Raw genomic sequence first — 57,671 nt, forward strand, 5'->3', positions numbered from 1 at the left:
AGAGGAAGCGGCGGCTGCCAGAAGGGTCGGAAAGCAGTTCGTGGCTGTTGGACGTAGCGATGAAGGAGGCGATGCGCGGCAGGCGGTCGAAATAATCGCGGAAGGGATGGTGGTCGGGCAGGCGGTCGGAGGCCACGAAGCGCGACACGTCGCGGTCCCAGCACGGGATGCCCGCCTCGTGGGCGGAGAGGCAGAGGGAGTTGAGATCGCGTGCCGTGAGGGGGAGGAAGGAGGCCGCATCCTGTCCCTTGGGACGGAACTCCGCCTGCCCCGTCAGCAGGTTGTGGCGCAGGTCGTAACGCGCCTCCGCGAAAGCGGCCAACCGACGCTCAAGGGTGGCAGACATGCGGTCTTTCGTGCCGTATGCTTCTGCCTTCCTTTTTAATAATTCGCTCCCACTCGGCAAAGCCAAGCGAGCTTGCCTCTGCGCCCGCTTACTCGCGATTTTCTCCACCCACCGGCGTACCGCCCTCTTTACGATCTGTTTCAGTTCCATGTGCTTCGTTTTTACGGCAAAGTTAGGGGGCCGCACGGCGAAGGCTGCACGTTTGTGCACATTTCCGCACGGTTCCGCAGGTTTGTGCACGTTTACGTTCACCTCCATGCCTTCATCCCTCCATGCCTTTTCCCGGAAATGGACTTCATCTTTCAGGATACCACGTAACCCTTTCAAAGCAAGACGGATACATCCTGAACTTCCAATCCTTCATCTTTCAGCCCATGTCAGGCGCAAGACGGGATGAATGCTGCTTTCCGTTTGGCGCACATCCGAAAATCATTCGGCTGAGATTGAAAAATCACTCGCCTGAGATTGATTTTCCGTTTGGCGCACAACGGTAGCAGCCAGTCAACTGAAGGAAGGCTGAAAGATGGGGATTCCATAATTCAGCTCATAAAGCACTATTCATCAAACCGTTATAGAGAATTCTGAAACATGAAACCTTTTTTGAGAAAATATACGGGAGTTTACAGAGGAACCCAAACACGAAAAAGGGAGATTTGCAACAGCAAATCTCCCTCCCCTTTTACCTTAAAATCAACCCTACCTAACTGGTATTACCAGTCGACATCCCTATCAAAATCATTTTGAGGAAAACCATTTAAGTTTCCGGGCGGACGAACTCCACCCCTTCCTATGCCTTACCTACCCCCATTACGAACATTCATTTTTCTCACGGGAACAAAGATTTTCATCAACTGTTTGGCAGACATGGTTTTAGAAAAGACTTCATAGTACTTTTTATCCACTTCAAGCGTGTTGTACGCATTTACGATTTGCTGCGCCTTGCGGTCAAACTCCGTTTTTATGCGCTCTGCCGCTTCCTCCTCCGTCAACTCGGATTCTTTTTTCCCTCCCAAGCCTGCCGGAAATAGGGGTGTCTTGCGATGGGACATCAAATCCTGCTGATAATTTTTATAAGTAACCAGAAACTCCGAACGTGCATCTCCGTTCAAATCCAGTTCATCAGCTAATCTTTCCGCACGTTTTTCCATCATCTGCTCCCATCGCATGTCACCCTTGCGGTCTTTCCCGCCCTGTGCCATTGCCGTCCCCGAACCAACCAGACAGGCCGCACACATTCCCCATAGAACTATCTTTTTCATTGCACCTTATATATAATAGACAAATATTCTTCCTATTTATAAAGACACATCCAAACGAAAAAGGTTTAACGCATTATCTCACCGTAATATGAAAACAGCCCTGTTTTACTTCATATTTTACATAACATAACTCTTGTTCACGCAAATCACGCAACACCTCCGACAAGACCCACTTCAGCGAATCGTTTCTTACCGGACGCCGTTCCGGCCTGTCGGGATGACTCACCGTATTATAGCGATTATAACAAATGTCAAACGTCGTTCCGAAACGATGGCAACTCTCTTCGGAGGCATTGCAATTAAAACGTCGCAACCTCCGCACATCGTTCTCCGTACGCAAGACGGAAGTTACAATTAACGTATGTAGCGGAATGTCTTTGATAGCTAAAGAATCCAGAAAGTTCCGGCTGATTTTTTGCAGAAGGTCACTGGCCCGAGGCACCAGATAAGGGATGGAATAAGACATCTGCTTGTCCATCGTGTAATAAGGATTGCTGCCCACATAGACCAGTTCATCTTTCCTCATCTCCGCTTCTTCCCGATCCTCCACCGGAGAAACGCCCCATTTCCGGGCCGCCACGATATGTACATCCTGCAAGTCGGGAAACGTACGTCCAAACCCTGGTACACTATAGATCTTACTCTTCAATGGCCGACCGTCCGCTTCTTTGAAAACCGGTATGGAATAAGGTGTATGCAACCCCGTTTTCCTGACAACCTCAATAGACTCCTTTTTCGAATCAGGAACGACGGCCTGCACTGAAGAATCAAGCGGAACAGATGAAACACCAACCGTTTCACCCACCACCGCCGGATTGACACAGCGCACCACGCCCAACACACAGACGGTCACCCCCGCCATTCCCCAAAATATTTCTCTCTTGAGTTTTCTCAACGTTTTCTTTATTTTGCAGCACAAAGATACGGAAAACGTGGCGAATTCAAAACTTAATGCTTAAATTTGCGGTAAAATTAAGCGAATGATAGAAAAGCATATCGTATTGGAAGACGTGGATCCCGTTATTTTCTACGGGGTAAACAACACCAACATACAAATGATCAAGGCGCTCTATCCCAAATTGCGCATCGTGGCCCGCGGCAATATCATCAAAGTAATGGGCGACGAAGAGGAAATGTGTGCTTTTGAAGAAAACATCATGGCCATCGAACAGCACTGTGTAAAATACAACAGCCTGAAAGAGGAAGACATATTGGCCATCATCAAAGGCAAAAAGACCCCGAAAGAAAGTGCAGAAGGCGTCATTGTATACAGCGTCAACGGCAAACCTATCACCGCCCGTAGCGAGAACCAGCAAAAATTGGTCAAAGCATACGAAAACAACGATATGATTTTTGCCATCGGACCTGCCGGTTCGGGCAAGACCTACACCAGCATCGCATTAGCGGTAAGGGCTTTAAAGAACAAAGAAATACGCAAAATCATCTTGAGCCGTCCCGCTGTGGAAGCCGGTGAAAAACTGGGTTTCCTGCCGGGTGACATGAAAGACAAGATAGACCCTTACCTGCAACCGCTTTATGATGCCTTGCAGGACATGATTCCTACCATGAAGTTACAGGAAATGATGGAACAAAACGTCATTCAGATCGCTCCCTTGGCTTTCATGCGCGGCCGCACCCTCAATGACGCGGTGGTCATATTGGACGAAGCACAGAACACGACTACGGCACAAATCAAGATGTTCCTGACGCGTATGGGAATGAACACCAAAATGATTGTTACCGGAGACATGACGCAAATAGACCTTCCACCATCCCAACGTTCAGGATTGGCCGAAGCCACATCCATACTGAAAGGCGTGGAGGGTATCGCTTTTATAGAAATGGACAAAAAAGACATCGTGCGCCACAAATTAGTGACCCGCATCGTGGAAGCTTACGAAAAGCATGACAGGAAGGTCTCCGCACATAAGCGCAGTACCGAAAAACCACAATCCGAAGAATCATTCGTCATCACAGATTTGACGGGTTGGGGTGACAACTGAGCACAAACAGAACTTCAACTTCAAAAAGAAAACAGATATGAAAGCTTTAACTCACACTGATTTTAACTTTCCGGGACAGCAAAGCGTATATCACGGAAAAGTACGCGACGTGTACAACATCAACGACGAACTGATGGTCATGGTAGCCACCGACCGTATTTCGGCATTCGACGTGATTCTGCCCAAAGGAATCCCTTTCAAAGGCCAAGTGCTGAACCAGATTGCAGCTACTTTCCTTGATGCCACAAGCGACATCGTACCCAACTGGAAACTGGCCACTCCGGACCCGATGGTGACCGTGGGACTGAAATGCGAAGGCTTCCGCGTGGAAATGATTATCCGCGGGTATTTGACCGGCTCGGCATGGCGCGAATACCAGAATGGTTGCCGCGAACTCTGCGGCGTGAAGTTGCCCGAAGGCATGAAAGAAAACCAGAAGTTCCCCACCCCGATCATCACTCCTACCACGAAAGCCGATGCCGGACACGATGAAAACATATCTAAGGAAGAAATCATCGCCCAAGGGCTCGTGAGCAAGGAAGACTACGAACTGATGGAAAAATATACCTACGCCCTCTTCGCCCGCGGCACGGAAATGGCTGCGGAAAAGGGACTGATATTGGTGGATACCAAGTATGAGTTCGGCAAGAAAGACGGTAAAGTCTATCTCATCGACGAAATCCATACGCCCGACTCCAGCCGTTACTTTTACGCAGACGGATACCAGGAAAAGTTTGAAAAAGGCGAACCCCAGAAGCAACTTTCCAAGGAATTCGTACGCCAATGGCTTATCGACCACAACTTCATGGGCAAGGAAGGCCAGCAAGTGCCGAAAATGACGGACGAATACGTAAACAGCGTGTCAGACCGCTATATAGAGCTGTACGAGCATATCGTAGGCCAAAAGTTCAACAAGGCCGACGACCATGACGATTTGGCCGCACGCATCGAAAAGAACGTCACCGAATATTTGAACCAGAAATAAGGCACGACAGGTGTACGAACAAGAAAAGATAAAGCCCTACAAGGACGAAGGCCATAAGCGTGAACAAGTGGAGCGCATGTTCGACCGCATCGCCCATTCTTACGATCGGTTGAACCATTTCCTTTCATGGGGTATTGACAAGAGTTGGCGGCGCACAGCCGTCGACTCTTTGTCGCCCTTTCACCCCCGCCGAATCTTAGATGTTGCTACGGGGACAGGCGATTTTGCCATTTTGTCTGCCCGGAGGCTTTTTCCGCAATCCATCACGGGAGTAGACATTTCCGAGGGCATGATGCAAATAGGACGGCAAAAAGTGGAAGCGTTGCATTTGGACGGAATCATCCGCTTCCAACATGAGGACTGTGAAGCGTTGTCTTTTGCCGACGACACGTTCGATGCCGTGACCGTGGCCTATGGCGTACGCAACTTCGAACATCTGGACCAGGGACTACGGGAAATGTGCAGGGTATTGAAACCAGGCGGACATCTGTTAATCATTGAACTGAGTTCTCCCCACCGTTTCCCCATGAAACAACTTTTCTCTGTTTACGCCAAAATCGTCATGCCGCTGATTGGCCGGTTGGTTTCCAAGGACCATAGTGCCTACTCTTACCTGCCGGCCACGATGGCCGCTTTCCCTCAAGGAGAGGTCATGCAGGGCATACTCCGGAAAGCCGGTTTCGGCGACGTGCGTTTCAAACGTTTCACTTTCGGCATCAGCACGATGTATCTTGCCACCAAATAAGCATTCACATCATGGATAAATACGGTTTAGTCGGCTATCCTTTAGGACATTCGTTCTCGCGTGACTTTTTCAATGAAAAGTTCAAGAACGAAGGGATTGATGCCGAATATGTCAATTTTGAGATTCCCTCTATCGAACGCTTTCCGGAAATCATCACAGAAAACGCAAATCTGTGCGGACTCAACGTGACCATCCCCTACAAAGAAAAAATCATTCCTTACATGGACGAGTTGAGCGAGGAAGCCCGCCATATCGGGGCTGTCAACGTCGTACGAATCGGGATGCGGAAAGGGAAAACGCATCTGAAAGGTTTCAACTCGGATGTCATCGGATTCACCCGCTCGATAGAACCGTTATTGGAACCGATACACCGGAAAGCCTTGATATTAGGTACAGGAGGGGCTTCTAAAGCTGTACGCTACGGACTTCACCGCTTGGGCATTGAAACCCGCTTTGTCAGCCGTAACCCGAAAGAGGATTCGCTGACATACCCGCAACTCACACCGGAAATCATGGACGAATACAAAGTGATTGTAAACTGTACCCCGGTGGGGATGTATCCTCATACGGAAGAGTGCCCGGCACTCCCTTATGCAGCCATCGGACGCAACCACCTACTGTACGATTTGGTTTACAATCCGGAAGAGACCCTCTTTCTCAGAAAAGGACGGGAACAAGGTGCCATCACCAAAAACGGTTTGGAGATGCTGATTCTCCAAGCATACGCCGGATGGGAATTCTGGCACAGCGAAGACTGACGACATGCACAAGGAAAAGAACAAGTTCAAACGGATTTTCTGGACCGTGCTCACCTTATTAGTACTCACGCTGACGGGGAGCACGCTATACCTGCAATGGTACGCGTTGGAGGCCGGTGGCAACGAACGGGGAAAGAATCTCGAAATGTCATACGCTTTCATGTATGAGCACTACCCTTTCCTTTCGCACTGGGTAGACAGCCTGCAACGGGAAAACGCCTTGCGGGATACGTTTATCCTTGCCGAAGACGGAGTAAGGCTGCACGCCCTTTACCTTTATGCAGACACCCTGACGGCTCATACAGCCGTAGCCGTGCACGGTTATACCGACAATGCCGTGCGTATGCTGCACATCGCTTACTTATACAATCACGACCTGCATTACAACGTATTGCTCCCCGACCTCCGTTTTGCCGGACAGAGCGAAGGCGACCACATCCAAATGGGATGGAAAGACCGCCTTGATGTGTTACGCTGGATGGAAGTGGCCAACGAACTGTTTGCCCCGGAAGGTTCCCAGACCCGCATGGTGGTACACGGCATCTCCATGGGAGCGGCTACGACCATATGCGTGAGCGGCGAACCCCAACCGCCTTTCGTGAACTGCTTTGTGGAAGACTGCGGTTATACCAGCGTGTGGGATGAATACGCAGGAGAACTGAAAAACCAGTTCGGCCTGCCCGCTTTTCCCTTGCTCCATCTGGCCAGTTGGGCTACACGCCTGCGTTACGGATGGGATTTCCGGGAAGCCTCGCCACTGGAACAAGTAAAAAAATGCCAGCTTCCCATGTTGTTCATTCACGGTACGGAAGACACGTTCGTACCGACTTGGATGGGTGACAGCCTGTATGCCGCCAAGAAGGGCATCAAAGAGCTATGGCACGTGGAAGGCGCGACACATGCCGATTCTTATCTAAAATATGCTAAAGAATATACAGAAATCGTCAAAAGTTTCGTCGAACGATATAATATTCCAAAAGATATGAATAACTTGCCAAACCAGTAAACAAAGTGTGTCATGAAGAAAGCTTTTTGCCTGTTCCTCTTATTCCTTGTATGCCGGAGCGCACAACTCCTGTATGCCGGCACGTATACGGTGGACAACCTGCCTATGGTTTATTTGCAGGACAAGACCAAGCACGTGGTCAATCCCGATGGAATCCTTTCCGCACAGGCCGTACAACAAATGGACAGCCTGCTATATCGGTTGGAAACGGAGAAGGGCGTACAGTCCGTGGTAGCCGTAGTGGAGCGTATCGAAGGAGGGGAATGCTATGATTTCGCCATTACACTGGGTAACAAACTCGGGGTGGGCAACCGGCAAAACACGGGTCTCATCATCTTGCTTTCCACGCAAGACCGCTGTTACCAGATATTGACCGGCGAAGGGTTGGAGGGCACGCTGCCTGATGCCATCTGCCGCCGGATAGAAAATCGGCGAATGGTGCCTTACCTGAAAACAGGAGACTGGGATACCGCCATGCTGCAAACAGTGTCTGCCGTCTGCCGTGTAATCCACGGGGATGACAGTATGCTCCACGACGATTCGGGGCAACCGACCGGTACAAAGGGATATGGCTTGATGTGGCTCGCCTTGGCCATTGTCACGGGCGGGTTCCTGATTTCCATTTATTCCAACCGCAAACGGAACACATGTCCCCGCTGCGGACATAGCCCCATGCACCGCACGAATTCCCAAGTCCGGGTTGACCGGTTCCAAGGCATAGAACATCACACGGTCTATTACCGCTGCCCGAAATGCGGGCATACCGTATCCCGTTCCCATGACGAACCGTTCGACAACGGCACCGGCTTTGGAGGTTTCCCTCCCGTGGCAGGACCTTTCCATCGCGGATTCGGAGGCGGAGGTTTCGGAGGTGGTTTCAGCGGCGGAAGCTTCGGGGGAGGCAGTTTCGGAGGCGGAGGAGCCGGTGGAAAGTTCTGACCGACACACAGATTTCGAATCAAACACCTATTTATATATAAGGAAAACAATGAAAACAAAGAAATGGATGACCGCCGCCATAGCCATGGTGTGCATGGTTCTTTTGAACAGCTGTTCATACAACAAGATGGTAGAGAAAGACGAAGCTGTGTCTACGGCATGGAGTAACGTGGAAACGCAATACCAACGCCGGGCTGACCTGATTCCGAACCTGGTGAGTACCGTAAAAGGCTATGCCACGCACGAAAGCAGCACGTTGGAAGCCGTAGTAGCCGCCCGTAGCAAAGCTACGCAAATCACCGTGGACCCGGCGAACCTGACTGCAGAAAAGTTGGCCGAATATCAGAAAGCCCAAGGTGCCGTGAGCTCCGCCCTCGGAAAACTGTTGGCCGTGACGGAAAACTATCCGCAACTCCGTGCCAACGAGAATTTCTCGGAACTGCAAGCCCAATTGGAAGGAACGGAAAACCGCATCACCGAAGCCCGTAAACGTTACAACGAGGCCGTACAAGACTACAACGTCCTGATACGTAAATTCCCCAACAACTTATTTGCCGGAATGTTCGGATTCAGCAAAAAGGAAAAGTTCGAGGCATCCTCCGGTGCATCGGAAGCCCCGAAAGTAGAGTTTTAATGACAGACAATCATTCAAAAACATATAGTGATATGAGTAACCAACGTTACATGATGCGCGGCGTGTCGGCAGCCAAAGAGGACGTACACAACGCCATCAAGAACATCGATAAGGGTATCTTCCCGCAGGCATTCTGCAAGATTATCCCCGACATTCTGGGCGGTGACCCGGAATACTGCAACATCATGCACGCCGACGGAGCCGGCACGAAATCTTCGTTGGCCTACGCGTACTGGAAAGAAACGGGCGACTTGTCCGTATGGAAAGGCATTGCGCAAGACGCGCTCATCATGAACACGGACGATTTGCTTTGTGTGGGTGCCGTAGACAACATCTTGGTGTCGTCCACCATCGGACGTAACAAAATGCTCATCCCGGGCGAAGTCATCAGTGCCATCATCAACGGTACGGACGAACTGCTGTCCGAGATGCGCAAGATGGGTATCGGCATCTATGCCACAGGCGGCGAGACAGCCGACGTGGGCGACTTGGTGCGCACCATCATCGTGGACTCCACCGTGACATGCCGCATGAAACGTAGCGACGTCATCGACAACGCCAATATCCGTCCGGGAGATGTCATCGTGGGACTGAGCAGTTGCGGACAGGCCACCTACGAGAAGGAATACAACGGCGGCATGGGCAGCAACGGGCTGACCAGTGCACGCCACGACGTGTTTGCCAAGTATTTGGCCGAAAAATATCCCGAAACCTACGACAAGTCCGTTCCGGAAGAGTTGGTCTACAGCGGCAGTTACCGGCTGACCGACCCGGTGGAGGGTGCCCCAGTCAATGCCGGCAAGCTCGTCCTGTCCCCCACCCGTACATACGCTCCGGTGGTGAAGAAGATGCTAGACGAGATGCGTGCGGACATCCACGGCATGGTACACTGCACAGGCGGTGCGCAGACCAAGGTGCTCCACTTCGTAGGTGAGAATTGCAGGGTGGTCAAAGACAACATGTTCCCCGTACCTCCCTTGTTCAAGGCGATTGCCAAGGAAAGCGGTACGGACTGGAGTGAAATGTACAAGGTGTTCAACATGGGGCATCGCCTCGAAGTCTACCTAGCTCCCGAACATGCCGGACAAGTCATCACCATAGCCAAGAGTTTCAACATCGACGCACAAATCATCGGACACATCGAAGAAGGACCGCGTTCACTGACCATCAAGAGTGAATTCGGCGAATTCAACTACTAAGGAAAGGGAGCTTCATTTCCTTTTTCCTCCAACCTTATCCGGACAAGCCACCTGCTTGCCCGGATTTTTTTGTTCAATGCGTAAAAAACTGGATTCATTCCGTACAAAATACTGTTTACGTATTGAACTACATGTTTTTATCCCTTAATTTTGAACCACTGCGAAAACAGCAGAAAAACGCACATCTGAAAGGAACAGTTCGATAAAACATAAAAACCAACCATTATGAGAACGACTACTTTATTCACCCTTGCCACATGCCTGGCATTTACAGGCATACGCCCCATCGCGGGACAAGAACTTACGCCTCTGGATAGAACCCCGCCTACCCTGAAGAGCATGTATTATGATGTGAACGGGGACGGAAAGATGGAATATCTCGACACTGAAAACAACAAGGAACGCTTCACTGCATGGTTTGCCTTGGACGGCACGGTGGTAGAGCGCGTGGCAGACGACGTGCTTACCATCGACCATCTCCTCGAACTGAACGGGGACGGCAAACCGGACTTCATCGCTTCCGACGGAAACGACACGAAGATGTACCTGAGCCAACCCGACGGAAGCTACAAAGCCACAAGCTGCCCCTCCTTAGGCAGCCAACTCACCCAAGCAGACCTCAACCGGGACGGACGCATGGACTTGGTATTCTTTAAACGGATACAAAGTTGGCCAACCCTCTACGCCCCGTATATCCTGTTGCAGACAGCGGACGGATTCCAAGAAAAGCCTCTCCCTATCGTCACGGATGCCGACGAGTTGGAAGGCATGGACTACAGTAGCGGAGGAAGCGGCATGTTCCGCGTGGACAACACCATATTCAGTGGCGCGTGGATTCCCGAACGCGGCACGTCATACGCCCAAGAAAGCGACCGCATGCAAGCCTTGGATTTGAACGCCGACGGCTACCCCGACCTCTTCTCACCCAACGGCGCGGGCTTCATCTCACTGCCGGACGGACGTTACTACACAGCTTCCATGGGCACGTCGGTCACTGCCTGCGAGGTGAACGGCGATGGCCTGACGGATTACGTGCTCTTCGATGCAAACACGGGCGACGTGAACCTGATGCGCAGTACACCGTCAGGGTATGAGACGGAACGACTCACCAACAACTCCAACCTCACGGATGTGCAGGTTTGCGACCTGGACGGTGACGGCCATCAAGACCTTCTACTCACCATAGACAAAACCAAACAAACCACCTACGCCTTCATCATCTTCCTGCGCAACCAAGGCGACGGCACGTTCAAGAAGTCGGAGCAGGGCATGGAAGGCGAATACACCTTTCACGAGGTCGCATATCTTGACGGAAAACCGGGGCTGACGGCTGTGAAAGAAGTCACGAACACCCAAGGCTACTTACAATATGACTTCTATTTGTTCCAATGGGACGCGAACTTCAACCTGAACGGGACCATGCTTCTCCCCGAAGGTTACATGTTGTCCAACAAAGAAAATCCTTTCATAACCGACTTGAATGGCGATGGAAAACCCGATTTCCTCATCACCCCCAACAATATGGAACATTATCTCTACACTCCGGAAAACGCTCAACCTGCCACAGTGGCCGCTCCGGAAGCCCCGACTTACGCCGTGGATGCGGCCACGGGCCTGCTTCGCGTGGAATGGAAAGCCCCGTCCGCAGAACCGGGACTCACGTATGAAGTCCGAGTGGGCACAGCACCGGGGCGCGACGACATCGTGCAGGCTCAATCCAATGCCGACGGCAGCCGCCGCACTTTCTCAGACGGCAACGCCAACACTTCTACCTATCTGATGCTTAATGCCGGGACGTGGCCGGAAGGCACTTACCATATCGCCGTGCAGGCCATTGCCCCGAACGGCATCGGCAGCGCGTGGAGCGAAGAGGCTACGTTCGAGAACCATCTGGTCAGCCCGGCTTTCACGGCTTCGGTCAACGAGCTGAGCACGGCAGACACCTTGCATATCGCACCGATTTACGCCCGTGAAGGCGCGAACTACCAATACAACCTGCAACCCGACGGACGCATCGTCGGCCAAAACACAGACGGGTCGGCCGACATCGTGTTCGAGAGCTACGGGCTGAAGACCGTCACCCTCTCGCTCGACGGGCACACGTTCACACAGGGCATACGGGTACTCCCGTTCCGTACAGATGAAAGCGAAGACGGCTACAGTGGCAGCGTGTTCGACCTCAACCAAGACGGATGGGCAGAAGGATTCGCCCAAAGGTTCTACACCAACGCGCAAGGCACATTCAAGGAACTGATGAAATCGTTCAACACCGACTTGAACATCAACGGCGGTTTCGTGGTCGACTTCAACCGGGACGGACAGCCCGACATCTACGGCAACTATCTGAAAGTAAGCGACCAACAGAAAAGGTTCTTGCTGAACGACGGCAACATGGACTTCCACGCATACGAAGGGGAGATTTGCCTCAACACGCCAAGCAACCCGATAGGACAATATGATTACCTTACGCCCATCGGCGACTTGGACAACGACGGACGTGTGGATTTCAAGAAAAACAACATCATATACAAGAATACAGCGAACGGTGTATGGGAACAGAAAAACTTTGCCAAAGAAGAAACATACTACGCCCCCATCGCCGTGGCCGATTTCAACCGCGACGGCTATTTGGACATCGTGAGTGCATACCGTTGGGACCGGGGCACACCCATCTATCGCCAACAGCTCTACCTGAACAAAGGCAACTGGGAGTTCGAGTTACAACCCGACCTGCCTGCACAAAGCAGTTCGTTAAGCCTTGTCGGCATCGCCGACGTGAACGGGGACGGACGGCCCGACCTGATTTATAATGATTTTTATAAAGAAATATATTATGCCTACCTCTGTGATGCGGAACTCCGTTTCACGGAGCGTATCACCCTGCCGGGGTGTCCGACCGTGGACCTGAACCATGACGGCCTGCCCGAATATGTGTCGGCCACCAACCCTGACAGCCTCATTTTCCAAGACAAAGACGGGACACTGACCTACATGGAGAATATCTTATCCGGTTTGTCACTCGAACTCATCCCCGGCAATATCGGCTCGTCAACGCCTTCCGGTTCTTATCTCGACGTGAACGGCGACGGCACGCCCGACTACAATGCCTATACCCGTATCCGTTCCTCGTTCAAGAACACCGCGCCCACCGTGCCGCAAAACGTCTACGCCAGCCAGACGGCAGACGGACTGACCATATACTGGGACGGGGCGACGGACAAGGAAACGCCCTCGCACAGCCTGCGCTACAACCTGAGCGTGAAAAAGAAAGGCGCATCGGGCGAAGGGGCTTACGTCATCTCGCCCCTGAACTTGGCCGACAACAAGGCACAGACGGGCGAACCGGGCTACGTGCATTACCGCAGAGCCACACGCTTCACCATCCCTACCACGGCCTTGGAAGCCGGACAGACGTATGAGATACAGGTGCAGGCGGTAGACCCGTGGAACGCCCATTCTGACTTCTCGCCCGTCTACGAGTACACGGCGCAGGCCGTATCGCTCCTAAGCCTGCCGGGCAAGGGACGTGTGAGCTGGCCTATCCCGTTCGAGACCACCATCTTGGGCAGTCCGCAAATCCACACCGACGGAGGCGTGATAGACGGGAACACCATCGAATGGAGCACATCCGGCCTGAAGACCGTCACCCTGACCGTGGACGACATCGTGAGCCGCGCACAAATCGAAATCCTCGACCTGCCGGGCATGGCCATCGACCTGCCACAGCAAGTCCTGGCCGGCACTCCCGTACAGGCCACCCTGCCGGAACACCTGCTCTCATCCGAGGTCGCCTTTGAAGTCCTGCGCGACGAAGGCGTAGCATTCATCCACGAAGAGGGACAGGCCGAAGCCACGTTCATCTTCCCGGAAAGGGACGGTTCCTACGACCTGAACGTGAAAGCAACGGACGACGTGTTCGGCGAAATATACCAGAACACCCAGGTGGAAGTGACAGGCAGCGGCTTTGTGCCCGTCATCGGACAAATAGGCACCGACGAGGCTACCGGATGCAACCGTATCAGTTGGAGCATCCCCACGGAACTGCCTGCACCCCTGCAACCGGGGACGGTACGCATCTACCGCGAGACGGCCGTGAGCGACCGTTACGAACTGTTGGGCGAAGTCCCGCTGACGGACGGAAGCTATGTGGACGAGACCTCTACTCCGGCCTTGCTCTCGCAGCGTTACTTCATCACGATGGCCACGAACTACGGCGGCGAGAGCCGGAGCAGCGCGGTACATGCCAACGCCCACCTGATGGTGAACCGCGCCATGGGGCACGACATCAACCTGAGCTGGACCCCATACGAAGGACGCGACGTGATGCAATACGTGATATTGAGCGGCCCGTCGCCCGAGCGGCTCACCGAACTGGCCGCCGTGTCCGGCCATACCCTGAGCTACACCCACGCGCGGACTTCGGACGAAGCCACATACTACGCCTTGGCCGTACGCTTCGACGTGCCGCAGAAACGGGCTTCGGCGGATGATGCCCGCAACCGGTCCAACGTGGTTTGCTCTGCCGATGCCTTTGACGTCACCATGGCCCAGAGCGTGGTCATCACTTCGCAAGAAGCAGAATTGAAATTAGACCAAGAACAACCGCAACTGCACCTGCAAGCGGTCGTACTGCCGATGAGCACCACGCTCAAACGCGTACAATGGAGCGTCGTGGAGGGTGAAACGTTGGCCACCGTCGCACAAGACGGCACCGTAAGCCTGAAAGACAATGCCACGGGCGGCCAAGTGACGGTGGAAGCCGCAGCCACAGACGGTTCCGGCATCCGCGAAACCGTAACCTTCACCGCAGCCCCCTACACCGATATCGTCCCGGTGGAGGCCGAAGAGGTACGCATCTACGCGACCGGCGGCATCATCCGCATCGAAGGCATACGCTCCGCCACGACCTTGCGCCTTTACAACCTGCAAGGCACGTTGCTCCACCAGAGCGAAGCCTCAGGAGACACGCAAATTTCGACTTCCGGCCTCCGGGGCGTCTACATCCTGCAAGCCGGACGCAAGACACAAAAACTGATGTTACGATAAACCCATGTTTCGGAAGAGAGGGGGCAGTCCGGTTTACGGGCGTTTGCCCCCTCTCGTTTTTTATCCTCCACCCGCAAGGAGTTGACAAAAAGACCAACATCCCCTTGGTTTTCAATTCTTTTTTGTAACTTTGCCTTGATTACTGTCAAAAGCGAAAAATATGGCAAGATTCATCAATCCCTTTACCGATGTCGGTTTTAAGCGCATCTTCGGGCAAGCCATCCACAAAGAATTGTTGATAGACTTCTTGAACGACTTGTTAGTAGGAGAAAAGCGGATAACGGACATCACATTCTTGGACAAAGAGCTGTTGCCGGACTTTTCCGGCGACCGGGGTGTCATCTATGACATATATTGTACGAATGAGGACGGTGAACAGTTCATCGTGGAAATGCAAAACCGTGAACAGACCTTTTTCCGTGAACGGGCTTTGTACTACCTCTCGCAGGCCATCGCCCGGCAAGGGGAACGGGGTGCCGAATGGAAATTCAACCTGAAAGCCGTGTATGGCATCTTCTTCATGAATTTCCACCTGTCCCACTCACCCGGCAAATTCCGCACGGACATCGTCTTGTCCGACCGGGATACGAACGAAGTGTTCTCCGACAAGCTCCGTTTCATTTTCCTGCAGCTCCCCTGCTTCACCAAGGAAGAAGATGAATGCCAAACTGATTTTGAACGTTGGATTTATGTACTGAAAAATATGGAAACATTTCAAAGACTCCCATTCAAAGCCCGTAAATCGGTGTTTGAAAAACTGGAACAAATCGTAGACATCGCTTCGCTCAGCAAAGAGGACCGCATGAAATATGACGAAAGCATCAAAGTGTACCGCGACCACCTTGCCGTGCTCGACTTCGCCAAGCAAGAAGGATTGGAACTGGGAATGCGGCAAGGAATGGTTAAAGGAATAGAACAAGGAATGGCCAAAGGAATAGCCAAAGGTATCGAACAAGGTAAAAACGAAGGGGAAATGAATGAACGCCTTAAGAATGCACGACGCATGAAAACCAAAGGATACCCCACCGATGATATTGCCGACATCACCGGACTGAGCGCGGAAGAAATCAATTCGTTATAAAATCCTTTTCGGCTTCGTCCTCCCATTATATTGTCGCGGCCTTTTACGTCCTTTCATTTTTTCTCCGTATCTTTGCAGCCGGAAACTTGATATTATGGCAGAAAACAATTCTATATTAGACAAATTGGAGGGGCTGGTAAGCCGCTACGAGGAGGTGGGCACTTTGATTACCGACCCGAATGTGATCAGCGACCAAAAACGCTACGTAAAGCTGACTAAAGAATATAAGGACTTGGGCGATATCATGAAAGCCCGCAAAGAATATATGGACAGCCTGCAAACGTTGCAAGACGCCAAGGAAATGCTAGCCATCGAAGACGACCCGGAAATGAAGGAGATGGCGCGCGAAGAAATGGCGGCCGCTGAAAAACATATCCCCGAAATGGAGGAACGCATCAAGTTGCTCCTCGTCCCGGCCGACCCGGAAGACGACAAAAATGTCATTATGGAGATACGGGGAGGAACGGGAGGAGACGAAGCCGCACTGTTCGCAGGCGACTTGTTCCGCATGTACACCAAATACTGCGAAATGAAAGGTTGGAAGATTGCTATCTCTAGCTTTACGGAAGGAGCTGCGGGCGGCTTTAAAGAAATCATCTTCAGCGTAACGGGAGAAAAGGTGTACGGCACGCTGAAATACGAATCGGGCGTACATCGCGTACAACGCGTACCGGCTACGGAAACACAAGGCCGTGTACATACTTCGGCCGCAACGGTGGCCGTACTGCCCGAAGCCCAAGAATTCGACGTGGAAATCAACGAGGGCGAAATCAAATGGGACACTTTCCGTTCCAGCGGCGCAGGCGGACAGAACGTGAACAAGGTGGAATCCGGCGTACGTGCACGTTATCTGTGGAAAAACCCCAATACGGGAGAGACCGAGGAAATCCTGATAGAATGTACTGAAACGCGTGACCAACCCAAGAACAAGGAAAGAGCTTTGGCACGCCTGCGCACGTTCATCTACGACAAAGAACACCAGAAATATATCGACGACATTGCCAACCGAAGGAAGACAATGGTGTCCACCGGTGACCGTTCGGCCAAAATCCGTACGTACAACTATCCGCAAAGCCGTATCACCGACCACCGCATCGGCTATAACATGCAGAACCTGCCTTCGTTCATGGACGGCAATATCCAAGACTGCATCGACCAACTGACCGTGGCGGAAAATGCCGAACGGATGAAAGAAAGCGAACTCTAAACGGTAAAGGACATGAAAAAGTTTTTCACCCGGCAGATTATCATAAAAAGCGTCGAGCAATGCTTGAAACGTTTTCCGGTCACGGTCGGCTTTACAGTATCGCTCGCTGTTTTCTTATTAGTAGTATGCTGGGGGAAAGACGAGTTGTTCACGGAACGTCAGACTTTCACCATTAATTATTATCTGACTGTAGGAAGTTTGCTCTCTCTCTCCCTTCGCCTATGGGGAGAGGAAGTGAAACGTAAACGTATCGTATACATCGCCAACGCGCTACTCCATTTGCTCCTATTAGCGGACGCCGGATACTTGTACCTATTGCCGGAAGACTTTCCTTTCTTGGAAACAGGACTTGCCCACGGTTCCGCCCTGACGGCTTTGGGATTAAGTATCTTCACACTTCCTTTTTTCCGTGAAAAAGACGATATTCCCTCATGGAATTTCACCCTACAACTGGTATCCCATGCCGTTACTTCATGGATAATCGGCGGTATCATGTGCGGCGGCCTCTGCCTGCTGACAGCATCCTTCTCCGGCTTATTCGGTTGGGAAGTAAATAGTAACTTCTATACCACATGGCTCATTGTGTTTTGCCTGACCTTACCCTCATTGCTGTTTTTAGGGCAAATCCCGGCCGGAGAAGCCAAACACGACCGTACCGGTTATACTTCTGCATACCTCAGCAAAGTGATTCGCTATCTGTTCCTTCCGTTATTGGGATGTTACTTATTGGTACTTTATGTCTACGCATTGAAGATTCTCGTCCAATGGCAATTACCGGACGGATGGGTTTCCTGGTTAGTCATCGCACTGACTGCGGGTTGCATCGGAGTAGAATTCTGCATGTACCCTTCTCTCCGCCAGGGACTTTCACGTTTCGAGCAACGTGTGGCGCGTGGGTTGCCCATCGCCATCCTGCCCCTGTTAGTACTGATGACTATCGGCATCGCCAGACGACTCAACGATTACGGCATCACGCTCAACCGCCTGTATCTTCTGACTCTGAACATCTGGTTTTACATAGTCTGTATCGGCTTATTCATTCTACGGGCACAGCGCATTCAATGGATTGCCGTGTCGTTTGCCGGCATCTTTCTGCTCACATCCGTACTTCCGGTAAATTATGCCCGGCTCACCCACCGTTACATGTTCCAGGCCTTATCAGTCCAAATCCAAACATCATATAAAGGGGAACTCCCCATGGACGAAGAGCAATATCTGGACTGGCTAGCATCGCTTCCGCAGGAAACAGCCCGGCTCACTAACAGCCGTCTCAAAATACTGGATTATACTTTCAAAGACAAAGAAATCCATCGTCTTGTCGCTCCCGACATCAATTATTGGGGAGCGGAGAAATGTATTAAAGAAAACTCCGAAGCGCATTTCAGCCAAAAGAAAAATGGTACGGAAGTCATAGCAAAAGGAACATACCTCCATTTTGAGGCATCATCGCCATCTTCTGTCAAAATGGAATTAAACACCGGATATTCGGAACTGGTCGCATATCATAAGAGCGAAGACTCCATCCCTTGCAAATATTGGAAAGAAGAAGTCATGCCTATAGAACTTACCGACGGGCATCAAGTGATAGACACGATATACGTCCACCCGTCCGACATCCGAAAATGGAGTGCCATGGATACGATTCCTCCACAAAAGTTCACCGGCAGGCAAAAAGACAATCTTTTTATCCTCACCGACTTCTCACTATCCGGATATGCAGGAGACAAGAACCTGAACTTTATTTATTCCGGTTATTATTTTATTCAAAAGAAAACGAACTAAAAAACATATACGACATGAACAAACAAGAGCTTTTTGAGAACATCAAACGGAAAGAATCTTTCCTGTGTGTAGGATTGGACACTGACATTCAAAAAATCCCCTCGCACCTGCTAAAGGAAGAAGACCCCGTTTTCGCCTTCAACAAAGCCATCATCGACGCCACCGCACCTTATTGTATCGCTTACAAGCCTAACCTGGCATTTTATGAAAGCATGGGCGTAAAAGGTTGGCTCGCATTTGAAAAGACGATTCAATACCTGAACAAGAACTACCCCGACCAGTTCATCATCGCGGATGCCAAACGGGGAGATATCGGTAATACCTCGGCAATGTATGCCCGTACTTTCTTTAAGGAAATGCAACTCGATGCCCTGACGGTAGCTCCTTATATGGGCGAAGACAGCGTAACCCCGTTTTTAGGTTATGAAAACAAATGGGTCATTCTTCTGGCTCTGACCAGCAACAAAGGCTCGCATGATTTCCAGTTGACGACTGACGCTGAAGGCGAACGTCTGTTTGAAAAGGTCCTGCGGAAAAGCCAAGAATGGGGCAACGACCAAAACATGATGTACGTAGTGGGTGCCACCCAAGGACGCATGTTTGAAGACATCCGCAAAATCGTCCCCAACCACTTCCTGCTCGTGCCGGGCATCGGTGCACAAGGAGGCTCATTGGAAGAAGTCTGCCAATACGGCTTGAACAGCACTTGCGGCTTGATTGTCAACAGCAGCCGGGCTATCATTTATGCCGATTCCACAGAAAGCTTCGCTGTCGTAGCCGGTGAAAAGGCACGTGAAGTGCAACAAAAAATGTCAGTGCAATTAAAAAAGTTATAAGCACAAAGTCATCATGTTATTATTTGACAGCCGTCTGGGAATCCAAATACCGGACGGCTGACTTTTATAAGCCCCATCCATATTTATATATCCTTTACTATACATCTTGGCTACGGGGAAAGGTGGCTTAAATCGGGCTTGCCGTTTATTTTATTATCTCAAAATATGGTGTAATTCGATTTTTTTTGCGAAATTTGCAAAATTAGTAATGACAATAACTAAAGACCATGGAATTTACCGCTAAGCAGATAGCAGAATTCATACAGGGTTCAGTTGAGGGAAATGAAAACGCATCGGTACATACTTTTGCCAAAATAGAGGAAGGTGTACCGGGAGCCATATCGTTTCTGTCCAATCCTAAATACACTCATTATCTCTATGACACACAGTCTAGTATTGTATTGGTGGACCGGAATCTTGAATTAGAAAAAGAAACCCAAGCCACGCTGATTCGTGTGGACAATGCATACGAGGCCGTAGCCAAATTATTGGCTTTGTATGAGATGAGCAAGCCCAAGAAAAAAGGCATTGATTCATTGGCATATATCGCACCTACGGCTCAAATCGACGGAGACTGTTACATTGCCCCTTTTGCTTATATCGGTGAAAACGTGCATATCGGTAAAGGTACACAAATATATCCCCATACCACCGTGTACGATAATGCTTCGGTGGGCGAAGACTGTGTACTATATTCCAATGTTTCGGTATATCACGATTGTAAAATCGGCAATCGGGTCATTTTGCATGCAGGCTGCGTAATCGGTGCGGACGGCTTCGGTTTTGCACCGACCGAGAACGGCTATGACAAAATTCCGCAAATCGGAATCGTAACCATAGAAGACGACGTGGAAATCGGTGCCAATACTTGTGTGGACCGTTCTACAATGGGATCCACGTTCGTACGCCGAGGAGTCAAGTTGGATAATCTGGTCCAAATTGCCCATAACGTAGAAGTCGGGGAAAATACGGTGATGTCAGCCCAAGTAGGCGTGGCCGGTTCTACTAAAATCGGGAAATGGTGCATGTTCGGCGGCCAAGTGGGTATCGCAGGGCATGCGGTCATCGGTGATGAAGTCAAATCCGGTGCCCAAGCCGGTATTGCCGGGAGCATACGCAAGGGACACGTTACCGTACAAGGTTCTCCTGCCATTGAAGCTAAAAATTTTGCACGTTCAAGTGTTGTGTACAAAAAACTGCCTGAGATGTATGCGGATGTGAACCATTTGAAAAAAGAAATAGAAGAATTAAAAGAAATACTGAATAAGAAGAAATAAAGAGCTATGCTGAAACAGAAAACATTGCAAGGAAGTTTTTCTTTGTGCGGCAAAGGATTGCATACAGGTCTGAATCTGACCGTTACATTCAATCCTGCTCCCGAAAACCACGGATATAAAATACAACGAATCGACCTGGACGGACGTCCCATTATTGACGCCGTAGCCGAAAATGTGGTAGAAACCACACGCGGCACCGTCTTGGGACGAGGAGAAGCCCGTTGCAGTACAGTAGAACATGCCTTAGCTGCTTTATACGCCATGGGAGTGGACAATTGCCTTTTGCAAGTCAACGGCCCTGAAGTTCCCATTCTGGATGGAAGCGCGGAAATTTACGTGGAGAACATCAAACGTGTAGGCATAGCCGAACAGAACGCAGTCAAAGACTACTATATCATCCGTAAAAAGTTAGAAGTCAAAGACGAGGAAACCGGTTCTTGCATTACAATCCTACCGGATGAACAGTTCAGCATCACGGCGATGATTTCATTCAATTCCAAAGTGCTTTCCAGCCAATTTGCCACTTTGGACAACATGGAGAATTTCGAATCTGAAATCGCCCCGAGCCGTACTTTCGTTTTCGTTCGTGAAGTAGAACAACTGATGGCTGCCGGTCTCATCAAAGGCGGAGACTTGGACAACGCGATCGTGATTTATGAGAATGAGATGTCTCAAGAAAAGTTGGACAAATTGGCCGACAGTATCGGAGTTCCCCATCATGATGCCACAGAAAAAGGATATTTGAACCACAAGCCTCTGGTATGGGAAAACGAACCGGCACGCCACAAATTGCTTGACATTATCGGTGACATGGCACTGATTGGCAAGCCCATCAAAGGGCGTATCATCGCTACCCGTCCCGGACATACCATCAATAACAAGTTTGCCCGCTTGATCCGCAAAGAAATTCGGGCGCATGAAATACAGGCTCCGGGGTACGACTGTAACGAACCGCCGGTAATGGATGTCAATCGTATCCGCGAACTTCTCCCCCACCGTTATCCCATGCAACTTGTGGATAAAGTTATAGAACTCGGACCTACGACCATCGTGGCTGTTAAAAACGTAACAAGCAACGAACCGTTCTTTACCGGACATTTTCCACAGGAACCGGTCATGCCCGGTGTGCTGCAAATCGAAGCCATGGCTCAAGCAGGCGGTCTTTTAGTGTTGAATTCGGTAGATGAACCGGAACGTTGGAGCACCTACTTCTTACGCATAGACCAAGTGAAATTCCGCCAAAAAGTGGTTCCGGGGGACACACTCCTTTTTAAAGTAGAACTGTTGGCTCCGGTACGTCATGGCATTTCGTCCATGCGTGGTTATGTGTTTGTGGGAGAAAGCATTGTGACCGAAGCTACGTTTACTGCACAAATCGTAAAAAACAAGTAAGATAGAATTTATGAGCAAAATAAGTCCTTTGGCTTTCATAGATCCGGAAGCTAAAATCGGTGAAAATTGCGAAATCGGCCCGTTTTGTTTCATTGACAAGAACGTGGAAATAGGCGACAATAACGTGTTGATGAACAGTGTAAGCGTACTATACGGAGCACGCATCGGCAACGGCAATGTCATTTTTCCGGGAGCTGTCATCAGTGCCGTGCCTCAAGATTTGAAATTCCGGGGAGAAGAAACCACAGCCGAAGTCGGTGACAATAACAAAATCCGTGAGAACGTAACAATCAACCGTGGTACGGCGGCAAAAGGAAAAACCTGCGTAGGCAGTGGTAATTTGCTGATGGAAAGCGTACATGTAGCCCACGATGCTTTCGTAGGAAACGATTGTATCATCGGCAACGGTACCAAACTGGCCGGTGAAATCATCATCGACGACCACGCCATCATCAGTGCCAACGTACTGATGCACCAATTCTGCCGTGTGGGTGGATATACGATGGTAGGCGGAGGTACACGTTTCAGCCAAGACATTCCACCTTATACTATATGTGCACGCGAGCCGGTTGCCTATTGCGGTCTGAATCTTGTCGGATTACGACGGAGAGGCTTTAGCAACGAACTGATAGAAAACATACATAATGCTTACCGCATTATTTACCAGGGGGGCGTACCTTTGAACGAAGCCTTGCAAAAAGTACGGGAAGAAGTGCCTGCCAGTCCGGAAATAGACTATATCATCGAGTTCATCGAAAACTCCAAAAGAGGATTTGTCCACTAAATATCATAAAAAGCCATGGTATACCGTTTTACCATTATCTCTAATGAAGTAGAAGATTTTATCAGAGAAATCAAAATAGATGCCGAGGCCACTTTTTACGACCTGCATCAGGCCATATTGTCTTCGTGCCACTATGCAGACAATGTGCCTACTTCTTTTTTCATCTGTAACCAAGAGTGGGAACAAGAACAGGAGATTCTGTTGGAAGACATGGGCACAAGCCGCTCGGACGAAGACCTGTATTTGATGAAAAAGACACGGCTCAACGAGCTGTTGGAAGACGAAAAACAACGTATGGTCTATGTTTTCGACCCGTTAGACAACCGTATGTTTTTCATTGAGCTGACTGAAATTAGTTTCAGAAAGACGCAGGAACAGCCGGTATGTAGCCGAAGCCATGGCGAAGCTCCGCAACAATCCATGGGTTTGGAAGAGTTCCTGAATAAGGAGACCACCAAACCCTCGGAAGATTTAAACGAAGATTTCTACGGAAGCGAGAGCTTCGACACAGAAGAATTCGACCCGGAAGGATTCGAGATCAGCGAAGGTAACCCTTATCATTGATTCATGAAGCCCCGACTTGTCGTATTGATAGGACCTACGGGAGTGGGCAAAACAGAACTCAGCCTTTCGTTGGCTGAGTTTCTTCATACTCCTATTATCAACGCGGATTCACGGCAACTATTCCGTGACCTGCCTATCGGAACCGCAGCACCAACTGAAGCGCAACAACAGCGTGTCAGACATTATTTCGTCGGCACACTCGGGCTAACGGACTATTATAGTGCGGCACAATACGAAACAGACGTACTTCGTTTGTTGGACGGCCTCTACTCCCAACATCCATACGCCCTACTGACAGGTGGAAGCATGATGTACATCGACGCGGTTTGCAAGGGTATCGACGACATTCCTACCGTAGACGAAGAAACCCGCCGCCTTATGTTGGAAAGATACGAAGAAGTGGGGTTGGAACAACTTTGCAAAGAGCTGAAACTGCTCGATCCGGAATACTACAACCTCGTAGACCACAAAAATCCCAAACGTGTCATTCACGCATTGGAGATATGCTACATGACGGGGAAACCTTATTCAAGCTTTCGCACCAACCAACCCAAGGCACGTCCGTTCGACATCCTTAAAATCGGATTAAGACGGGAACGGGAAGAACTATACGAACGTATCAACCGGCGCGTGGACCAAATGATAACAGACGGATTAGTGGAAGAGGCACGGAAAGTCATAGCCTATAGGCATACCAACGCCCTCAATACCGTAGGATATAAGGAAATATTCAAATACATAGACGGTTCCTGGACTTTGGAAACATCTGTGGAGAAAATCAAACAAAACACCCGCATTTACTCACGCAAGCAAATGACATGGTTCCGCCGCGACGAAAGCATTCATTGGTTTCATCCGGATGAAACGGAAGCCATAAAAAAACTCATGGAAAAAGAGATTATGCCATAAACTTTTTCTAAATTTGCTCCTATTAAACATCATTCAACCTACATAAGTCAAATCACATGAGTCGCATTCTTCAAAAGACAATCCATTGGTTGAAAAAGGCCGGAAGGGGATTCACCAACCTCTATCGAGGCCCTTGGTACAAGAAAACCGTGGTATGGGCCACCACCTGTGTCCTATCGGTTATTTTACTTCTCATTGCCGTTGACCTCAACTTTCTCTACCTGTTCGGGAAATCTCCCGGATTTAAAGACATTAAAAACCCGGTCACTAATGAAGCGTCCGAGATATACAGTGCCGACAGTGTACTTATCGGCCGTTTTTTCAGCGAGAACCGAACTCCGGTCGAGTACGAAGATATCTCCCCCATTATCATCCAGACCCTCATCGATACTGAAGACGAACGTTTTTACCGTCACCATGGTATAGACTTCCAAGGGCTTTTCGCAGCGGTAAAAGACATCGCAAGCGGACGTGCCCGCGGTGCCAGTACCATCACCCAACAACTGGCCAAAAACCTGTTCCGAGTACGCACACAATACTCAACCGGCCTTTTAGGCAAAATCCCCGGGGTGAAAATCTTAGTCATGAAAGCCAAAGAATGGATTGTAGCCGTAAAACTGGAAAGAATATTCAGCAAAGAAGAAATACTCACCATGTATTTCAACACCGTGGATTTCGGCAGTAATTCATTCGGCATCAAGACAGCATGCCGCACATACTTCAACACGACTCCCGACCAACTGACCTACGAACAAGCCGCCACACTGGTAGGCTTATTGAAGGCGACATCCAGCTATAACCCGAAGCTCAATCCCCAAAACAGTACCAAACGACGTAATGTGGTACTGACCAATTTGTATGACCACGGGCATATGGTCATCAATGGACACAAAGCCACCCGTGCACAACTGGACTCTCTCATGGCATTACCTATGATAGTCAGCCCGCGCAAGGAAGAAAGCAGTTATGACGGTATCGCACCTTACTTCCGTGCGACCCTGCCGGAGTATATCGACATGCTGTGCAAGAAAGGCGCGATAGCCGGCATAGATGAAGAAAACAAATTAGACCTCTATGCCGACGGTCTGAAGATATACACCACATTGGACACCCGTATGCAAAAATACGCGGAAGAGGCTGCCATCCAACAAATGGAGGTACTCCAACAACGTTTCAAGCAACATTGGGGCAACACAAACCCGTGGCAAGACGAAAGACACCGGGAGATTCCAAACTTTATCGAGGACTTAGCTAAAAAAACGACAGCATACAAATATCTCGAAACCCGTTTCCCCGACCAACCGGACTCCATCGCTTACTATCTGAATCTGCCCCACAAGGTCAAGGTATTCAGTTACGACGGTCCGAAAGAAGAAGAGATGAGCACCATGGACTCCATCCGTTATATGGTCAAATTCCTACATTGCGGTTTCGTAGCCATAGAACCGGACAGCCGCCAAGTCAAGGCATGGGTGGGCGACATCGACTTTGGCTCGTGGAAATACGACAAAGTCACCGCCATGCGCCAACCCGGTTCAACCTTCAAACTCTTTGTTTATGCAGAAGCGATGAACCAAGGACTGACCCCCTGCGACACCCGTATCGACGAATGGCAACAATACCCGGACACCGTAGACGGCAAACCTACCAAATGGACACCCCATAATGCCAACGGCACCTTCTCGGGAGCGGCGATGCCACTTAAATCGGCTTTCGCACAGAGTATCAATAGCGTGGCAGTCAAATTAGGTTATGAACTGGGCATCCACAACGTGGCACAGACCGCACATGCCATGGGGATCGAATCGCCGCTGCACGAAACTCCGTCGCTGAGCTTAGGTTCCTCCGATGTCAATCTGTTGGAACTGGTCAACGGCTACTGCACGGTCATTGACGACGGCAAGATGAATCCGCCCATTCTTATTACTAAAATTCTCGACCGCGACGGCAACATCATCTATGCAGCAGAACAGGAAGAGCAACAGGCAATCCCATACCGTTCCGCCTTCTTTATGCAGCGGCTTTTGCGGGGAGGCCTGACTGAGCCGGGCGGAACTACGGCTGCCCTGTGGAGCTACATCCACCCGGTACTGAAATACACCGATTTTGGAGGTAAAACCGGTACATCCAACAACCATTCCGATGCCTGGTTCGTGGGCGTAACGCCCAAGTTAGTCGCAGGAGGATGGGTCGGAGGAGAATACCGGAGCATACACTTCCGTACCGGAGCCTTAGGACAAGGCAGCCGGACGGCCTTGCCCATATTCGGCAACTTCATCCAAAAGGTTCTGTTGGACGACCGCTTCGCCCAATACCGTGCCAAGTTCCCGAAACAACCGCTCGAAGACATAGACCCCACCACGTACACATGTGAAAGCTATTACGCGCCACAAGAACCGGATTCGATCACGGCATCCTCAGATTCATTGGGCATAGCCCTTCCGGGGGATTCTTTACGCAACGATTCCTTGACACCATAGCCCCAAAGACTTGAAAGAAGAACTCGAAATAGACCTTCAGAATTCTGAATTCCAGAACACGCTGAAACTCATACAGTTTACCCGCAACTCGCTTTTCCTCACAGGCAAAGCCGGTACGGGTAAGTCCACTTTGCTGAAATATATCTGTAGCCACACACGGAAGAAGCACGTGGTATTGGCACCGACCGGCATAGCAGCCATCAATGCCGGAGGCAGCACCCTGCACAGCTTTTTCAAGCTCCCTTTTCATCCGCTCCTGCCCGATGACCCACGATTCAGTTTCCGCAAACTGAAAGAGTTCCTGAAATACAATTCTGCCCACCAAAAGTTAGTGCGTGAAACAGAACTGATTATTATCGACGAAATCTCAATGGTACGGGCGGACATCATCGACTTCATCGACCGCATCCTACGCCTCTACAGCCGTAACCTCCGTGAACCGTTCGGCGGAAAGCAGCTATTGCTTGTCGGGGACATATTCCAACTGGAACCGGTTGTCAAAGCGGACGAACGCGAAATCCTGAACCGTTACTACCCTACGCCTTATTTCTTCTCGGCCAAGGTGTTCCAGGAAATGAGACTGGTCTCCATAGAACTAAAGAAAGTGTACCGCCAAAAAGATGCCGCTTTCATCGCCGTACTCGACCATATCCGTACCAACCAAGCCGGAAATGCTGACTTGCAACTGCTCAACAGCCGTTGGAACCGGACGAACGACGACAAGCTGAGCCATGGACTGAATATCACCTTAGCCACCCGGAGGGACAACGTAGATTTCATCAACCGCCGGAAACTATCCGAGATAGACACCCAAAGCACACTCTTTAAAGGCGAAATACAAGGTGAATTCCCGGAAAGTTCACTCCCCACGCTGATGGAACTGGAACTTAAACCCGGCGCACAAGTCATTTTCGTCAAAAACGACCAAGACAAACGTTGGGTAAACGGAACTTTGGGTACCGTTTCGGCCATAGACGAGAAAAACGGCCATATCTACGTCATCACGGAAGACGGAACCGAAATGGAAGTCACCCGCGAGATATGGAGCAACGTGCGCTACACTTACAACGAACAAGAAAAAAAGATAGAAGAGGAAGAACTCGGCATCTTCCGGCAGTTCCCCTTGCGGTTGGCTTGGGCCATCACCATCCATAAGAGCCAAGGACTGACTTTCCGTAAAGTGACCATTGATTTCACCGGCGGTGTCTTCGCCGGAGGACAGGTATATGTAGCCTTGAGCCGTTGTACCTCATTGGAAGGTATATGCCTGAAAAAGGAAATATCCCGTTCGGATATTTTCGTCAAGCCCGAAATCATCAGGTTCGCCCAACAATTCAATGACGAAAAGGCTATCGAACAGGCCATGAAGAAAGCCAAAGCCGACATCGAATACCAAGCCTGCGTGCAGGCGTTCGACCGCGATGACTTCCGCGAAAGCCTCGACCACTTCTTCACAGCCATACACAGCAGGTATGACATCGAAAAACCGGCTATCAAACGGTTCATCTGCAGCAAGCTCAATATCATCAGCCGTCTCAAACGCGAGAACGAACAGTTGAAACGACAAATGACAGCCCAACGCAAGCAGATGCAGCAGTACGCCCATGAGTATTACGAACTGGGCAACGCTTCCATCCTTCAAGCCCACAATCTGCGAGCCGCTTTAGCCAATTACGATAAGGCCCTGTCGCTCGACCCGTCGCATGTAGACGCATGGATACGCAAAGGCGTCACACTGCAAGACCATGGGGAATACGAAGATGCACTCCAATGCTTCAACAGAGCCGCCGAACTCAGCACGGCCAATTTCAAAGTACACTACAACAGAGGGAAGAACCACTTGCTTTGCGAACGTACCGAACAGGCTGTCGCCGATTTCGACAAGGCAGTTTCCCTTAAACCCGAACACGCTAAAGCCCACGAACTTTTCGGAGACGCCCTGTCCCGTTCCGGCAAGGAAGAAGAAGCAGCCATCCATTGGGCCATTGCAGAAACGCTTCGGGAAAAGCGCAAGGGGCGTTAATCTTAGTTAATAAGCAGCCGGTTTACGCACACAAATAAAGCTATTTTCGTACATTTGACTGTTTATTAACCTATTCATTCCAACATGAGAAAAAACCTAAAGACAGTGTTAGGCATTTGCCTTGTGTGTGCCGGTACATTCGCAAGCACCACAACCCTCCAAGCAAAGAAGAAAGTGGCTTACCTTTTTACCTATTTTACAGGTAATGCTCCCGAACAGGAACAAATCTGTTATGCCATCAGTACGGACGGGTTCAGCTATACTCCGTTGAATGACGGTAACCCCGTCATTTCCTCCGACACGATTTCTCTAAAAAAAGGCGTACGCGATCCTCATATCCTGAGAGGTGAAGACGGCTACTTCTACATGGTAGTCACCGACATGCGTTCCAGTCAAGGATGGACTTCCAACCGGGGTATCGTACTGATGCGCAGCAAAGACATGGTCAACTGGACGCACCATACCGTCAATTTCCCCGAAAAATATGCAGGCACGATGTTCGCTAACGTCATCCGCGTATGGGCACCGCAAACCATCTACGACAAAAAGGCAAAAAAATATATGGTGTACTTTTCTATCCTGACCGATGACGGACAGTGCCCCTACGACAAGGTCTTTTGGGCCTATGCCAATAAAGATTTCAGCGACCTTGAAGGGGAACCCAAAGTCCTGTTCGACTACAAGAAACCGTCCATCGACACGGATATCGTGCAAGATGACAATGGAACTTATCACATCTTTTTCAAAACCGAAGGCGAGCAGAAAAAAGGCATCCGCCAATATTTGGCCAAAGACCTGCACAATCCGGCAGAATGGGAACTGTTGCCCGGCACGTTCGAAGATACAGACAAAGCGGTGGAAGGTTCCGGCGTGTTCCAACGGATAGAAGGAGATTGGGTATTGATGTACGACTGCTACATGAACGGGCACTACCAGTTCTGCACCAGCAAAGACCTGATGAAGTTCAAACGCGTACAGGATACGGCCACGCAGGGCGCATTCACTCCGCGCCACGGCACGGTCATCGCCATCACCAAGAAAGAGCTGAAACGCCTGCAAAAAGCTTTCCCAAACACGAAATAAACAAAAGACCAACCCATTATTTTTTTTAAAAACCTATTAGTAAATAATGAAAACGCAACTATTAACCTTTGCACTGGCTCTCACATTAAGTCAGACCGCCATTGCTAAAAACACGACCCAGAAGATTGACAAAGTGACCTCGTCCGTCACCGTGAGTGAGGACGTGGACTACATCATCACCGGGACGACACCTTTCAGCACAACCGGAAGCATCAACATCACCAACACGGAACATGCCGTCGTAATCTTGGAGAACCTACGTCCAAGCGAAGCTCTCAGCTACCTGTCTTACATCAAGATTAATGGGGAGCCAGCCATTAACGACGAAAACTGCCAAGTGAAGATGTACGCCCACGGAGCCATCATCCTGCCTTACGACAAAGACTTCAAGCCTCTGACCGTGTATTCCGAACCTGATTTCGGAGGAGAGTCCGTCAACGATTTCGGACTGGAAAACTCCGGGGGCTACATGAATACCCTCACCACAGCCAAACTCAACAACCGCATCCGGAGCTTCAAGCTGAAGAGGGGTTACATGGTGACTTTCTCCAACAACCCCTCAGGACGGGGATATAGCCGCTGCTTCATCGCCGACCAAGAGGACTTGGAAATAGCTTCACTGCCTTTGGAACTCGACCACAGGATTTCTTCCTACCGTGTGTTCAAGTGGCATAATTTCCAGAAAAAGGGCATTGCCAGTGATGCAAGCGAAGAAATCGTCAACGCCCTCAAGGTCACTTGGTGCTATGACTGGGGGCAGGGCAATGCAAGCCGCGAGCCGGACTGTGAATGGGTACCTCATCACATTTACGAAGATTGGCCGTCCGTCCCGACTTGCGGTGGCGTGACCCAATCCTGTCACATGCAGACCAACAACGAACCGGGCAACAGTGCCGACGATCATCCGCAAAGCGTGGAAACCGTACTCAACAACTGGGAAAACCTTATGGCCACCGGTATGCGCCTGTGTTCCCCTTCGTCACATGACGGAAGCCTCTCATGGTTAGAACAGTTCATGGCAGAAATAGATAAGCGCGGTTGGCGTTGCGACATCCTCGACATGCACTGCTATTGGCCCGAATGGAACCTGAACAACGCCCTGAAAGATTATTATAACAAATACAAACGTCCTATCTGGGTGTCCGAGTTCGTCTGGGGAGCTTCATGGAACAACAACGGCATCTTCGCCACCGACCGTTCTTTCTCGAAGGAAAACCAACAGAAAAACTACGACGTAATGAGCAAGGTGCTCACTAACTGGAACAGTTTCGACTATGTGGAACGATATGCCTATTGGAACAGTGAAGCCGATTGCTCCAAACTTTACAAGTATGGAAAGGAAGGCAATCCTTCCGAAATTTCCATCCTTGGCAAATGGTACGGCGAAATGAAATCCGGAATGGGTTACAAAAAGTCATACGATTACGTACCCAAAGTAGTGTATAGCACGCCCTCTGGAATGAGTTTGGAATATACCGAACGCACGCGCAAGTTGGCCATCAATTGGGAATATAAGAACAATATGGGCTTCACCGATTCCACTCTTCTGGAAGTTCGCATAGACGGAGGCGAATGGCAGACCCTTCAAAAATATGAAGGTCCGGACAAGACATCTTATACCTACAACGAGGTTTTCCCCGAAGATTTCAAACGGGGCACTTACACGTACCGGGTACGCAACTTCGACATGGATGGTAACGTGCGTTCTACGGACGAGGTACAGCTCTCGTTGGTGGCAGCCAAGGGCGAAGCGGGCTTCCAGTACGGCACATTGGAAATCAGCGATACGGAAGAGTTCAATACGGAATTCGATGCCATCGGTGAAGATGAAAAACCGGCTGTTTTTGCAGGCTTGCTTTCCTATAACGATTCAAAGGTCGTACCGGTCAATACAGTAGTCAGCGTGTTGAGCGACAAATTCTCTTTTTGGGCCTTCCCTTGGAACGAGGGAGACTATGAGCAAACTATCACGGAACCGGAAACCATGGATTTCATGGTACTGCGCAAGGGTGCCCACCAAATCGGCGGCATCACGATGGAAGTGGGAGAAAGTGCCAACAAAATCAAGAACGACACCACATGGATCAGTTTTGCCACCCCATTCCCCGAAGGGGTCACACCGGTGGTCATTGCCAATGTGTTGTCACGCTATAAGGCATATCCCTACGTAGTCAAGGTTTGCGACATCACAAACAAAGGTTTCGCCGTCAAACTGGCCCGTCAAGCCGCTGTGGACGAAACAACCAGCACTTTTGCCGGACAAGACATCTTTTACGTGGCAGCCACGCCGGGAACCGCCAAGATGGATGACGGCAAGATATTGACCGTAGGCCGCAGCACGGAAGACAAAGTGGACGGACGGCGTGCCCGTGATGTCAATTTTGTCGATGAGTCCGGCAACGCCGTGGCCTTGTTCAACCCTGTCATGCTGTTTGGCCCCCAGACCAACAACTATGATTGTGCCTCCGTATACCGGATTAGCAGTGACCTCACGGATGAAGACAACGTGGACGTTGAGAACGTGCCCGCTACCACGGGTGTGAAAATCATCCGCCAAAAGGACAAGACCAACGAAACAATCAAAGAAATAGACAACGCCACCAACAATGGCGATTTCATGGGTTGGATAGCCATCAGTACTCCAAAGGAGGGTGAATCAAATATCCAAGGCACGATTGCAACCGCCCCGTTCAAAGTTTCCGTACGCGACGGCCATGTCATCGTAGACGGTACTGACAATTACCGGATTTACGCCATCAGCGGCCAACAGGTATCCCGTACGGTACGCCTTTCAAGAGGCATTTATGTGGTAAAAGCCGGAAACCATTCTGTCAAGGTCATGGTTCCATAACCTTCCACAAGGATTTCCGCAAGGCATTCAACGGCATTACTATAATATCAACAGTTCGCCCCCGAACGGCATATCCGGCCATTCGGGGGCGAATTGTTTTTCCGATTTATATTGACATTCCACGAAACGACAACACCTTTTAAAAGGAAATACAATCAGCTATGAAATAATGGTTTATGGGCATAAAGAAATTAGCATTCCGTTCTGCGCCAAACGAAAAATCAATCTCAGCCGAATGATTTTCCATTCTGCGCCAAACGATTTTCGGCTTTCAGCCAAACGAAAGGGAGCTTTCCTACATCCTTACATGCTGAAACCCACAGGACACATTTCCATGTCTAAAGTGCCATAAAAAAGGGGCACCTTCTCACGAAGACACCCCTCCATAATTAATTTAATTTCAACATAATAATATGAAAGAATTCATATCATTATAACGGACGGATTACGTAAGTAAAGTTGTAATCCTGATAAGGCATGCGGTACTGTTCGAGCGGAATAGCCCCCCAACTGTTCACACAAGCCAATCCACGTTGACGCGCAGCCAACTTGACCACACTGAAATCACGGGGTGTCAAGTCGCCGGAATGGCTCTGGTGGGCATTCTTATCCCAACCGTCATCCAAATCCGAAGCCAGATAGTTCAACGTGCTGCATTCCATCGGAGCGAAAGAATAGAACTCCAATCCCTTGCCGTTCTCATCCTTCACCTGCCAATAGCGCACCTCGGTCTTGTTTCCGCTTTCCTGCGGACGCACATAGCCCCAATACTGGTCGGCCACCTTCGCATCGTACACACCTAAACGGTCTCCGTGGTTACGGTCGATGTAATTCTCACCCGGTCCCTTTCCGTAATAGGTCAGCATATTATAGGCTTTCGGCATAACCAACTGCATACCGTAACGCATCAGCTCCGGCTTGTGCTTGGCATCCTTGTTTACCGTCATGGCCTCGTTGACCATCAATTCACCAACCGGAGTCAACGTATAAGTCATCGTCAACGTAGCCTCTACCGACGGCATTTCATATACCACTTCTACACCCTTTTCGGCTTTGCTTTCGTCTTCCACCACCTTGAACGACTTCATCTTCATTTCAGGGTTCTTCCAAGCATGCAACTTACGTTGTGCACCTGCCCCATAGTCGTTATCGGTCGGCGCACGCCAGAAATCGGGCGTAATGGCATAGCCTTCTTCCAACATGGGCTTCCCGTCCACGTCAAGGTAATCAATCCAACCGTTCCAATGATTGAAAGTAACGGAAGTGCGGCCTGCCGTCAAAGTAACCCATGCCGACTTTTCTTCTTTTTCCACCTTTCCGGCATCATGTTTCCCGGGAGTAGCAGCCAACACAGTTTCCATCGTCTGGAACTCATACGGGTTCACCACGAACTGTTCGCGTGCCACGGCATAACCGGCATCAAGCATCGGTTCTGCTTTCTTCAGCACGAAGTCAAGGTTCAACACCACTTCGCCTTTCACGTCCGCAGGCAGGCTGTAGCCATCCAGTTTTACCACACGTTTCTGCTGTGCCGGCACATCAAGCGTATTCCGCCCGTTGGCCAATACCTTTCCTTCCGCCTCCAACGTCCAATGCAATTCCACATCATCGAGCGACGTGAAGAAATTCTCATTGTAAACCTCTACCTCACCGGCTTTCAAATCTTTGGCCGTAGCCCAAATGCTTTGGTAGTAATAGCGTACCTCATTGGCATGTGGATTCGGTTTACGGTCAGGATTGACAATACCGTTGTTATTGAAATTATGGTCACTGGTGGGATAACGTCCGAAGTCGCCCCCGTAAGCGTATATCGTCTTACCCTGCTTGTTCTTCACACGCAAGCCTTGGTCCACGAAGTCCCAGATGAAACCACCCTGATACTTCGGGTATTTGCGTATCATGTCCCAATATTCCTTGAATCCCCCCATGGAGTTACCCATGGCATGAGCGTATTCGCACTGTATGAGCGGACGGGGATTATCGCCTTTCGAATACCATTCACAGCCACCGTAATCGTAATACATCGGACAGAAAATATCTGTCTTGCCGTTCTGTCCGGCCTGTTCGTACTGGCACGGACGGCTTGGGTCGTAAGCCTTCACCAAATCATAGGCCTTCTCGAAGTTGGGACCATAACCAGCCTCGTTACCCAAGCTCCAGAATATGATGGAAGGATGGTTCTTGTAAATCTTGATATTGCTTTCGTTACGCTCCAAATGTGCCTTCTCATAAGTCGGCTCCTTGGCCAAAGTCTTGTCGCCATAGCCCATTCCGTGGCTTTCGATATTGGCTTCGGCCACCATATAGATACCGTAGATGTCGCAAAGTTCATACCAACGGGGATCGTCGGGATAATGACAGGTACGCACGGCATTGATGTTCAGTTCCTTCATCAAACGGATATCTTCCAACATGCGGTCCATCGACACCACATAGCCCGTCACCGGATCGAGTTCGTGACGGTTGACTCCTTTGAACAACACTGGCTGCCCGTTCACCAACACCTGGGCGTTCTTGATTTCCACTTTGCGGAAACCTACGCGCTGCGGCACAACCTCGGCCACCTGCTTGCCGTCCATCAAGGTAGTATATAAAGTATAGAGGTTCGGCGTCTCGGCAGTCCACTTCAAAGGATTTTTGATATCGAAGTTTACTTTTACTTCACCGTTTCCTCCGACTTTAGCCGTCTGTGCAGCCACTTCTTTTCCCTCCTTGTCTTTCAGAGAGAATATCACGGTCTCACCCTTGGCCCTGACGGCATTCAGTTTCACCTCCAGCGTCCCGTCCTGATAATTGTTCACCAAATCAGGCGTAATGAATAAGTCGGCAATGTGAGCCTCCGGACGAGCATAGAGATACACTTCACGGGCAATTCCCGTAAAACGCCAGAAGTCCTGGTCTTCAAGATATGAACCGTCGCACCAACGCATCACCTGCATGGCAATCAGGTTCTCCTTGCCCGGCGTGAGGTACTTCGTCAGGTCGAATTCCGCCGACACTTTGCTGTCTTCACTGTATCCCACGAACTTGCCATTCACCCATACCATCAGGTTGGACGTAGCCGAACCCACGTGCAGGTAAATCCGCTCACCTTTCCAATCGGCAGGCACGGTCACCATCTTACGGTATGAACCCGTATAATTGTTACGCTCTTCCACAAAAGGCGGTTCGGGTCTGAATTGTGTTCTCCATGGATAACCATTGTTGCTGTAAATGGCATCTCCGTAACCATTCAACTCCAAAATGCCGGGTACGGGAAAGTCCGTCCACTGCGAATCATCGTACTTCAGGGAATAGAAGTCGCGAGGGGCTTTGTCGTGGTCATTGGAAAAATTGAATTTCCACTTGCCTTCCAACGACAGGTAACGTTCCGACCGGGCTTTTTGGTCAGCCTTTGCCAGATTCTCTGTCTCGTACGCGAAAAACACCGCACGCGGAGCCATGGTGTTTACTTCGTTCACCTCGGGATCCAACCACCAAGGTTTGTCTTTTTGCGCACTAGCCGAGAGAGCGGCCAGACAAGCACAAGAAAACATCAATTGTCTAAACATGGTACATTTTTTTATTGCGTCACAGACGCGGTTAGTTAATCATTTAGAAACTGCCTACAAAGATACTTCTTTTGTTCTATTTTCATACTAAAATACAAAGTTTTTGCTAAAATATTACGTGTTCGCATCAAGATTTATTAACTTTGGAGGGTAAAACCTAATCATTAGTGGAAAAAACAACTAAAATATCATGAATACTGATTTTTCACAACCGTTCAATCCAGAGGCTTACGCACCATCCGCCAAGACGGACACACGGTTCCGGTGTTGCGTGGAGAAAGGGATGCCGTGGCTCTATGGCATCATCTTTCCTGTCATTCTCGGCCTTTGTCTGTACACTTACGAGAAAGAAACCCTTTTCCGGATACAAGAACTCAACCTCTTCTTGCCGGACAGTACTTTCTATCATACACTCGCGGCATATCCGGGCGGCACATTGCAATGGGCATCCTGTTTCCTCACCCAGTTCTTTTATTATCCGGCTGTGGGGACAGCCTTTCTCGCAGCCGTTTGGATCTGCATTTGCTTCGTCATGCGCTCGGCCTTCCGGCTGTCCCCCTCGTGGAGCTTTCTTCCCGCTTTGGTTCCGGCAGCCCTGTTGGCCGGTATCGTGGAGATGGGTTATTTCATTTACTACATCAAATTACAAGGTTATTTCTTCACGGCCTCCCTTGGCATATTGGCGGCCCTGTCAGCCGTATGGGTTTTCAGCCGTACAGCTCACCGGCGTCCATATTGGGGTTATGCGTGGCTGACCGTATGGCTCCTCGCCGGTTATCCTTTATTCGGGGCATACGCATTGGCCGGCACGGCCTACATGTTGGCGCTCTGTTGGCGTATGCCGGGCACATTATATAAGCACCGTGTCATCCCTACGGCATGGGGACTGTTGCTGCTCGCCGGAGTGCCCCTTGCGGCATGGCATTTTTATAGCCAAACGGCCATCAGCGAAATCTACACGGCCGCCTTGCCAAGTTTCGATGCGGGTGGAAAAGTATTCACAGACTATCGCATACCTTATTATATATTGTTCCTCCTGCCACTAGCGGGTGCCGTCATCTATGATTACGTACCGGCCATAAAGAAATACCCCCTCATCCTCTTGGTTCACTTGCTCGTATGGACAGCTACCGCATGGGGATTGAAAAAGGCGTGGTATGTGGATGAGAACTTCCGTAAGGAACTGCTGATGGCACGTGCCATAGAGGAAGAAGACTGGGAACAGGTGCCGGCCATCTTCCTGGGCGGAACGGCAGAGCCTACCCGCCTGATGGTCATGAACAAGAACCTGGCTTTGTTCCGCCTCGGACGGGCGGGTGACGAAATGTTCCAATACCGCGAAGGGGGCGCACGTCCCAATGCCCCGTTCCTCGTACGGTTGGCCCACGTAGGCGGTAAAGCTTTGTACTATCACTACGGGCAGGAAAACTATTGCTACCGTTGGTGTATGGAAGACGGGGTGACCTACGGGTGGCGGACGGAATACCTGAAATACATGGCCAAAACTTCTATCGCGGGCGGCGATTACAAAGTGGCACGCAAATACATCGACATGCTTAAACGTACCCTTTTCCATAAAGGTTGGGCTGAAAAATACGAGGCTTATCTTGACCACCCGGAACAGATACGGAAGAGCAAAGAGTTTGCACCGATTATCCGCCTGTTGCCTAAGGAAGACAAGCTTAACTCGGACCTGAACGTCATCGAAATGTTCCTGCTGAAGACCTTTGCTTACGGCGAAAGCAACGACCCACTCTACCAGGAACAGACCTTGATAGCGGCCTTGCAAATGAAAGACATCGACCTGTTCTGGCCCCGTTTCTTCCAATATGCCACCCTGCATAACGGAGCACCCATGCCGCGCCATTATCAGGAAGCCGCCTACCTGTATGGCCACCTGGAAAAGAAGGTAGATATCAGCCACATGCCTTTCGACCAGGAAGTGAAAGACAGTTACCAACGGTTTATGGAATTCACCCAACAATGCGCCGGTATGACGGAAGCACAAATGGCGGAAGCCTTCCGGCCTCAGTTCGGCAACACTTTCTATTATTTCTATTTTTTAGTCAACGGATTACAAACCTACTAACCATGAATGCTATCTTCAAATATCTCGGCTGCGCAGTGATGGCCGCCGTTTTGTACGGCTGCACACCCCGTGTGCCCGAAACTTACACCGACAACCGCGAACTGCCGGACATCTATCCGGACTATACGGAAGTGACCATCCCTTCCAACATCGCCCCCTTGCATTTTATAGTGGACGAAGAAGCGGATGCCTATATCACGCGCATCAGCTACAACGGAAAAAAATGGGTCACGGACAAGCGTGAGGTCACCCCAGGGATTTCCCTTTGGCGCGACATGTTGGAAGCAACCCAAGGAAAGACTATCGGCATAGAAGTTTTCGTGGAACACGATGGCCAATGGACACGCCACCAACCGTTTCAAATCCATGTGGCCGAAGAGACGATAGACCCCTACCTCTCCTACCGCCTCATCAGTCCTTCGTATGTCACTTACCGGGACTTGACCCTCAACCAACGTGATTTGACCAATTTCGATGAAAGCGTCATTTACGGCAACATGATGAACACCGACGTGGAACATGCACAATGTATCAACTGCCATTCTTACCAGAACTACAATCCCCGGCGTATGCAGTTCCACGTGAGGGAAGACCGTGCCGGAACAGTCATCGCATACGACGGTACATTGGTCAAAGCCAACCTGAAAACGGATTCGCTCATCTCGGGCGGGGTATATCCCGCCTGGCACCCGACAGAAAAACTCATCGCCTATTCGGTCAACCAGACCGGGCAAACGTTCCACACACGCGACCTGCAGAAAGTAGAAGTGCAAGACATGCGTAGCGACCTGATACTTTACGACGTGGAGAAAAACGAAGTGACGCGCATCCCGGGCGATGCCGATGAACTGGAAGTGTTCCCGTGGTGGAGCCCGGACGGTAAATACCTTTATTATGCTTCAGCCCGCTTCATACGCAAGGACACGGCAGAGAACTTGGACAATGAAACCATCTTGCGCTATAAGGAAATCAAATACAATCTCTTCCGGAGAAGCTTCGACCCCGCCAACCGCCGGATAGGTCCGCCCGAATTGGTATTCGACGCGGCCGCACGCGGAAAGAGCGCCACGTTGCCGCGCATATCGCCCGATGGACGCTACCTGATGTTCACGCTCGGGGCGTTCGGCGTGTTCCACATCTGGCACAAAGACGCAGACCTCTACCTGATGGACTTACGTATACGCCAAGTACGTCCAATGGAGGAGATCAACTCCGACGACGTGGAAAGCTACCACTCGTGGAGCAGTAACGGACGGTGGGTGGTCTTCAGCAGCCGGCGTTACGACGGGAACTACACACGGCCTTTCATTGCCTACATAGACAAGGACGGCAAGGGGCGCAAACCTTTCGAGTTGCCGCAGGAAGTGCCCGACATGCACCGGCGTTTCATGCGGAGTTACAACATCCCGGAATTCATGGACGGGCCGGTCGAGGTTACCCCGCAAGAATTCGCTTCGCTCATCAGGGGCACCGAAGCGCGGCCTGCACGGCAAAGGAATTAGACACGATAAAAACCTATTAAAAAGTAATGAGAAACAAAACAATCAAAAGCCTGCTGCTCCCGATGCTATGCTTCATAGCGGCAAACGGACAGGCACAAGGCACACTGGAAGACTACCGGAGGGCATATTCCCTCTACGGGAAGTTCAATGCCACACAGGTATATAACGACCCGGCAGACATACGGTGGGACGGAAAGACTGCATTCCACTACTCTGTCTATACGCCGGAAGGGACAGACTATTACGTAGGCAAAGTCACGGGAGACGTGAAAACGGCTGACGTAAAAGCTATTCACATGAAAGCCTTGGCGGAACTGCTTTCCCGCGAGACCGGAAAGGACATCCCACGGAACACGCTAAGACTGTCACGCTTGAATGTGGACGAGAACCAACCCACGTCCGTATCCTTTGAATTCGACGGTTACAAATGGGAAGTCGAAGAAGCTTGCACGGCCGGACTACGGTTAGGCAGCAAAGAAGCCCTTCCGCCCAAGGATCCGTGGCGAAAACCGCGTCACTGGATGGAAGTGGACGATGAGAAAGGGGCAGCACCAGTAGTCTCGCCCGACGGGAAACGGCAAGCCTATATCAAGAATGACAATGTATACGTCAGCGACCGGGACGGCCGCCACGAACGGGCGTTGAGCAACGACGGGACAGCCGGCAATTACTATTCCAGTTGGCTCAAATGGAGCCCGGACGGCAGATACGTATGTGCCAACAAGATACGTCCGGCTCAGAAACGGTATGTATATTACGTGGAAAGCTCGCCCAAAAGCCAGCTCCAACCCATCCTTCACCAACAGGAATACGCCAAGCCGGGCGACGAACTGCGCTTCAAGGTGCCTTGCATATTCAACGTGGAAACAGGACAGGCCGTCATTCCGTCTACCGAACTCTTCGACCGACAGTACGACTTGTACGGCCCGGAATGGAAAGAGGACGGAAAAGCCGTAACTTTTGAATACAACGAACGCGGACATAAAATATACCGTGTATTGGAACTCAATGCGGAAACCGGCAAGGTGCGCACACTCGTGGAAGAGAGCAGCCCCACTTTTGTCAATTACAGCCGCATGTTCCGCCACATTCTGAAAGGCGGAAAGGAAATGATATGGATGAGCGAACGCGACAACTGGAACCACCTCTACATGATTGACATGGAGAAAGGCAAGGTGATCCGGCAAATCACAAAAGGCGACTGGGTGGTGCGCCGCGTGCTCAAAGTGGACGAAGACAACCAAGTGATTTATTTCACGGCCAGTGGCGTAAATCCCAAAGAAGACCCTTACCATGTACATTATTATAAAATAAACATGGACGGCAAGCAAATGACTTGCCTCACTCCCGAAGAGGGCAACCATTCGGCGGTATTCAACGAAGATTACACCCTGTGGATTGACAAATACTCCACTGCGGAACAGGCACCCGTCACCGTGCTGCGCACGGCACAAGGCGAAAAGACAGAGGGACGGACATTGGCACAAGCGGATTTAAGCAAAATCAAATCGGCCGGATGGACTGCCCCCGAAATCTTCACCGCTCCCGGACGGGACGGCATGACACCGATGTGGGGCATCATCCAACGTCCGACCAATTTCGACCCGCAAAAGAAATATCCGGTCATCGAATACATCTATTCCGGCCCCGGAGATGCCTACACGCCCAAAAGCTTCCTTTCTTACAACGGATACACGACGGCATTGGCCGAACTGGGATTCATCGTCGTGCAGCTCGACGCCATGGGGACGTCCTATCGCGGAAAGAGGTTTGAAGAAGTGTGCTACAAGAACCTGAAAGATGCCGGTTTCCCCGACCGTATCCAGTGGATCAAGGCGGCAGCGGAAAAGTACCCCTATATGGACAGTACCCGTGTGGGGATATACGGTTGCTCTGCCGGAGGACAGGAAGCCTTGGCCGCCGTACTTTTCCACCCGGAATTCTACAAGGCATCCTACTCCAGTTGCGGTTGCCACGACAACCGGATGGACAAAATCTGGTGGAACGAACAGTGGATGGGCTATCCGGTGGACAGCAGCTACATCGCTTGCTCCAACGTGGAAAACGCCCACCGGCTGACGCGCCCGCTGATGCTCGTGGTAGGAGAAATGGACGACAACGTGGATCCGGCTTCCACCATGCAAGTGGTCGATGCCCTCATCAAAGCCGACAAGGATTTCGAGTTGGTGGTCCTGCCGGGCGTAAGGCACAGCATGGGCGAAAGCTACGGGGAACACAAGCGTTTTGATTTCTTCGTAAAAGAACTCATGGGCGTGGAACCGCCGAAATGGGATGAACTAAAACAAAAATGAAAAAACTTTCATACGCATACAGCCCGCCGGAATCCGGCGGGCTGTATGCGTATGAAAGCCATAGGATTACGCATCCAACAAAGTTTCCAACTTGTACGAAACAGGTTCGGAAGTTTGGTCAAACATCCCACTAAAACTTAAATCCTCATCTATTTGTGGCCAATGAATACCACACGGCGAAAGATAAAAATCTTCCCGTTGAGCCTTCGTGGCATTTGCCAAACGCGGCCAATCAGCAAATGCGTACGACGCGACCTTTCCTTCTGTCGATTCAGCATAAACACAATTATCATCCGTCCATACTCTTTTTACTTCCAAATTCATGAAAACCTCCTTTCACCTTTGTTTAAAAAAAGATTGCCAACGCTCTTTAATAATTTCCGTATTCTCTATGATTACAGATTCTATCAAGGCTATCTCATGCTTTTTAAATCCGTGATTACAAATTTGTTCTAAAGGTTCTATATTATACTTCGCTTCATGTCCATCTTTAATGACATGCACATGAATAGGTTCATGGTCATCTGAATAAAACAGAAAACGAAATCCAAATATGACAAATAACGTTGGCATAATTTCAAATTTTCACAAATATAGAAAGGAGTAATCAAAATAACAAATACTTCTTTACCATACCTTTCAAGATTGTATATATTTAACGGTCAAAAACAAAAATGGTATTGAAAGGACATGGATAAACGGAGGTTACCGAAGTACCCTTTGCGTTTCTATCCTGCCTCTCGTTTTTGCCGCAAACCGGAAAATCATTGTGCTTTGATTGGTTTTCCACCTTGCGGTAATTGTTTTTGTTTCCTTTGCTTGTCTTTCCAAGCCCCTCCCTCCATACAGGAATATATATTGGAAAATCCATTCGCATCCTTCATACTTATTGGTTAACAGTCTGTTAAGGTGAACTTTCATGGTGTGTAGAGTTCACGTGGCATTCACCGTAAGTGGTAGGTGGATACCGTTGGGGATGCCTGCCCCTGAAGGATGCCTGAAAGATGAAACCTGTTTTTGCAAACTTCTGGTGTTGGTTATTTGTAAAGATGTCGCAGCCTTATTTTAGCCCATCCGCCTGTTGTAAGATTGGATTTACCATTAACGTGGCGTTAAGTGGAGAAAATACGGTACTACCAAAATTACCAAACGCCTGGAAATGAGGCGTTAATATCTCGTTAACGGCGTTACTAAAATCGGTAACGAAAAAATACGGTCGTTAACATTGCCATTCCGAAATTTTGTGATTATTTTGCCTCCGAATCTCACGCGGGTGGTCGGACAAACAGAGAGCACGACGGCGAAACCTGCAAAGGGTATAATTAAAAAAAACAAATGTTATGAAGAAGAAGTTCCTCGCGCCCGTATTAGGCGCTGTGGTGTTAGGCTTGTCGGCCTACACGGGGTATCGCACGTATGATACGTACCATGAAGTGAGTGAAAGTGATTTGTTGTTGGCGAATGCGGAGGCGTTGGCAACCGATGACGAAGGTGGTGGAGGCTTGTCTCAATGCCAAGGTCCACAGTTGTACGATGAAGTGGGTACAAGCGTAGGAGAAAAAGTTGTCCGTACTCATTGGGGATATGGATTGGATTTTGTACAGACTTTCAAATTGTACAGATGCTATGCTATAGGAAACGGAAATTTAGGCGGCCAAAATTATATCTATGAAACAGAGCCCGTAAGCAGCGAGTATAAGGCATGTGAAGGTAACCAAAAACACAATAGTCTTTTGGATTGAAGTTTATGGAATATTATAAGAAAATCATGTGTATGGCATGCTTAGGATTGTCTCTGTCGTGCCAAAGCACAAAAGTAAATACGGTGGGGGACGAGATAACCGTAGAATACCAAGATGGCATTTTGAAGACCTCTTCTTTCTTGAAGGATTATAGAATCGTGTTGTTAAAAGCTCCTAACAACGATGCCATTATCAAATATATAGACCGTTTGCTTTTTGCCGAGAACCGCATCTTCGTAGTAGACCAAATATCAAATAAGATTCTGGCTTTCGACGGAAATGGCGAGTTCCTTGCTTCAACAGCCCGAATGGTGGGAAAAGGCCATAATGAATATATTCGCATCGTTGATGCCGCCATAGACGAGAAAGGCCATAAACTTTACGTGCATTGCGACGCTCCATACCAAATAATGGTGTTCGACTTCAACCTGAAGTTAGAGAAAATATTCCCGATGGAATATTATTTGAATGAAATGGCCATGGACGGCAATTACATTTACGGCTTGCGCCACAACAGCATGGACGATTCCGGATATGAAATCATCTCTATCGCCAAAGACAGTTTGGCTTCTTCCCCCAATATCGTATTGTCAACCCCAATATCCGTCAGGGGGAGAAAGGCTATGGGGAAATCCATGGTTTCAAATCAAGGCTGCATATATGCAAGCATCCCTTTTGATAATAAGATCTGCAAGCTCAAAGACGGGAAAGTAACCGAAAGTTACATTATCGATTTTGGAGGGCAAGGACTGCCGAACCGTCCCATTGAAAAGGACATGTCTCCGGAAACTTTCGACAGGCTGTACTCCGATACGCATTGGAGCATGGTCAACATGAGCGGTTCCGATTCACTCATGTTGTTCAACACGAATAGGTCTACCCAATTCATATTGAATCAAAAAAATAAAAAATGCCATGCTTATGGAGAGATATATAATGACATGTTGCCTTTTTCCAATTCTTATATCACACCATCGCAAGGACTGGAGAACGGCATGGCATATGAAATAGAACCGGAAATCTTACTCAAATACTCGAAACACGCGGAACAGAACCACGAAAGTATCGATCCTGCACTTTTAAATATAATCCAACAAACAACTCCTGACGGAAACCCTCTAATCATATTGTGGAGTTTTAAATAGCACTAAAATTACGGGATAAAGGTACATTGATGTATCTTTAACCCGTAATTTACCTTATACAATTTATTACAAAAGAGTTATCTTCAACTTATTCCCCTCCGGCGTGTCCGAACTGTTGCCATACATGATTTCGTACTCGCCGGGAACCACGCGCATCGTGTTCGTGGACGTGTCGAAGAACTCGAAAGCTTCGGGGGACAGTTCGATGGAAACCCTACGGCTCTCGCCCGCCTTCAGTTCCACACGGCGGAAACCGCGAAGACTCTTCAACGGACCACCCGTGTCGCCCACCTTACGGACGTAAACCTGAACCACCTCGGCACCGTCACGCTTGCCCGTGTTCTTCACCTGAGCCGTGAACTTCACGCCCTCGCCCGCTTCCACGGAAGACTTGCTCAAACGGCCTTTGGAGATGGCGAACGTGGTATAACTCAAACCATAGCCGAAGGGGAAGAGAGGTTTCTCCGTCATGTAACGGTAAGTGCGACCCTTCATGCTGTAATCTTCAAAGTCGGGAAGCTGCTCCGTGTTCTTGTAGAACGTCACGGGCAACTTGCCACTGGGATTGAAATCACCGAACAGCACGTCGGCCACGGCCAAACCTCCGGCCTGACCCGGATACCAGGCCTGCAAGATAGCATCACACGATTCCAATTCTGGTACCAAGGCCACGGCTGAACCCGAACAGTTGACGAACACCACTTTCTTGCCTGCCGCCTTCAACGCCTTCAGGATGTCGCGCTGCACCTGGGGCAGCTCGATCGAAGTGCGGTCGCCTCCGGCAAAACCCGGGCAATATACAAAATACTTGTCTTCCCCTTCCAAATTGGGAGATATACCACCAACAAAGATAATCGTTTCAGCATCCTTTACACGTTCGACCACTTCGGTTGGAGGAATCTGCCGGTGCACTCCGATGTCAAACTTCAGCAATGCCTCGGCACCGGCCTGCATGTATTCAATTTTAATTTCATAATCCTTTCCGGCAACAGCCTCTAATGTATATTCCCGTTTTGCACTGGAGTGTTCCCCCCAATAATCAATAACTTTCTCACCGTTCACATACACGCGGTAGCCGTCATCTCCTTCTATGGCCAACGTATACTTGTCCGAAACTTCCGGACGGAAAGTACCCTCATATACCGCCGTGAAGTTTTCCAATCCCACTCCAGACGTAAACACCGTATGGCCCCCATTGCTCAAACTGATAGGAGACGGCAACTCTTGGGTGGCCGCAACCTCCCCCCGCATCTCCATATTATTCCAATACTTTGCTTTCATGCCGGGCCGACCGTCATGGGATACCTTATTATAATAGGAATCAAACACATGGTTGTCCAACAGCTCGCAACCTTTCTCGTACGGCACATTGCCAACCTCCATACGGATACCCTCCAGAATGGTATAGGTATGTGCCGGCACTCCCTTGTAATTTCCCCATTGCATGACGGAATCCACGGCATTCGGCCCCATCACGGCAATCTTTCCGACGTCGCCCTTGTCTAACGGCAGGATACCGTTGTTATGCAACAGCACCATGGACTTGCGCGTAACGTCCAACGCCATTTGGCGGTGCATATCACAATCCACTGTATCGATGCTGATACGGCTCCAAGGTACAAGCGCATCGTCGTCCATCTCGCCCAAAGCAAAACGGGCTTCCAACAGGCGGCGAAGGCTGGTGTCGATGCGATGTTCCGTAATCAACCCTCTTTCTACCGCCTCGTCCAAATGGGCATATTCCACGCCACATTCCAAATCCGTCCCGTTGATAACGGCTGAAGCACTGGAGGTAGCTGCATCAGGATGGGTTTCATGGCGCCCCTGATAGAAAAAATCGCTGATGGCACCACAGTCGCTTACCACCAAATGCTTATACCCCCACTCATCCCGCAATATCTGTGTGAGCAACCTATTGCTTCCACAACAAGGTTCTCCCTCAAAACGCTGATAGGCACACATGACTTCTTTCACGTCCGCCTCTTGCACCAACGCCTTGAAAGCCGGAAGATACGTTTCCCATAAGTCACGTGGCTCCAGATTTTCCACATCGAAAGAATGGCGCTTGGCCTCGGGACCGCTGTGCACAGCATAATGCTTGGCACAAGCGTGTGTCTTGTCATACTTGGCATCAGCCGGCCCTTGCATGCCCTGGACTACCGCCACGCCCATACGGGTGGTCAAGTAGGGGTCCTCCCCCCAAGTTTCCTGTCCTCGTCCCCAACGCGGGTCGCGGAAAATGTTCACGTTGGGATTCCAAAACGTCAATCCTTCGTTGCCCCGTCCGTAACGGCCATGGCGACGGGCATCATGGAATTTGGCACGCCCCTCATCACTCACCGTCACATAAATATCTTCTATCAGCTTGTCGTCGAACACGGAAGCCATCCCCATCGTAATGGGATAAACCGTAGCCAAACCGTTACGGGCCACCCCGTGCAACGCCTCGCTCCACCAATTATAAGGCTTGATGCCCAAACGCTCCACGCCGGGAGACTGGTTTTGCATCAACGAGATTTTCTCTTTCAACGTCAACCGCTTCAACAAATCGTCCGCACGTTCCTGCGGCGACAAATCAGGATTTTTGTAAGGTTCGTCCTGCGCCGGAGAGGACGTAGCCGCCATGACTCCCACACAGAAAGCAAAAACAAATTTTCTCATGCTTATATCGTTTACTATTCAACACATCAAATACATTGTGTACTCTATATCCTCTCTCTGCTCAAAGTCCTACTGTTTCCCGGAATTTGATATCTTCGGAAGAAGCTCCCACCATAAAGGTATATTCTCCCTTAGGAGTGACAAACTTGCGCTCCTGCTCATCCCAATAACGCAAATCCTTCTTCGGTACACCGACCGTCACTTTGGACGTTTTGCCTTTCTTTATATGTACCCGCTTAAAACCATGCAACTGCTTAAGCGGCATGTATGTGCCGGTTTCCGGATACTTCACATATACTTGTGCCACCTCATCGCCATCATACTTCCCGGTATTGGAAACTTCAAAGCTGACTTTCACCGTGTCTCGCGCCACACTCACTCCCTTGCTCTTGTAACGGAACTTGGTATAACTCAAACCGTAACCGAACTCATACAAAGGTTGGCCTTCAAAATACTGGTAGGTACGTCCCTTCACGGAATAATTGTCAAAAGCCGGAATCTCATCCAAAGAATTATAATAGGTGAGAGGCAAACGGCCGCCCGGGTTATAATCACCGAATAAAACCTCTGCCACAGCATTTCCGCCCTGCTCACCGGGGTACCATGCGTTGAGAATGGCCGGGACATTCTCGTCCATCCAGTTTACGGCCAGGGAACTTCCGGCCACCAATACCACCACCGTGTTCGGATTGACCTTATAAAGTTCCTTGATAAACTCCTGTTGGTCTATCGGCAGTTCCAAAGTGAAACGGTCCTGTCCCTCTCGTTCTATGGACTTATTGATGCCCAACACAGCCACCGTCACATCGCACTCTGCCGCTACCTTACCGGCATCGCCATAACGAGCCAATACGTTTTTTTGCGAACCGGCCGAAGGAGCTTTCCAATACAATCCGGCAAAACAGTCCCCGCCATTGTCAAAGTACTCCACGCGCAAATCGTATGTTTTTCCGGCCTCCAACTTTATCATGGCTTCATCCATCTGCACGCTATGCTCGGTCCAAGCGTCTATCACCTTCTTGCCGTCTACATACACCCGGCAACCGTCGTCCGACTTCATCCCCAACGTGTACACTCCTGACACGATAGGTTTCAACTGTCCCGTCCACCGGATAGACATAGGTGCTTCAGGTTGGAAACGGTCGGGCTTGTGCACCGGGTCATAAAGCAACTCTTCTTCCATCCGGACAGAAGCCTCACCGGACAAGCTATTGTTCCGGTAATATTCCACTTTCAAGCCCTCGGGGAAATAGGTTTTCGTCACCGGTTCAAAATCTTCGCTGGCGGAAACCCAAGGAGCATAAGCGACCTTGAAACCGTATTCTTCCGCATACTGCTTGATTCCGTCGAGAATCGTCACCGGCTCATTCTTCGGCGTACCGCTGTAATCCCCGAACTCGCAATGCCCCGCACTGATGCCTACAACAGCTATGGATTTTACCTTTTTGGGATTCAACGGTAAAAAGTTATCTTTGTTTTTCAGCAACACCATACTTTGACGTGCTGCCTCCAAAGCCAAATCCTGATGGGCCTTGCAGCCTACCACGGACGGTTCTATCTGGTTATATGGGTTCTGTGACGGGTCGTCAAACAATCCCAACATCATACGTCCCCGGAGAATCCGGTAAGCAGCGGAATCTATGTCCGCTTCGCTCACCATATATTGCCGGTAAGCCTTCAACAGCCCTTCTCCATACACCTGATTACCGCATTCCAGATCCAACCCGGCTTTAACGGCCAATGTTGCGGCCGCCTCACGGGTCTTCACATAATGGTGCTTGGTAATCATCCATTCAGGTGCACTACAATCCGAAACAATATAACCATTAAATCCCCAATCTCCACGCAACACATTCTTTATCAAATAGGTATTCACCGTACAAGGTACATCGTTCACGGCATTGTAGGCCATCATGATAGATTGCGCCTTTCCCTCCGTAATACAACGTTCAAAAGAAGGCAAGTAATACTCTCTCAAATCACGCTCCGACACCTTGGCATTGCAACTCGAACGGTTGTGCTCTTCATTGTTCACCGCAAAATGCTTCGGGGTGGAAACCGTCTTCAGATACCGGGGATGATTGCCTTGCAAACCTTTCACGAAAGCCACTCCGAGCACCCCGCTCAAGTAGGGATCTTCTCCGTACGTCTCCGGCGTACGCCCCCAACGGGGGTCACGGGCCATATTGACCGTGGGCGACCAGAAAGTCAGCAAATCACTTGCTCCGGCTATCTGCTTTTTCCCGTATTCCAATTCTTTCCATCGTCCGCGCGCCTCGTCCGAAATGGCAGAAGATATGCGATACAATAACTCCGGATTCCACATGGCAGCCATACCTATGGCCTGCGGAAACACCGTGAAATCCCCAGGCCGCACGACTCCATGCAAAGCTTCATTGCCATGATTGTACTTATCTATCCCCAAACGCCCGATAGCCGGGGCATCATTGACCAACAAGGAAATCTTTTCTTCCACGGTCAAACGGGACAACAGATCCATGATACGCTCGTGTTGAGGCGCTTTCATATCTCTGAACAACTCAGTTCCTCCGTCTGTTTGCCCTGACAAAGGTAGGGCACACAAGGCCATGGAACAGCCGAATACTTTCAATACATTCATACTTGACAGTTTAATAGATTATTGTGTTAAAGGTTTTAGGTTGTAATTTCAAAATCATCATCTTATCGCCACAGGCCAACCGTACATCGCGCTCGGTAGCTTCCCTGTTCATGCAAAACACAAGGGTTTCCCCATCCGGATTCCGGAAGGCCAGCACGTCATTCCCCTTTTCCACTTTGAGCTTATGGGCACCCGGTTTCAAGAAATGGCTCAAATGTTTCAGCAAATAGAACTCCGGTGTATAGACAGCCTCCTTTGTAGAAGAAAGGACACGCACCAATGCGTTCTGTTTCCATCCCCACGAACTGGCTCCCTCATCCTGAAGCACCATATTAAAATACATATACGTATTCACGCCTCCGTCAAGATAAGTTTTAATCAAATCAAAGGTATGTTCGGCAGCCGCCCAATCGAAAGTACCGCTTCCACACTCGTTTTCCGTCTGCATCAACTGCATTTCAGGATATTTGTCATGTATCTCGCCCACAATGTCCTTGCCTTCCCACTGCAAACCGATGCCACGTACATAACGTGCCGCTGCCGTATCCTGCATCACGCGATCTAAATCAGCCATACGGTTGCAGTTGAACGTACCGAAATACAGTTCCACTTCCGGATGTTCTTGTGCAAAGAGCGGACCGAGATACCGGCCGATAAAGTTGGCCATTGAAGCGGGTGTCCAACTGCAATTCGGCCATTGGTTCTTGGTGTAAGGTTCGTTTTGGAACTGTAACAAAGAAATGTTTACTCCCTCCTTCCGATAGGCTTCCACAAACTTGGATTGATAAAGCGCGTATGCCTTCAGATACTCCGGCTGCTGAATGAGATGGTCGCCTTCCACCTCGTTCTCTTTCGTGAAATCATTATGGTCTCCCGGTGCCGTAGCATAATGCCGGGTGGCTTTCATCCACACCGGCGGCGTCCAAGGCGAAGTCCATAACCTAAGCTCCGGATTCTGCTTTAACGCGGCCTTCACGTATGGAATCATCGCCTGCTTGTCACGCTCTATGGTGAAATGCCGCATTTCAAAGTCTCCGGCCGTATCATTGCATGTATAATAATCACGGGCAAAATCGTTAGCCCCCATAGGAATACGCCCGTATGCAAAATGTATCCCTTCCGGAGCAAACAAAGCCTGCATGACCTCCTCCCGTTTTCCATCCGGCAACAACGCAAGGGCATCCCATCCAATCTCTCCGAAAGACCCGCCGAATCCGTCGAACGATTGTTCCCGTTCATCGGAAACCACAATGTCCGGCACCGCCCCATCCGCCGATTGCACTTCCACCACCGCTTGTTTCCAAAATTCCGTTTCAGACGTGGTATACACCTTTACCTCTTGTGTGCAAGCCAAAAGCCCGTAACTTGCCCACAGACAAATCCCTAATCGATAATTCTTTTTCATTTCACTATTTCAGTTAACATTTACTCATTGTTTTTCATCTCCAAAGAAGGAGGTACGTCTTCCGCCCCACTCCCCCATTCCATGTTGCATCGGTTTCCCATGACAAACTCAAGTTTACCTCCATTGACGATGTCTTCATGGCTAAACCAAGGTTTTGTCCAAACCTTCCCGTTCAACTTAGCCGACTGGATGTATTTGTTCTCTTCCGAACAGTTCCGGGCTATGATTTCCAGTGTCTTCCCATTGCTCAATTTCAGTTCTATGGAAGAGAAGAAAGGACTTCCGATATGATAAACCGGCAATCCGGGTGTTACCGGATAGAATCCCATCATGGAAAATACCACAAACGCTGAAAGACCTCCGCCGTCCTCATCGCCGGGCATCCCCATCAGGTCGTTGCGGAACCACTGATGTACCAACGAACGTATGCGATGCTGTGCCTTCCACGGAGCCCCGGCATAATTATATAAATAAGGTATATGCAAAGAAGGCTCGTTACCCATGGAATACTGCCCCACGTTACCCGTATGGTCGGGAAGCTGGGCATAAAACTCATACTTCGGCCGTCCTAACCACTCGTTGAAGGTGGCATCGAGATTCCGGACGAACGCCTCTTTTCCTCCCATCAGCTTCACCAAATCGCCTGCATTGTGCTGCACGTCCCAACGATATACCCAGGCATTGTTCTCGCCATAGTAATCCCGCGCCCCCATCCCTCCGGAGAAACGGTAGTCGAACGGTTCTATAAATTTGCCTTCTTTATCTTTGGGATGGAAAAATGAAGTTTGCGGATTAAACAGGTTACGGTAATTGTAAGAACAATCCAGATAATGTTTCGCCTCATGCTCCAAACCCAACGCGGCAGCCATGCGGGACAGGCACCATTGGTCGTAAGAGGTACCCAAGGTAACAGCCACCGCCTGCCGCTTTTCCCAAGAGTTTACTTCCGGCACGGTTTCCTTCTCGCCGGGACAGAGAGCCGGAATATATCCTTTCTCCATGTAGAAACTGTCCAACCACCCGGGAGCAGCGGAAGACCACGGTGCCAACGTTTTCTTCTCCAAGCTGTTTTTAGCATACGCGTACGCTTCCCGCAAATCGAAATCCCGGATACCCTTACACCATGCATCGGCCATGACCGACACACCGTGGTTACAATTCATTCGGCGCGAATCTCCCGTGATTTCCGGGAAATTCGGAAGGCAGTGCCGCCCGTCCGTCTCCGCCATCCTCAAAAAAGAACGAATCATATCCGTATGCTTAGGAGCATCAAGCAAAATACGCAGAGGATGTGCCGCACGGTAACTGTCCCAAACCCAGTCATCCGTATAATATGCGTGCCCGCCATCATCATGTACCTTGTTGTCATAGACGCTGAAATAACGTCCGTCCTCGCTTACGCAGACCGGACGCTCCAAACAACGGTACAAAGACGTGTAAAACACATGACGGTCGTTCTCCGTACCTCCAGAAATCCGAATCTTTCCCAGCTCTTCATTCCATATACGACGGCCTTCTTCAGCCACCGTCTCCAACTCAAATCCCGGTATTTCTCTCTTCAGGTTCTTCTTGGCCTGCTCCACACTGATATACGATACGCCATAACGGACGTTCAAAGAAGACAAAGCAGGACTCCAGGACAGTGCCACACAAATGTCGTCTCCTTCCGCCTTCCGTTTTTCCCTGTTCCATTTTCCGTCACGGAACACACCGCTTTGCTCCGGCGTCACGTCCGTCTCCATATAAATGTACACTTTCAGGTTATTCCATATATTCTGATAACCGTAGACCGTGTTCCCATCGACTGTCAGTTCTCCATTTCCACCGTTCAGCACCAAATAAGGAACCGTATTCTGCCGCCGATAATCAAAATGATAAATGGCCGACTGGCGGGAAGGGGCAAAATCCACGTGCAACTGCTGGTCGCATAAATCCACCTTATAATAATAAGGCTTCACCACTTCATTGTCATAATCATAATCCATCACACGTGCCAAATCCGTCTCGTCGCCTTGAAAGGGAGACAAATTAAAAACAAAGCTTCCCCGATGGCTGATTTGCAACACAGGCAAACCATGTAACTTTCCGGATGTGTAGTCTCCTCTTTGGGGGTAAACCCTCAACATACTGTTAGGCAAATGCACAATGGGATAAGTCGGTACCAACAAATGGCTGATGTTCCCCATATAGGGATTCACATAATCCACCGGTTCGGCTTTCGATGCCGCTACAATTTGTTGCTTCATGGCACACATACCACAAAACAACAACAAGCACAGGATTTTCTTCAAGAATCTGCTTGTCATACATATCTGTTTAAAAAGGTTAGGTGAACAAAAGTAGTCATTTAACCTGCACTTTGATTTATAAAAATCAACCAAAATATAAAAAATACGAAGCAAGGGCAACCAAAACCTACAGATTTCTCAAACTGAAAAGCATTTGGTTGCCTCCTCACAGCACAAACAAGTAACAATGCACCTATTGGCAGGCACATCAAAAGGAAAGCATGACGAGCCACACGGAATACGACCCGAGATACTTTCCCAATGCTGTTAAATTACAATAACTCCACCTTCAACTTGTTTCCCTCCGGCGTGTCCGAACTGTTGCCATACATGATTTCGTACTCGCCGGGAACCACGCGCATCGTGTTCGTGGACGTGTCGAAGAACTCGAAAGCTTCGGGGGACAGTTCGATGGAAACCCTACGGCTCTCGCCCGCCTTCAGTTCCACACGGCGGAAACCGCGAAGACTCTTCAACGGACCACCCGTGTCGCCCACCTTACGGACGTAAACCTGAACCACCTCGGCACCGTCACGCTTGCCCGTGTTCTTCACCTGAGCCGTGAACTTCACGCCCTCGCCCGCTTCCACGGAAGACTTGCTCAAACGGCCTTTGGAGATGGCGAACGTGGTATAACTCAAACCATAGCCGAAGGGGAAGAGAGGTTTCTCCGTCATGTAACGGTAAGTGCGACCCTTCATGCTGTAATCTTCAAAGTCGGGAAGCTGCTCCGTGTTCTTGTAGAACGTCACGGGCAACTTGCCACTGGGATTGAAATCACCGAACAGCACGTCGGCCACGGCCAAACCTCCGGCCTGACCCGGATACCAGGCCTGCAAGATAGCATCACACGATTCCAATTCTGGTACCAAGGCCACGGCTGAACCCGAACAGTTGACGAACACCACTTTCTTGCCTGCCGCCTTCAACGCCTTCAGGATGTCGCGCTGCACCTGAGGCAGCTCGATCGAAGTGCGGTCGCCTCCGGCAAAACCCGGACAGTTGACGTGGTTCTTTTCCTCTCCCTCCAAATCCGGAGATATGCCGCCTACGAAAACGACCGTTCCGGCATCTTTCACACGGGCAACCACTTCGGTGGGAGAAACCTGACGACGAATCCCCACGTCGAACTTCAACAAAGCCTCGCCCGCAGCCTGCATGTACTCGATTTTAATATCATAATCTTTCCCTGCCGTAGCATCCAAGGCGTATTCACGCTTTTCGCGGGCATGCTCGCCCCAGTAATCAATGACCTTCTCGCCGTTCACATACACGCGGTAACCATCGTCTCCTTCAATCACCAAATCATATTTTCCACCCTGCAACGGACGGAAAGTACCTTCGTACACCGCCGTGAAGTTTTGCAGGTTCACTCCTGCCGCAAACACGGTATTTCCCCCGTTGTTCTTATTAACCGGAGTGGCTAATTCCTGCGTGGCAACCGCCTCTCCTTTCATCTCCAGATTATTCCAATACGTGGCCTTCAGTCCCGTCCTCCCGTCGTGCGACAACTGGTGGAAATAAGAATCGAAGACTTCATTACTCAGAAGGTCGCACCCTTTTTCATACCGCACGTCACGGCCAAGCCTTTCACGAATACCGTCCAAGACCGTATAGGTATGCGAAGGCGTACCTTCATAATTTCCCCACTGCATGACGGAATCCACCGCATTCGGCCCCATTACGACGACATCGCCACGCGTCTTGTCCAAAGGAAGCACCCCGTCGTTGTGCAACAAGACCAAAGACTTACGGGCAATGTCCAAAGCCATCTGCTTGTGCGTCTGGCAATCCACCGTATCTATGCCGATGCGACTCCAAGGTACCAACGAGTCGTCATCCATTTCCCCGAGCGCAAAACGGGCTTCCAACAAACGGCAGAGACTGGTGTCGATACGGTGTTCCGTTATCAATCCCCTATCGACTGCCGCTTCCAATTGCATGTAATCCCCCCATCCGCATTCCAAGTCCGTCCCGCTGGTTACTGCGGAAGCACTGGCCGTGGCGGCATCGGGATGCGTCTCGTGCAAACCCGGGTTGAAAAAGTCACCGATGGCACCGCAATCGCTCACCACCACATATTTAAACCCCCATTCGTCGCGCAGGATTTGATGAAGCAGGCGTTTGCTCCCGCAACAGGGTTCTCCCTCGAAACGCTGATAGGCACACATCACTTCTTTCACATCGGCTTCTTGGACCAACACCTTGAAAGCCGGCAAATAAGTCTCCCACAAATCGCGTGGGTCAAGCTGTTCCACATCGAAATAATGACGCTTGGCTTCCGGCCCGCTGTGCACGGCATAATGTTTCGCACAAGCGTGCAGCTTGTCGTACTTGGCATCCGCAGGACCTTGCAAGCCCCTGACCACAGCCACACCCATCCGGGAAGTCAGGTAAGGGTCTTCTCCCCAAGTCTCTTGCCCCCGTCCCCACCGGGGATCGCGGAAGATATTCACATTGGGTGTCCAAAACGTCAATCCTTCGTTCATCTGCCCGTAGCGGCCTTTTTTGTGCGCATCGTGATATTTCGCACGAGCCTCGTCGCTTACCGTCGTGTACACGGCCTCCACGGCCTCATCGTCGAACACGGAAGCCATCCCCATGGTGATGGGATAAACCGTGGCGATTCCGCTACGGGCCACTCCGTGCAACGCCTCGCTCCACCAGTTATAAGGTTTGATGCCCAAACGCTCCACTGCGGGAGAAGAATTAATCATCAAGGAAACCTTCTCTTTCAGCGTCAACCTCTTCAACAAATCCTCAGCACGTTCACGAGGAGACAAATCAGGATTCTTGTAAGGTTCGTTCTGTGCCCAACCTATATCAGCCACGGCCAACCCTAACCACAAAACAAATACGGTATTTTTCATGCTTATTTAAATTATAAATGGTTTTATCTTGCAAAATAAAATAATTCGCCAAAGAACAGACATGGAGAAAAACACTAATCACATGGATGATATTAAGGCCGCCTCATTTCCATGTAAAAAATAAGGTTGGCCTTGCTTCTGCAAAGCCAACCTTATGGTCAAAACGGCATCGAGACACAACTTATTTCAATGTCACGGCCAAAGGCGTTTTCAACTGACGGCCGTACCGCTCCACGTTCTCCTGCCAAACGGCCATATCCGGCATGTCATACTTGCTCCACGCGGAACCGAAATAGT

38 protein-coding genes and 1 pseudogene (1 of these 39 running past the window's edge) are annotated in these 57,671 nt (G+C 50.0%); 27 read left to right on the forward strand and 12 right to left on the reverse strand.

What is annotated here, in order from left to right:
• The 3 genes and pseudogenes from AC5RDV_RS06760 to AC5RDV_RS06770 form a co-directional block, all read right to left on the reverse strand.
• A pseudogene (locus tag AC5RDV_RS06760) lies at positions 1-673 on the reverse strand (hypothetical protein); the annotation flags it as partial.
• A gap of 467 nt (positions 674-1,140) precedes the next feature.
• On the reverse strand, positions 1,141-1,605 hold the full coding sequence (locus AC5RDV_RS06765; RefSeq protein WP_282748115.1) for a hypothetical protein: 465 nt from the start codon (positions 1,603-1,605) through the stop codon (positions 1,141-1,143).
• Between the two features lie 73 nt (positions 1,606-1,678).
• Positions 1,679-2,467 (reverse strand): DUF5715 family protein, encoded by a 789-nt coding sequence (locus AC5RDV_RS06770; protein WP_008624804.1) that lies wholly within the window; start codon positions 2,465-2,467, stop codon positions 1,679-1,681.
• Between the two features lie 118 nt (positions 2,468-2,585).
• On the opposite strand from AC5RDV_RS06770, the gene AC5RDV_RS06775 reads away from it, so the two are divergent.
• The 22 genes from AC5RDV_RS06775 (at position 2,586) to AC5RDV_RS06880 (ending at position 33,189) form a co-directional block, all read left to right on the forward strand.
• The gene (locus AC5RDV_RS06775; protein WP_130893323.1) at positions 2,586-3,608 is read left to right on the forward strand and encodes a PhoH family protein; all 1,023 of its coding nucleotides are present in this window, start codon (positions 2,586-2,588) and stop codon (positions 3,606-3,608) included.
• A 37-nt stretch (positions 3,609-3,645) separates the two neighbouring features.
• Positions 3,646-4,593 carry a phosphoribosylaminoimidazolesuccinocarboxamide synthase gene (locus AC5RDV_RS06780; protein WP_282748116.1) on the forward strand — a complete coding sequence of 316 codons (948 nt, stop codon included), beginning with the start codon at positions 3,646-3,648 and terminating at the stop codon, positions 4,591-4,593.
• Between the two features lie 10 nt (positions 4,594-4,603).
• A complete protein-coding gene (gene ubiE / locus AC5RDV_RS06785) occupies positions 4,604-5,338 on the forward strand; it encodes a bifunctional demethylmenaquinone methyltransferase/2-methoxy-6-polyprenyl-1,4-benzoquinol methylase UbiE (protein WP_008624801.1) in 735 nt (244 codons plus the stop codon).
• Between the two features lie 11 nt (positions 5,339-5,349).
• Positions 5,350-6,096 carry a shikimate dehydrogenase family protein gene (locus AC5RDV_RS06790; RefSeq protein WP_008624791.1) on the forward strand — a complete coding sequence of 249 codons (747 nt, stop codon included), beginning with the start codon at positions 5,350-5,352 and terminating at the stop codon, positions 6,094-6,096.
• A 4-nt stretch (positions 6,097-6,100) separates the two neighbouring features.
• A complete protein-coding gene (locus tag AC5RDV_RS06795) occupies positions 6,101-7,102 on the forward strand; it encodes an alpha/beta hydrolase (RefSeq protein ID WP_282748117.1) in 1,002 nt (333 codons plus the stop codon).
• A 12-nt stretch (positions 7,103-7,114) separates the two neighbouring features.
• On the forward strand, positions 7,115-8,041 hold the full coding sequence (locus AC5RDV_RS06800) for a TPM domain-containing protein (RefSeq protein WP_282748118.1): 927 nt from the start codon (positions 7,115-7,117) through the stop codon (positions 8,039-8,041).
• A 67-nt stretch (positions 8,042-8,108) separates the two neighbouring features.
• Positions 8,109-8,675, forward strand: a complete 567-nt coding sequence (locus AC5RDV_RS06805; protein WP_232038518.1) for a LemA family protein — start codon at positions 8,109-8,111, stop codon at positions 8,673-8,675.
• 32 nt (positions 8,676-8,707) lie between these two features.
• On the forward strand, positions 8,708-9,874 hold the full coding sequence (locus AC5RDV_RS06810) for an AIR synthase-related protein (RefSeq protein WP_282748119.1): 1,167 nt from the start codon (positions 8,708-8,710) through the stop codon (positions 9,872-9,874).
• 225 nt (positions 9,875-10,099) lie between these two features.
• Positions 10,100-14,920, forward strand: a complete 4,821-nt coding sequence (locus AC5RDV_RS06815; RefSeq protein WP_282748120.1) for an FG-GAP-like repeat-containing protein — start codon at positions 10,100-10,102, stop codon at positions 14,918-14,920.
• A 160-nt stretch (positions 14,921-15,080) separates the two neighbouring features.
• Positions 15,081-16,001 carry an Rpn family recombination-promoting nuclease/putative transposase gene (locus AC5RDV_RS06820; protein WP_130893330.1) on the forward strand — a complete coding sequence of 307 codons (921 nt, stop codon included), beginning with the start codon at positions 15,081-15,083 and terminating at the stop codon, positions 15,999-16,001.
• A gap of 94 nt (positions 16,002-16,095) precedes the next feature.
• Entirely contained in the window at positions 16,096-17,208 is a 1,113-nt protein-coding gene (gene prfA, locus AC5RDV_RS06825; RefSeq protein ID WP_008624781.1) for a peptide chain release factor 1, read from the forward strand.
• 12 nt (positions 17,209-17,220) lie between these two features.
• The gene (locus tag AC5RDV_RS06830) at positions 17,221-18,990 is read left to right on the forward strand and encodes a DUF4153 domain-containing protein (RefSeq protein WP_282748121.1); all 1,770 of its coding nucleotides are present in this window, start codon (positions 17,221-17,223) and stop codon (positions 18,988-18,990) included.
• A gap of 14 nt (positions 18,991-19,004) precedes the next feature.
• The gene (pyrF, locus tag AC5RDV_RS06835) at positions 19,005-19,826 is read left to right on the forward strand and encodes an orotidine-5'-phosphate decarboxylase (protein WP_282748122.1); all 822 of its coding nucleotides are present in this window, start codon (positions 19,005-19,007) and stop codon (positions 19,824-19,826) included.
• A 227-nt stretch (positions 19,827-20,053) separates the two neighbouring features.
• Complete coding sequence (gene lpxD, locus AC5RDV_RS06840; protein WP_130893334.1) at positions 20,054-21,103, forward strand: UDP-3-O-(3-hydroxymyristoyl)glucosamine N-acyltransferase; 1,050 nt, start codon at positions 20,054-20,056, stop codon at positions 21,101-21,103.
• Positions 21,104-21,109: 6 nt separating this feature from the next.
• Positions 21,110-22,495: a bifunctional UDP-3-O-[3-hydroxymyristoyl] N-acetylglucosamine deacetylase/3-hydroxyacyl-ACP dehydratase gene (locus AC5RDV_RS06845; protein WP_008621132.1), complete on the forward strand. Its 1,386-nt coding sequence runs from the start codon at positions 21,110-21,112 to the stop codon at positions 22,493-22,495.
• Positions 22,496-22,505: 10 nt separating this feature from the next.
• Entirely contained in the window at positions 22,506-23,279 is a 774-nt protein-coding gene (gene lpxA / locus AC5RDV_RS06850; RefSeq protein WP_282748123.1) for an acyl-ACP--UDP-N-acetylglucosamine O-acyltransferase, read from the forward strand.
• Positions 23,280-23,294: 15 nt separating this feature from the next.
• Positions 23,295-23,843, forward strand: coding sequence for an IS1096 element passenger TnpR family protein (locus AC5RDV_RS06855; protein ID WP_130893336.1), 549 nt, complete (start codon positions 23,295-23,297; stop codon positions 23,841-23,843).
• Positions 23,844-23,846: 3 nt separating this feature from the next.
• Complete coding sequence (gene miaA / locus AC5RDV_RS06860; protein WP_130893337.1) at positions 23,847-24,752, forward strand: tRNA (adenosine(37)-N6)-dimethylallyltransferase MiaA; 906 nt, start codon at positions 23,847-23,849, stop codon at positions 24,750-24,752.
• 56 nt (positions 24,753-24,808) lie between these two features.
• Entirely contained in the window at positions 24,809-27,232 is a 2,424-nt protein-coding gene (locus AC5RDV_RS06865; RefSeq protein ID WP_282748124.1) for a transglycosylase domain-containing protein, read from the forward strand.
• A 10-nt stretch (positions 27,233-27,242) separates the two neighbouring features.
• On the forward strand, positions 27,243-29,255 hold the full coding sequence (locus AC5RDV_RS06870; RefSeq protein ID WP_282748126.1) for a tetratricopeptide repeat protein: 2,013 nt from the start codon (positions 27,243-27,245) through the stop codon (positions 29,253-29,255).
• 84 nt (positions 29,256-29,339) lie between these two features.
• Positions 29,340-30,338: a glycoside hydrolase family 43 protein gene (locus AC5RDV_RS06875; protein ID WP_282748127.1), complete on the forward strand. Its 999-nt coding sequence runs from the start codon at positions 29,340-29,342 to the stop codon at positions 30,336-30,338.
• Positions 30,339-30,384: 46 nt separating this feature from the next.
• Positions 30,385-33,189: a glycosyl hydrolase gene (locus AC5RDV_RS06880; protein ID WP_282748128.1), complete on the forward strand. Its 2,805-nt coding sequence runs from the start codon at positions 30,385-30,387 to the stop codon at positions 33,187-33,189.
• Between the two features lie 431 nt (positions 33,190-33,620).
• Here AC5RDV_RS06880 and AC5RDV_RS06885 read toward each other — a convergent pair whose 3' ends face one another.
• Positions 33,621-36,740: a glycoside hydrolase family 2 TIM barrel-domain containing protein gene (locus tag AC5RDV_RS06885; protein ID WP_282748129.1), complete on the reverse strand. Its 3,120-nt coding sequence runs from the start codon at positions 36,738-36,740 to the stop codon at positions 33,621-33,623.
• A gap of 190 nt (positions 36,741-36,930) precedes the next feature.
• Here AC5RDV_RS06885 and AC5RDV_RS06890 point away from each other — a divergent pair, with 190 nt between their 5' ends.
• From AC5RDV_RS06890 to AC5RDV_RS06900, 3 genes are all read left to right on the forward strand, one after another.
• The gene (locus AC5RDV_RS06890) at positions 36,931-38,829 is read left to right on the forward strand and encodes a DUF6057 family protein (protein ID WP_130893343.1); all 1,899 of its coding nucleotides are present in this window, start codon (positions 36,931-36,933) and stop codon (positions 38,827-38,829) included.
• A gap of 2 nt (positions 38,830-38,831) precedes the next feature.
• Positions 38,832-40,331 carry a TolB family protein gene (locus AC5RDV_RS06895; RefSeq protein ID WP_282748130.1) on the forward strand — a complete coding sequence of 500 codons (1,500 nt, stop codon included), beginning with the start codon at positions 38,832-38,834 and terminating at the stop codon, positions 40,329-40,331.
• 62 nt (positions 40,332-40,393) lie between these two features.
• Positions 40,394-42,643 carry a S9 family peptidase gene (locus AC5RDV_RS06900; protein ID WP_282748132.1) on the forward strand — a complete coding sequence of 750 codons (2,250 nt, stop codon included), beginning with the start codon at positions 40,394-40,396 and terminating at the stop codon, positions 42,641-42,643.
• A gap of 66 nt (positions 42,644-42,709) precedes the next feature.
• Here AC5RDV_RS06900 and AC5RDV_RS06905 read toward each other — a convergent pair whose 3' ends face one another.
• Positions 42,710-42,967 carry a DUF2442 domain-containing protein gene (locus AC5RDV_RS06905; protein ID WP_282748131.1) on the reverse strand — a complete coding sequence of 86 codons (258 nt, stop codon included), beginning with the start codon at positions 42,965-42,967 and terminating at the stop codon, positions 42,710-42,712.
• Positions 42,968-42,979: 12 nt separating this feature from the next.
• Positions 42,980-43,216 (reverse strand): DUF4160 domain-containing protein, encoded by a 237-nt coding sequence (locus AC5RDV_RS06910; RefSeq protein WP_270757268.1) that lies wholly within the window; start codon positions 43,214-43,216, stop codon positions 42,980-42,982.
• A gap of 767 nt (positions 43,217-43,983) precedes the next feature.
• Between AC5RDV_RS06910 and AC5RDV_RS06915 the strand changes: the two genes are divergently transcribed.
• Both AC5RDV_RS06915 and AC5RDV_RS06920 read left to right on the forward strand, forming a co-directional pair.
• The gene (locus tag AC5RDV_RS06915; RefSeq protein ID WP_008625554.1) at positions 43,984-44,385 is read left to right on the forward strand and encodes a hypothetical protein; all 402 of its coding nucleotides are present in this window, start codon (positions 43,984-43,986) and stop codon (positions 44,383-44,385) included.
• A gap of 32 nt (positions 44,386-44,417) precedes the next feature.
• Positions 44,418-45,530 (forward strand): DUF4934 domain-containing protein, encoded by a 1,113-nt coding sequence (locus AC5RDV_RS06920; protein ID WP_157183521.1) that lies wholly within the window; start codon positions 44,418-44,420, stop codon positions 45,528-45,530.
• A 66-nt stretch (positions 45,531-45,596) separates the two neighbouring features.
• On the opposite strand, the gene xyl3A (AC5RDV_RS06925) is transcribed toward AC5RDV_RS06920, so the two are convergent.
• The 6 genes from xyl3A (AC5RDV_RS06925) to AC5RDV_RS06950 form a co-directional block, all read right to left on the reverse strand.
• Entirely contained in the window at positions 45,597-48,191 is a 2,595-nt protein-coding gene (gene xyl3A / locus AC5RDV_RS06925) for a xylan 1,4-beta-xylosidase (RefSeq protein WP_494222145.1), read from the reverse strand.
• Positions 48,192-48,252: 61 nt separating this feature from the next.
• Positions 48,253-50,811, reverse strand: a complete 2,559-nt coding sequence (locus tag AC5RDV_RS06930; protein WP_282748112.1) for a glycoside hydrolase family 3 C-terminal domain-containing protein — start codon at positions 50,809-50,811, stop codon at positions 48,253-48,255.
• A 10-nt stretch (positions 50,812-50,821) separates the two neighbouring features.
• Positions 50,822-52,216, reverse strand: coding sequence for a glycoside hydrolase family 30 protein (locus tag AC5RDV_RS06935; protein WP_282748113.1), 1,395 nt, complete (start codon positions 52,214-52,216; stop codon positions 50,822-50,824).
• Between the two features lie 20 nt (positions 52,217-52,236).
• Positions 52,237-54,522 carry a GH92 family glycosyl hydrolase gene (locus AC5RDV_RS06940; RefSeq protein WP_282748114.1) on the reverse strand — a complete coding sequence of 762 codons (2,286 nt, stop codon included), beginning with the start codon at positions 54,520-54,522 and terminating at the stop codon, positions 52,237-52,239.
• Between the two features lie 254 nt (positions 54,523-54,776).
• Entirely contained in the window at positions 54,777-57,374 is a 2,598-nt protein-coding gene (gene xyl3A / locus AC5RDV_RS06945; RefSeq protein WP_494222146.1) for a xylan 1,4-beta-xylosidase, read from the reverse strand.
• Between the two features lie 181 nt (positions 57,375-57,555).
• A protein-coding gene (locus tag AC5RDV_RS06950) for a BT3233 family polysaccharide utilization protein (RefSeq protein WP_282748584.1) crosses the window boundary here: on the reverse strand, positions 57,556-57,671 show its end. Its footprint extends 2,206 nt past the window's final position; the window shows 116 of its 2,322 coding nt (coding positions 2,207-2,322); its start codon lies beyond the right edge, outside the window — the gene reads right to left on this strand; the stop codon is at positions 57,556-57,558.

The sequence above is a fragment of the Paraprevotella sp. genome (assembly GCF_986071375.1).

Bases quoted from the DNA above. Each gene is read 5' to 3' on its own strand.
- miaA (WP_130893337.1), top strand. From the start codon at position 23,847: ATGAAGCCCCGACTTGTCGTATTGATAGGACCTACGGGAGTGGGCAAA.
- lpxA (WP_282748123.1), top strand. From the start codon at position 22,506: ATGAGCAAAATAAGTCCTTTGGCTTTCATAGATCCGGAAGCTAAAATC.
- xyl3A (WP_494222146.1), bottom strand. From the start codon at position 57,374: ATGAAAAATACCGTATTTGTTTTGTGGTTAGGGTTGGCCGTGGCTGAT.
- AC5RDV_RS06875 (WP_282748127.1), top strand. From the start codon at position 29,340: ATGAGAAAAAACCTAAAGACAGTGTTAGGCATTTGCCTTGTGTGTGCC.
- AC5RDV_RS06920 (WP_157183521.1), top strand. From the start codon at position 44,418: ATGGCATGCTTAGGATTGTCTCTGTCGTGCCAAAGCACAAAAGTAAAT.
- AC5RDV_RS06810 (WP_282748119.1), top strand. From the start codon at position 8,708: ATGAGTAACCAACGTTACATGATGCGCGGCGTGTCGGCAGCCAAAGAG.
- AC5RDV_RS06855 (WP_130893336.1), top strand. From the start codon at position 23,295: ATGGTATACCGTTTTACCATTATCTCTAATGAAGTAGAAGATTTTATC.
- AC5RDV_RS06765 (WP_282748115.1), bottom strand. From the start codon at position 1,605: ATGAAAAAGATAGTTCTATGGGGAATGTGTGCGGCCTGTCTGGTTGGT.
- AC5RDV_RS06885 (WP_282748129.1), bottom strand. From the start codon at position 36,740: ATGTTTAGACAATTGATGTTTTCTTGTGCTTGTCTGGCCGCTCTCTCG.
- AC5RDV_RS06780 (WP_282748116.1), top strand. From the start codon at position 3,646: ATGAAAGCTTTAACTCACACTGATTTTAACTTTCCGGGACAGCAAAGC.
- pyrF (WP_282748122.1), top strand. From the start codon at position 19,005: ATGAACAAACAAGAGCTTTTTGAGAACATCAAACGGAAAGAATCTTTC.
- AC5RDV_RS06830 (WP_282748121.1), top strand. From the start codon at position 17,221: ATGAAAAAGTTTTTCACCCGGCAGATTATCATAAAAAGCGTCGAGCAA.
- AC5RDV_RS06805 (WP_232038518.1), top strand. From the start codon at position 8,109: ATGACCGCCGCCATAGCCATGGTGTGCATGGTTCTTTTGAACAGCTGT.
- AC5RDV_RS06795 (WP_282748117.1), top strand. From the start codon at position 6,101: ATGCACAAGGAAAAGAACAAGTTCAAACGGATTTTCTGGACCGTGCTC.
- xyl3A (WP_494222145.1), bottom strand. From the start codon at position 48,191: ATGAGAAAATTTGTTTTTGCTTTCTGTGTGGGAGTCATGGCGGCTACG.
- AC5RDV_RS06900 (WP_282748132.1), top strand. From the start codon at position 40,394: ATGCTATGCTTCATAGCGGCAAACGGACAGGCACAAGGCACACTGGAA.
- AC5RDV_RS06910 (WP_270757268.1), bottom strand. From the start codon at position 43,216: ATGCCAACGTTATTTGTCATATTTGGATTTCGTTTTCTGTTTTATTCA.
- AC5RDV_RS06890 (WP_130893343.1), top strand. From the start codon at position 36,931: ATGAATACTGATTTTTCACAACCGTTCAATCCAGAGGCTTACGCACCA.
- AC5RDV_RS06940 (WP_282748114.1), bottom strand. From the start codon at position 54,522: ATGACAAGCAGATTCTTGAAGAAAATCCTGTGCTTGTTGTTGTTTTGT.
- AC5RDV_RS06880 (WP_282748128.1), top strand. From the start codon at position 30,385: ATGAAAACGCAACTATTAACCTTTGCACTGGCTCTCACATTAAGTCAG.
- AC5RDV_RS06790 (WP_008624791.1), top strand. From the start codon at position 5,350: ATGGATAAATACGGTTTAGTCGGCTATCCTTTAGGACATTCGTTCTCG.
- AC5RDV_RS06775 (WP_130893323.1), top strand. From the start codon at position 2,586: ATGATAGAAAAGCATATCGTATTGGAAGACGTGGATCCCGTTATTTTC.
- AC5RDV_RS06915 (WP_008625554.1), top strand. From the start codon at position 43,984: ATGAAGAAGAAGTTCCTCGCGCCCGTATTAGGCGCTGTGGTGTTAGGC.
- prfA (WP_008624781.1), top strand. From the start codon at position 16,096: ATGGCAGAAAACAATTCTATATTAGACAAATTGGAGGGGCTGGTAAGC.
- lpxD (WP_130893334.1), top strand. From the start codon at position 20,054: ATGGAATTTACCGCTAAGCAGATAGCAGAATTCATACAGGGTTCAGTT.
- AC5RDV_RS06935 (WP_282748113.1), bottom strand. From the start codon at position 52,216: ATGAAAAAGAATTATCGATTAGGGATTTGTCTGTGGGCAAGTTACGGG.
- AC5RDV_RS06895 (WP_282748130.1), top strand. From the start codon at position 38,832: ATGAATGCTATCTTCAAATATCTCGGCTGCGCAGTGATGGCCGCCGTT.
- AC5RDV_RS06930 (WP_282748112.1), bottom strand. From the start codon at position 50,811: ATGAATGTATTGAAAGTATTCGGCTGTTCCATGGCCTTGTGTGCCCTA.
- AC5RDV_RS06815 (WP_282748120.1), top strand. From the start codon at position 10,100: ATGAGAACGACTACTTTATTCACCCTTGCCACATGCCTGGCATTTACA.
- AC5RDV_RS06905 (WP_282748131.1), bottom strand. From the start codon at position 42,967: ATGAATTTGGAAGTAAAAAGAGTATGGACGGATGATAATTGTGTTTAT.
- AC5RDV_RS06865 (WP_282748124.1), top strand. From the start codon at position 24,809: ATGAGTCGCATTCTTCAAAAGACAATCCATTGGTTGAAAAAGGCCGGA.
- AC5RDV_RS06800 (WP_282748118.1), top strand. From the start codon at position 7,115: ATGAAGAAAGCTTTTTGCCTGTTCCTCTTATTCCTTGTATGCCGGAGC.
- AC5RDV_RS06770 (WP_008624804.1), bottom strand. From the start codon at position 2,467: ATGGCGGGGGTGACCGTCTGTGTGTTGGGCGTGGTGCGCTGTGTCAAT.
- AC5RDV_RS06820 (WP_130893330.1), top strand. From the start codon at position 15,081: ATGGCAAGATTCATCAATCCCTTTACCGATGTCGGTTTTAAGCGCATC.
- AC5RDV_RS06845 (WP_008621132.1), top strand. From the start codon at position 21,110: ATGCTGAAACAGAAAACATTGCAAGGAAGTTTTTCTTTGTGCGGCAAA.